The sequence below is a fragment of the Kitasatospora sp. NPDC002227 genome (assembly GCF_040296285.1).
In the GTDB taxonomy this organism is placed as follows: domain Bacteria; phylum Actinomycetota; class Actinomycetes; order Streptomycetales; family Streptomycetaceae; genus Kitasatospora.
In genome coordinates this window covers 166,944-223,720 of record NZ_JBEOWY010000006.1, presented here as the reverse complement: position 1 = coordinate 223,720, position 56,777 = coordinate 166,944, and the positions used below count along the sequence as shown (strand labels likewise).

General features: G+C 73.1%; 51 protein-coding genes (2 of these 51 cut by a window edge). 18 read left to right on the top strand and 33 right to left on the bottom strand.

Annotation, left to right across the window (positions count from 1 at the left end; translation table 11 throughout):
* Positions 1-590, bottom strand: partial view of an SDR family NAD(P)-dependent oxidoreductase gene (locus tag ABT095_RS08210; protein ID WP_350528487.1) — the 5' portion only. 217 nt of this gene lie to the left of the window's left edge; 590 of the gene's 807 nt are visible here — the first part of the coding sequence; its start codon is at positions 588-590; its stop codon lies off the left edge, out of view.
* A 117-nt stretch (positions 591-707) separates the two neighbouring features.
* On the opposite strand from ABT095_RS08210, the gene ABT095_RS08205 reads away from it, so the two are divergent.
* Positions 708-1,319: a TetR family transcriptional regulator gene (locus ABT095_RS08205; RefSeq protein WP_350528486.1), complete on the top strand. Its 612-nt coding sequence runs from the start codon at positions 708-710 to the stop codon at positions 1,317-1,319.
* Positions 1,320-1,325: 6 nt separating this feature from the next.
* Here the strand turns inward: ABT095_RS08205 and ABT095_RS08200 are convergent, their stop codons facing one another.
* From ABT095_RS08200 to aspT (ABT095_RS08185), 4 genes are all read right to left on the bottom strand, one after another.
* Positions 1,326-2,195: a universal stress protein gene (locus ABT095_RS08200; RefSeq protein ID WP_350528485.1), complete on the bottom strand. Its 870-nt coding sequence runs from the start codon at positions 2,193-2,195 to the stop codon at positions 1,326-1,328.
* Between the two features lie 95 nt (positions 2,196-2,290).
* On the bottom strand, positions 2,291-3,940 hold the full coding sequence (locus ABT095_RS08195) for a bifunctional aspartate transaminase/aspartate 4-decarboxylase (RefSeq protein ID WP_350528484.1): 1,650 nt from the start codon (positions 3,938-3,940) through the stop codon (positions 2,291-2,293).
* Positions 3,941-3,986: 46 nt separating this feature from the next.
* Positions 3,987-5,684 carry an aspartate-alanine antiporter gene (aspT, locus tag ABT095_RS08190; RefSeq protein WP_350528483.1) on the bottom strand — a complete coding sequence of 566 codons (1,698 nt, stop codon included), beginning with the start codon at positions 5,682-5,684 and terminating at the stop codon, positions 3,987-3,989.
* A gap of 30 nt (positions 5,685-5,714) precedes the next feature.
* Entirely contained in the window at positions 5,715-7,391 is a 1,677-nt protein-coding gene (gene aspT, locus ABT095_RS08185) for an aspartate-alanine antiporter (RefSeq protein WP_350528482.1), read from the bottom strand.
* 224 nt (positions 7,392-7,615) lie between these two features.
* Between aspT (ABT095_RS08185) and ABT095_RS08180 the strand changes: the two genes are divergently transcribed.
* Both ABT095_RS08180 and ABT095_RS08175 read left to right on the top strand, forming a co-directional pair.
* Entirely contained in the window at positions 7,616-9,421 is a 1,806-nt protein-coding gene (locus ABT095_RS08180; protein ID WP_350528481.1) for an acyl-CoA dehydrogenase family protein, read from the top strand.
* The gene (locus tag ABT095_RS08175) at positions 9,418-10,410 is read left to right on the top strand and encodes an aldo/keto reductase (protein ID WP_350528480.1); all 993 of its coding nucleotides are present in this window, start codon (positions 9,418-9,420) and stop codon (positions 10,408-10,410) included. The genes ABT095_RS08180 and ABT095_RS08175 overlap by 4 nt, the downstream gene beginning before the upstream one ends.
* A gap of 46 nt (positions 10,411-10,456) precedes the next feature.
* On the opposite strand, the gene ABT095_RS08170 is transcribed toward ABT095_RS08175, so the two are convergent.
* From ABT095_RS08170 to ABT095_RS08150, 5 genes are all read right to left on the bottom strand, one after another.
* Positions 10,457-11,053: a winged helix-turn-helix domain-containing protein gene (locus ABT095_RS08170; RefSeq protein ID WP_350528479.1), complete on the bottom strand. Its 597-nt coding sequence runs from the start codon at positions 11,051-11,053 to the stop codon at positions 10,457-10,459.
* A gap of 286 nt (positions 11,054-11,339) precedes the next feature.
* Positions 11,340-11,945: a GTP-binding protein gene (locus tag ABT095_RS08165; protein WP_350528478.1), complete on the bottom strand. Its 606-nt coding sequence runs from the start codon at positions 11,943-11,945 to the stop codon at positions 11,340-11,342.
* On the bottom strand, positions 11,926-12,405 hold the full coding sequence (locus ABT095_RS08160; protein WP_350528477.1) for a DUF742 domain-containing protein: 480 nt from the start codon (positions 12,403-12,405) through the stop codon (positions 11,926-11,928). Before ABT095_RS08160 ends, ABT095_RS08165 begins: the two co-directional genes overlap by 20 nt.
* Positions 12,406-12,414: 9 nt before the next feature.
* On the bottom strand, positions 12,415-12,834 hold the full coding sequence (locus tag ABT095_RS08155; protein WP_350528476.1) for a roadblock/LC7 domain-containing protein: 420 nt from the start codon (positions 12,832-12,834) through the stop codon (positions 12,415-12,417).
* Complete coding sequence (locus ABT095_RS08150) at positions 12,831-15,428, bottom strand: sensor histidine kinase (protein WP_350528475.1); 2,598 nt, start codon at positions 15,426-15,428, stop codon at positions 12,831-12,833. The genes ABT095_RS08155 and ABT095_RS08150 overlap by 4 nt, the downstream gene beginning before the upstream one ends.
* Positions 15,429-15,803: 375 nt before the next feature.
* Here ABT095_RS08150 and ABT095_RS08145 point away from each other — a divergent pair, with 375 nt between their 5' ends.
* The 3 genes from ABT095_RS08145 (at position 15,804) to ABT095_RS08135 (ending at position 20,170) form a co-directional block, all read left to right on the top strand.
* A complete protein-coding gene (locus ABT095_RS08145; RefSeq protein ID WP_350528474.1) occupies positions 15,804-17,618 on the top strand; it encodes an AMP-dependent synthetase/ligase in 1,815 nt (604 codons plus the stop codon).
* A 134-nt stretch (positions 17,619-17,752) separates the two neighbouring features.
* The gene (locus tag ABT095_RS08140) at positions 17,753-18,868 is read left to right on the top strand and encodes a polysaccharide deacetylase family protein (protein ID WP_350528473.1); all 1,116 of its coding nucleotides are present in this window, start codon (positions 17,753-17,755) and stop codon (positions 18,866-18,868) included.
* Between the two features lie 45 nt (positions 18,869-18,913).
* Positions 18,914-20,170 carry a chitinase gene (locus ABT095_RS08135; protein WP_350528472.1) on the top strand — a complete coding sequence of 419 codons (1,257 nt, stop codon included), beginning with the start codon at positions 18,914-18,916 and terminating at the stop codon, positions 20,168-20,170.
* A 94-nt stretch (positions 20,171-20,264) separates the two neighbouring features.
* On the opposite strand, the gene ABT095_RS08130 is transcribed toward ABT095_RS08135, so the two are convergent.
* The 3 genes from ABT095_RS08130 to ABT095_RS08120 all read right to left on the bottom strand — a co-directional run bounded on the left by ABT095_RS08130 (position 20,265) and on the right by ABT095_RS08120 (position 23,013).
* Positions 20,265-21,065 carry an SGNH/GDSL hydrolase family protein gene (locus ABT095_RS08130; RefSeq protein WP_350528471.1) on the bottom strand — a complete coding sequence of 267 codons (801 nt, stop codon included), beginning with the start codon at positions 21,063-21,065 and terminating at the stop codon, positions 20,265-20,267.
* 258 nt (positions 21,066-21,323) lie between these two features.
* Positions 21,324-21,923, bottom strand: a complete 600-nt coding sequence (locus tag ABT095_RS08125; protein ID WP_350528470.1) for an NUDIX hydrolase — start codon at positions 21,921-21,923, stop codon at positions 21,324-21,326.
* A 220-nt stretch (positions 21,924-22,143) separates the two neighbouring features.
* Entirely contained in the window at positions 22,144-23,013 is an 870-nt protein-coding gene (locus ABT095_RS08120; protein ID WP_350528469.1) for a DUF8829 domain-containing protein, read from the bottom strand.
* Between the two features lie 211 nt (positions 23,014-23,224).
* On the opposite strand from ABT095_RS08120, the gene ABT095_RS08115 reads away from it, so the two are divergent.
* Positions 23,225-24,394, top strand: a complete 1,170-nt coding sequence (locus ABT095_RS08115) for an exonuclease SbcCD subunit D (RefSeq protein WP_350528468.1) — start codon at positions 23,225-23,227, stop codon at positions 24,392-24,394.
* The gene (locus ABT095_RS08110; protein ID WP_350528467.1) at positions 24,391-27,723 is read left to right on the top strand and encodes an AAA family ATPase; all 3,333 of its coding nucleotides are present in this window, start codon (positions 24,391-24,393) and stop codon (positions 27,721-27,723) included. Before ABT095_RS08115 ends, ABT095_RS08110 begins: the two co-directional genes overlap by 4 nt.
* Before the next feature lie 17 nt (positions 27,724-27,740).
* On the opposite strand, the gene ABT095_RS08105 is transcribed toward ABT095_RS08110, so the two are convergent.
* Complete coding sequence (locus tag ABT095_RS08105) at positions 27,741-28,178, bottom strand: GNAT family N-acetyltransferase (protein ID WP_350528466.1); 438 nt, start codon at positions 28,176-28,178, stop codon at positions 27,741-27,743.
* 88 nt (positions 28,179-28,266) lie between these two features.
* Between ABT095_RS08105 and ABT095_RS08100 the strand changes: the two genes are divergently transcribed.
* Positions 28,267-29,082 (top strand): alpha/beta fold hydrolase, encoded by an 816-nt coding sequence (locus ABT095_RS08100; RefSeq protein ID WP_350528465.1) that lies wholly within the window; start codon positions 28,267-28,269, stop codon positions 29,080-29,082.
* 44 nt (positions 29,083-29,126) lie between these two features.
* Here the strand turns inward: ABT095_RS08100 and ABT095_RS08095 are convergent, their stop codons facing one another.
* From ABT095_RS08095 to ABT095_RS08080, 4 genes are all read right to left on the bottom strand, one after another.
* A complete protein-coding gene (locus ABT095_RS08095; protein ID WP_350528464.1) occupies positions 29,127-29,462 on the bottom strand; it encodes an ankyrin repeat domain-containing protein in 336 nt (111 codons plus the stop codon).
* Between the two features lie 155 nt (positions 29,463-29,617).
* Positions 29,618-30,460: a DUF7192 family protein gene (locus tag ABT095_RS08090; protein WP_350528463.1), complete on the bottom strand. Its 843-nt coding sequence runs from the start codon at positions 30,458-30,460 to the stop codon at positions 29,618-29,620.
* Positions 30,457-31,437 (bottom strand): AAA family ATPase, encoded by a 981-nt coding sequence (locus tag ABT095_RS08085; protein ID WP_350528462.1) that lies wholly within the window; start codon positions 31,435-31,437, stop codon positions 30,457-30,459. Before ABT095_RS08085 ends, ABT095_RS08090 begins: the two co-directional genes overlap by 4 nt.
* Before the next feature lie 182 nt (positions 31,438-31,619).
* Complete coding sequence (locus tag ABT095_RS08080; RefSeq protein WP_350528461.1) at positions 31,620-31,982, bottom strand: hypothetical protein; 363 nt, start codon at positions 31,980-31,982, stop codon at positions 31,620-31,622.
* A gap of 150 nt (positions 31,983-32,132) precedes the next feature.
* On the opposite strand from ABT095_RS08080, the gene ABT095_RS08075 reads away from it, so the two are divergent.
* Entirely contained in the window at positions 32,133-33,272 is a 1,140-nt protein-coding gene (locus tag ABT095_RS08075) for a helix-turn-helix domain-containing protein (RefSeq protein ID WP_350528460.1), read from the top strand.
* Positions 33,273-33,410: 138 nt separating this feature from the next.
* Here the strand turns inward: ABT095_RS08075 and ABT095_RS08070 are convergent, their stop codons facing one another.
* Positions 33,411-33,998: a histidine phosphatase family protein gene (locus ABT095_RS08070; RefSeq protein WP_350528459.1), complete on the bottom strand. Its 588-nt coding sequence runs from the start codon at positions 33,996-33,998 to the stop codon at positions 33,411-33,413.
* Between the two features lie 285 nt (positions 33,999-34,283).
* Between ABT095_RS08070 and ABT095_RS08065 the strand changes: the two genes are divergently transcribed.
* The 4 genes from ABT095_RS08065 (at position 34,284) to ABT095_RS08050 (ending at position 38,144) form a co-directional block, all read left to right on the top strand.
* On the top strand, positions 34,284-34,661 hold the full coding sequence (locus tag ABT095_RS08065) for a hypothetical protein (protein ID WP_350528458.1): 378 nt from the start codon (positions 34,284-34,286) through the stop codon (positions 34,659-34,661).
* The gene (gene tap, locus ABT095_RS08060) at positions 34,658-36,976 is read left to right on the top strand and encodes a telomere-associated protein Tap (RefSeq protein WP_350528457.1); all 2,319 of its coding nucleotides are present in this window, start codon (positions 34,658-34,660) and stop codon (positions 36,974-36,976) included. Before ABT095_RS08065 ends, tap begins: the two co-directional genes overlap by 4 nt.
* A 70-nt stretch (positions 36,977-37,046) precedes the next feature.
* Positions 37,047-37,589: a telomere-protecting terminal protein Tpg gene (gene tpg, locus ABT095_RS08055; RefSeq protein ID WP_350528456.1), complete on the top strand. Its 543-nt coding sequence runs from the start codon at positions 37,047-37,049 to the stop codon at positions 37,587-37,589.
* An 84-nt stretch (positions 37,590-37,673) separates the two neighbouring features.
* Positions 37,674-38,144 carry a hypothetical protein gene (locus ABT095_RS08050; RefSeq protein WP_350528455.1) on the top strand — a complete coding sequence of 157 codons (471 nt, stop codon included), beginning with the start codon at positions 37,674-37,676 and terminating at the stop codon, positions 38,142-38,144.
* 28 nt (positions 38,145-38,172) lie between these two features.
* Here ABT095_RS08050 and ABT095_RS08045 read toward each other — a convergent pair whose 3' ends face one another.
* From ABT095_RS08045 to ABT095_RS08035, 3 genes are all read right to left on the bottom strand, one after another.
* Positions 38,173-38,379, bottom strand: coding sequence for a hypothetical protein (locus tag ABT095_RS08045; RefSeq protein ID WP_350528517.1), 207 nt, complete (start codon positions 38,377-38,379; stop codon positions 38,173-38,175).
* 43 nt (positions 38,380-38,422) lie between these two features.
* Positions 38,423-38,848 carry a YjbQ family protein gene (locus ABT095_RS08040; RefSeq protein WP_350528454.1) on the bottom strand — a complete coding sequence of 142 codons (426 nt, stop codon included), beginning with the start codon at positions 38,846-38,848 and terminating at the stop codon, positions 38,423-38,425.
* Between the two features lie 318 nt (positions 38,849-39,166).
* Positions 39,167-39,433 (bottom strand): hypothetical protein, encoded by a 267-nt coding sequence (locus ABT095_RS08035; RefSeq protein WP_350528453.1) that lies wholly within the window; start codon positions 39,431-39,433, stop codon positions 39,167-39,169.
* 605 nt (positions 39,434-40,038) lie between these two features.
* On the opposite strand from ABT095_RS08035, the gene ABT095_RS08030 reads away from it, so the two are divergent.
* Positions 40,039-42,276, top strand: coding sequence for a bifunctional glycosyltransferase/CDP-glycerol:glycerophosphate glycerophosphotransferase (locus tag ABT095_RS08030; protein ID WP_350528452.1), 2,238 nt, complete (start codon positions 40,039-40,041; stop codon positions 42,274-42,276).
* Here the strand turns inward: ABT095_RS08030 and ABT095_RS08025 are convergent.
* Positions 42,245-43,462 carry a hypothetical protein gene (locus ABT095_RS08025; RefSeq protein ID WP_350528451.1) on the bottom strand — a complete coding sequence of 406 codons (1,218 nt, stop codon included), beginning with the start codon at positions 43,460-43,462 and terminating at the stop codon, positions 42,245-42,247. The genes ABT095_RS08030 and ABT095_RS08025 overlap by 32 nt on opposite strands.
* A 34-nt stretch (positions 43,463-43,496) precedes the next feature.
* Entirely contained in the window at positions 43,497-44,030 is a 534-nt protein-coding gene (locus ABT095_RS08020; RefSeq protein ID WP_350528450.1) for a SigE family RNA polymerase sigma factor, read from the bottom strand.
* Between the two features lie 231 nt (positions 44,031-44,261).
* Here ABT095_RS08020 and ABT095_RS08015 point away from each other — a divergent pair, with 231 nt between their 5' ends.
* The gene (locus tag ABT095_RS08015) at positions 44,262-44,930 is read left to right on the top strand and encodes a lysophospholipid acyltransferase family protein (protein ID WP_350528449.1); all 669 of its coding nucleotides are present in this window, start codon (positions 44,262-44,264) and stop codon (positions 44,928-44,930) included.
* A 113-nt stretch (positions 44,931-45,043) separates the two neighbouring features.
* Here ABT095_RS08015 and ABT095_RS08010 read toward each other — a convergent pair whose 3' ends face one another.
* From ABT095_RS08010 to ABT095_RS07985, 6 genes are all read right to left on the bottom strand, one after another.
* Positions 45,044-47,101 carry an ABC transporter ATP-binding protein gene (locus ABT095_RS08010; protein ID WP_502884835.1) on the bottom strand — a complete coding sequence of 686 codons (2,058 nt, stop codon included), beginning with the start codon at positions 47,099-47,101 and terminating at the stop codon, positions 45,044-45,046.
* Positions 47,102-47,149: 48 nt separating this feature from the next.
* Positions 47,150-47,947 carry an alpha/beta fold hydrolase gene (locus tag ABT095_RS08005; protein ID WP_350528447.1) on the bottom strand — a complete coding sequence of 266 codons (798 nt, stop codon included), beginning with the start codon at positions 47,945-47,947 and terminating at the stop codon, positions 47,150-47,152.
* Between the two features lie 47 nt (positions 47,948-47,994).
* Entirely contained in the window at positions 47,995-48,765 is a 771-nt protein-coding gene (locus tag ABT095_RS08000; RefSeq protein WP_350528446.1) for an SDR family NAD(P)-dependent oxidoreductase, read from the bottom strand.
* Positions 48,766-48,983: 218 nt separating this feature from the next.
* Positions 48,984-49,895, bottom strand: coding sequence for an SDR family oxidoreductase (locus ABT095_RS07995; RefSeq protein WP_350528445.1), 912 nt, complete (start codon positions 49,893-49,895; stop codon positions 48,984-48,986).
* Entirely contained in the window at positions 49,892-50,866 is a 975-nt protein-coding gene (locus tag ABT095_RS07990) for an alpha/beta fold hydrolase (protein ID WP_350528444.1), read from the bottom strand. Before ABT095_RS07990 ends, ABT095_RS07995 begins: the two co-directional genes overlap by 4 nt.
* Positions 50,863-52,416, bottom strand: coding sequence for a flavin-containing monooxygenase (locus ABT095_RS07985; RefSeq protein WP_350528443.1), 1,554 nt, complete (start codon positions 52,414-52,416; stop codon positions 50,863-50,865). The genes ABT095_RS07990 and ABT095_RS07985 overlap by 4 nt, the downstream gene beginning before the upstream one ends.
* Before the next feature lie 170 nt (positions 52,417-52,586).
* On the opposite strand from ABT095_RS07985, the gene ABT095_RS07980 reads away from it, so the two are divergent.
* Both ABT095_RS07980 and ABT095_RS07975 read left to right on the top strand, forming a co-directional pair.
* Positions 52,587-53,339: a MerR family transcriptional regulator gene (locus ABT095_RS07980; RefSeq protein ID WP_350528442.1), complete on the top strand. Its 753-nt coding sequence runs from the start codon at positions 52,587-52,589 to the stop codon at positions 53,337-53,339.
* A 178-nt stretch (positions 53,340-53,517) separates the two neighbouring features.
* The gene (locus tag ABT095_RS07975; protein WP_350528441.1) at positions 53,518-54,768 is read left to right on the top strand and encodes an MFS transporter; all 1,251 of its coding nucleotides are present in this window, start codon (positions 53,518-53,520) and stop codon (positions 54,766-54,768) included.
* On the opposite strand, the gene ABT095_RS07970 is transcribed toward ABT095_RS07975, so the two are convergent.
* The 3 genes from ABT095_RS07970 to ABT095_RS07960 form a co-directional block, all read right to left on the bottom strand.
* Positions 54,729-55,310, bottom strand: a complete 582-nt coding sequence (locus ABT095_RS07970; RefSeq protein WP_350528440.1) for a GNAT family N-acetyltransferase — start codon at positions 55,308-55,310, stop codon at positions 54,729-54,731. The genes ABT095_RS07975 and ABT095_RS07970 overlap by 40 nt on opposite strands.
* A 51-nt stretch (positions 55,311-55,361) precedes the next feature.
* Complete coding sequence (locus tag ABT095_RS07965) at positions 55,362-56,135, bottom strand: DUF2278 family protein (RefSeq protein ID WP_350528439.1); 774 nt, start codon at positions 56,133-56,135, stop codon at positions 55,362-55,364.
* Positions 56,136-56,239: 104 nt separating this feature from the next.
* Positions 56,240-56,777: the 3' portion of a (2Fe-2S)-binding protein gene (locus ABT095_RS07960; RefSeq protein ID WP_350528438.1), read on the bottom strand. 224 nt of this gene lie beyond the right edge of the window; only the last 538 of its 762 coding nucleotides appear in the window; its start codon lies beyond the right edge, outside the window; its stop codon occupies positions 56,240-56,242.

Sequence of the window (56,777 nt, the reverse complement as noted above, 5' to 3'; positions counted from 1 at the left end):
GCGTCGGTCATGCCGCTGCTGATCGAGCCGGGCGCCACCGAGACGGCCCGCAGGCCCTGCGTCGCGTACTCCAGGGCGATCGCGTGGGTGAAGGACTGGATACCGCCCTTGCTCGCCGCGTAGGCCGCCATGTACGGGTGCGCGAAGGTCGCCGAGGTGGAGCTGAAGTTGACCACCACGCCGCGGCCGGAGGCGAGCAGCGCGGGCAGCGCCTCGCGGGTGACCAGGAAGGTGCCGGTGAGGTTGACCGCGAGGACGCGGTTCCAGAACTCCAGCGTGGTCTGCCCGGTGTGCGAGGAGCGCAGGATGCCGGCCGCGTTTACCACGGCGTCCAGCCCGCCGAGCCCGGCCACCGCCTGGGCGACCCCGGCCACCACGGCGGACTCGTCGGCGATGTCCAGGACGGCGGTGGTCAGGCGCTCGGCGGTGCCGTCCGCGAGGGCCAGCTCGCGGGTGGCGGCCAGGCCGGGCTCGGCCACGTCCGCTCCGACGACCCGGCCGCCCTCGGCGAGGATCCGGCGCGCGGTGGCCTGGCCGATGCCGGAGCCCGCGCCGGTGATCAGTACGCGGCGGCCCTCGAAGCGGTTCATGGTGCTCTCCCAGCTGGATCGTGCGGCGCCGATCGGCGCCCCTCCTGCACGGTACGCCCAGATGGCACGTTGTGCCACTTCTGCATCCGGCGACGGCCGGACGGCTAGACTGGGGCGGTGCCAGAGACCACTCCGCGCCCCTCCCTGACCGAGCGCCGCAAGGCCGCGACCCAGCAGGAGATCGCGCTCGCCGCCGCGATGCTCTTCGCCGAGCACGGGCCGGAGGCGACCACCGCCGAGGACATCGCCCGCGCGGCCGGGCTCTCGCTGCGCACCTTCTACCGGTACTTCCGGACCAAGGAGGACGCCGTCGCACCGCTGCTGTCGGCGGGCGTGCGGTACTGGATCGACGAACTCGCGGCCACCCCGGCCGAGTTGCCCCTCACCGAGGCGCTGGAGCAGTCGGCCCGCCGCGCCCTCGCCCCGGGCCCGGGCCGCCCGGCACAGGCGCTCGACTGGATCCGCGGCCTGCTGCGCGTGATGGCCGACGCGCCCGACCTGCTCGCCGTCTGGCACCGCGTGCACCACGCCTCCGAGCTGGCGCTGACCCCGGTGATCGCCCCCCGCACCGACGCCGACCCGCTGGAGACCCGCCTGGCGGCCGCCGCCGCCAACACCGCGATGCGCGTCGCCCTCGAGACCTGGGCCGCCTCCGACGCCCCCGCCACCGAGGCGGCCGGCCTTGCGGCCCGCTGCCTGCGCGAACTGACCGCGGGGCTGAAGGTCTGACGGACCTTAGAGGGGTACGACCACCACCGGGCAGTGCGCGTGGTGCAGCACCGCGTGCACCGCGCCGCCCAGGCGCAGGCCGAAGTGCGGGGCCGGGGCGTGCCGGGCGATGACGAGCAGGGCGGCCGTGGCGGACTCCTCGACCAGGACGGCCGGGGCGGCGCCGGTGAGCTGGTCGGCGGTCAGTTCGACGTCGGGGTAGTCGGGGTGGACGGCCTCGACGGTGCGGCGCAGCACCTGCTCGTGCAGGGCGGTCTCCTCGCCGAGCTCGTCGAGCATCGGGGCCATCCGGCCGAGGTCGGCGACCACGGTGGACCAGGTGTGCAGGGCGCGGACCGGCAGCTTGAGCAGCTCGGCCTCCTTCAGGGCGAACCGCAGGGCCACTTCGTCCCGCTCGTCCCGGATCGCCACCAGCAGATGGTCGGCGAGGCGCTCGGGCGGCACCTCCCGCACCACCACGGTCGGGCAGGCGGCGTGCGCGCTGACCCGCAGGCTGACCGAGCCGAGCAGCAGCGAGGCGAAGCCGCCGTGGCCCCGGGTGCCGACCACGGCCAGCTCGGCGTGCTCGGCGGCGGTGAGCACGGCCGGCGCGGCGTCGCGCGGCACCACGTCGCCGGTGATCCGCAGGCTGGGGTGGGCGGAGGTGAGCAGGTCGAGCTGCTCGTCCAGCACGGCCTGGGCGTTCTTCAGCACCAGGTCGGTGACCGCCGCCCCGGCCCGGGGCGAGAGGGTGACGGTGCCGGTGTTGACGGCGTGCACCAGGTGCAACGGGCAGCCGCGCCGCTCCGCCTCCCGGGCGGCCCACTCGGCGGCCTGGGCCGCCGGGGCCGAGCCGTCGACGCCGACCACCACGCCTGCGGGGGATCTACCGTTCATGACCGCTCCTGGGGTGCGTCTCCTCTCCAAGGATGCGCCCGGAAGCGGTCGCGCGGGCCCCGGAGCACTCCCGGAACCCGCGCGGTCACAGCCGGTCAGACCTTGGCGGCCTCCCACTCCTGCCGGTAGTCGTCGAAGATCTCCTTCAGGTGGTGGCCGATCTTCAGGTAGTCGAGGTCGTCCAGGTTGGCCAGCGAGACCCGGACCGACCACTCCGGCCCGTCGAAGCCGCCGCCGTTCAGCAGCACCACCCCGGTGTGCTCGGCGAGGCGGAACAGCGGCTCGGTCGGCTCGTACGTCTTCACCAGGTACTCGGCGAACTCCGGCCCGGCCACCCGCTCGGCCTCGGCCTGCAGGTCGAGCTCGATGTAGTACCCGGCGCGCTTGTCGTCCTCGGAGATCTTCATGCCGGAGCCCTCCAGGAGCAGCGAGAGCCGCTGGTGGACGATCTCCTGCACCTTGGCCTTGTAGGCCTTGCCCTCGGGCAGCATGGCGAAGAGCGAGAAGAGGTCCATCTGGACCTGCTGGGGCAGCGAGAGCCCGGCGGTGTGGTTGAGCGCGACCTGGCGGGAGTCGGCCACCAGGCGGTCGATGAAGCGCAGCTTCTCGGGCTCCAGCGTGATCGAGCCGTAGCGGCGGGCCAGCCGCAGCTTCTCCTCGGCGGGCAGCTCGGCCAGCATGTCGTCGAAGACGTTGTCCTGGTGCAGGCCGATCACGCCGAGGCGGTGGCCGGTGCAGCCGTAGTGCTTGGAGTAGGAGTAGACGAGCAGGGTGTTGCGCGGCAGGTCGGCGGCGATGGTGCGGAAGCCGTTGACGAAGGTGCCGTAGACGTCGTCGGTGACGATCATCAGGTTGGGGTTCGAGGTGGCGACGATCTCCTTGATCTGGTCCGCCACCCGCTGGGAGAGCTCGAGCGAGGGCGGGTTGGAGGGGTTGACCAGGCAGACCAGCTTCACCGCCGGGTCGGCCAGCTTGGCCACCTCCTCCGTCGGGTAGCGCCAGCCGCGAACGCCGGTCTCGGCGAAGCTGGACGCCTCGACCTTGACCACGTCGAACCCGAAGGTGTCCAGCTCGGCGATCTCGATGTACGGGGTGAAGACCGGCACCATCAGGGCGATCTTGTCCCCCTGGTGCAGGATGCCGTTCTTCATCAGGGTGTCGAAGATGTAGCACATCGCCGCCGTGCCGCCCTCGGTGGCGAACAGGTCGAGCCGGTCGGCCGGCGGCCTGCCGTCCATCAGCTCCTCCTGCAGGTAGCCGCGCACCACCTGCTCGCCGCAGCGCAGCATCCGGTCCGGCACCGGGTAGTTGTCGCCGATCGCCGAGTCCGCCAGCTCGTGGATCCAGGCGTCCCGGTCCAGGCCGAAGCGCTCGACGCCGAGGGCGATGCAGGCGGTGAGCAGCTCGACGCCGGGCAGTTCGGGGTGGCTTCGGGCGAACCGGTCGTACCGCTCGGCGATGCCCTGCTGCTCGGGCATGCCGCCCAGGTTGTCGGCCGTCCAGACCCGGCGGCTCTCCTGCAGGGCGAAGTGGCCGAGCGCGAGGTAGGCCTCGCGCGGGCCGGTGGCGATCCAGTTCGGGTTGCCGCGGCCGGCGTTGAGCAGGTTCCGGCTGGACTTCTCCTTCTGGCCCGGCCGGTCGGCCTGGTACTCCTCCGCGAGCTTGATGAACTCGCCCTTGAGCTCGAAGGGGCTCAAGCGCGACATCCGGCGGATGTCGTCACGGCTGATCGAGGGCTTGCTCATGAGACGTCGACTCTCCTAGGAACAGCGGGACTTGACCGAGCAGGACTTAACCGAGCAGGGCGACGATGACCGCGCCCCAGATGGTCAGCAGGACGTTGCCCGCCGCGTACGGGATGGTGTAACCGAGCGTCGGGATCTGGCTCTTGGCCTCTTCGTTGATCGCGCCGATCGCGGCCGTGGTGGTCTGGGCCCCGGCGACCACGCCCATCAGGATCGGGGTGCGGATCCTGAACACGTAGTGGCCGACCAGCAGGCCGGCGATCAGCGGGAGCACGGTGGCCACTGCGCCCCAGATCAGCAGGCCCCAACCCGCCTGGGAGAGACCGCTGGTGAAGCCGGGCCCGGCGTTGACGCCGACGATCGCGACGAAGGCGCACAGCCCGAAGGTGTCCATGAACCACTGGGCGCCGGGCGGCACGTTGCCGTAGGTCGGGTACTTGCCGCGGATCCAGCCGAAGACCAGGCCCATGATCAGCGCGCCGCCGGAGGTGGAGAGGCTGATCGGCACCCCGCCCGCGGTGAGCGCCGGGATGCCGATGCAGCCACCGAGGAAGATGCCCAGGCCCACCCAGACCATGTCGGTGGCGAAGCTGGTCGGCACGGTCTTGCCGAGCGCCTTGGTCGCCGGGTCGACCAGGCGCTTGGGGCCGGTCAGCACCAGGGTGTCGCCGCGCTCCAGCGGGGTGGAGAGCCGGTAGGGGAACTCGGCGCCCGAGCGGTACATCTTGTCGACGAACACGCCCACCATGAACGGCTCCCGGCGCACCTCGGCGATGGTCTTCCCCAGGTGCGCCTGCTCCGAACAGACCACGTGCAGGTGCTCGGTCTGGTAGCCGAGCAGCCCGGCGTCGTCCGTCTCGGGGCCGATGTGGGCGACGGGGTCGAAGTCCACCAGGTCGTGCCGCAGGGCGCTGACGGCCAGCACGTCGCCGCGCTCGATCACGGTCTGCTGGGAGTGCTCCAGGATCGCCCCCGCCCGGCGGACCCGGGTGACGTAGATCCGGCGGCCGAGCTCCTTCTGCTGCGCCTCTACGTCGTCGATGGTGCGCCCGACGAAGCCGTTGACGGCGCTGAAGGCGCGCAGCACCACCTCGTAGTAGCCCTCGGAGAGGTCGGGGTTGTCCTCCGGGGCGTCCAGCTCGATGGCCAGCTGGCGGCTGTCGGCCGCGAGGTCGCTCTTCAGCAGCTTGGGGGCAATGTTGGCCAGCAGGATGGCGCACAGGATGGTGCCGAGCGGGTAGGTGACGGCGTAGCCGATCGGCACCAGGTTCTGCTCGGCGGTGATCTGGTCCGCGCTCAGGCCCTGGATGTTGGCGATGGCGTCCTGGGCTACGCCGATCACGGCGGACTGGGTGAGCGCGCCGCCGAGCAGGCCGGCGCCCAGGCCCGGGCCGTAGCCGAGCATCTTGTCGAAGCCGTAGCAGACGCCGAGGCCGGTCAGGCAGACCACCACGGCCACCCCGACCTGCGGCAGGCCGTCCTTCCTGAGGCCGCGGAAGAACTGCGGGCCGACCTTGTAGCCCAGGGCGAACAGGAACATGATGAAGAAGACCGACTTCACCGTGCCGTTGATGGTCACGTCCGTGACCCAGCCGGTGAACAGCCCGGCGATCAGACAGCCCGTCACGGCGCCCAGCCCGATGGCCTTGTAGCGGACCTTCCCGACCAGGAAGCCGATCGAGATGGTCAGGAAGATCAGGAGTTCCGGGTAGGGCTTGAAGACGTGGGCGGTGATCCAGTCCATGCAGGTCCTTGCGGGGGGCGGTGAGGGTGGTCAGGACAGGCCGAGGATGCCGACCAGGATCGGGCCGGTCAGCGGGAGCAGGAAGTTGGAGAGGGTGTAGGTGATCGTGTAGCCGAGCATCGGGACGCTGGACTGTGCGACGTTGCTCACGGCGGTGATCGCCGGGGTCGAGCACTGCTGCCCGGCGACGGCGCCGATCAGGATCGGCGGCTCGATCTTCAGCAGCTTGCGCCCGACGAAGAGCGAGAGCAGCGCGGGCACCACGACCATCAGGATGCCCGCCGACGGGAGCAGCACCGGGTACTGCCTGAGCAGCGGCCCGGCGTCGGGGCCGGCGGCCAGGCCGGTCACGGCGATGAACATCGACAGGCCGATGTCCTTGGCGGTCTGCGCGGCGACCGGCGGGTAGGCCCCGAAGGTGGGGTGCTGGGCCCGCAGCCAGCCGAAGACCAGGCCGGCGATCAGGCAGCCGCCGCCGGTGCCGAGCGAGAGGTTGGCACTGCCCGCGTGGACGCTGACCATGCCGAGCAGCACGCCGACGCAGATGCCCAGGCTCAGGTAGATGTAGTCGGCGGTGTCCTGCCGGACGCCGGCGCCGATCTTGGCGGTGAACTTGTCCACCTTGGAGCGGGCGCCGACCACCGTGAGCGTGTCGCCCCGGCGCAGCTCGGTCTCGCCGACGGCGGGCAGGTGGTGGTCGACGCGCTGGATGTCGGTGAGGTAGACACCCCCGGTGTACTCGCCGTCGGCGGCGCGCAGTTCGTTCAACGAGCGGCCGGACAGCTCCTTGCTGGTGACCACGACCTGCTGGACCGCGAGTGGGCTGTCGAGGCCCGGCACGCCCGAGGTCTCGGGCCCGAGCTCGTGCCCGGCGTCCATCACGGCCTCGCGGCCGCCGACCACCAGCACCCGGTCGCCGCGCCGCAGCACCAGGTCCGGGGCGGCGGTGAGCACCTGGCCGTCCCGTTTGACCCCCTCGATGGAGATCAGCTGACGGGCGGTGGACTGGAAGGTGGCGATGGTGGCGCCCTCGCCCTGGGAGACCAGGTAGGTACGGCCGACCAGCGCGGGCAGCGCGGCCTGCTCGTCCTCACCCAGGCTGGTGTCACCGCCGCGCATCTTCTCCCACAGCTCGCGGCAGGCCTCGGGCAGCTTGATCCGGAGCATCATCGGGAAGAGCTGGCTGGTCAGCATGACGATGGTGATCAGGCCGAACAGGTAGCAGACCGAGTAGGCCGTCGCCACGTGCGCCTGCAGCTGGTTGGACTGGTCGGGGGTGATCCCGGACAGCTTGCCGATCGCCTCCTGCGCGGTGCCGACCACGGCGGACTCGGTGGCCGCCCCGGCCAGGATGCCGGAGGCGGTGCCCACGTCCAGGTCGAAGCCCTTGGCGAAGCCGAGCGCCAGCAGGATGACGACCCCCGCCTCGAGCACCGACAGCACGCCGAACCGCAGGCCCTTGGCGTTGAGGTTGGCGAAGAACTGCGGCCCGGCGATGTAGCCGAGCGAGAAGATGAACAGGGCGAAGGCCACGTTCTTCACGTCGCTGTTGACGGAGACGTGCTGAGCGCCGATCAGCATCGAGACGATCAGGGTGCCGCAGATCCCGCCGAGCTGGATCGGGCCGACCCGCAGCTTGCCGACCAGGTAGCCGATGCCCAGACAGGCGAACAGCGCGAGTACGGCGTTCTCCCGCAGCAGGCTCAACCTTCACACCGCCCGGCGGAGGGCGCATCGGGCGCTGGAGGGGGCGCGGGGCGCAGAGGTCTGATCATGCAGCCGATTACATCGCACTTGTGACGCTATGTCCCTTTTTTCCACCCCTTGGCGTGGCACGCCGTGGCACGCCGTGGCACGCCCAGCGGGCCATGGCCGAAAAGGTGTCCGAAACAGACCGTTTCCCCCTGGCACCGGGTGCCGTTGTCGCAATCATGATCACTGAGCTGACGGTCTCCGACCTGACCCGCGCCCTCTACCGCGACGACCTCCACCACCATGAACGATGGCGCAAGCTCATCAGCACGCCCCCGTTCCGACAGCGCACCGGCCTGAGCCGTACCGAGCGCCTCGACCTCTCCTACGAACGCCTCCGCCTGCTCGCCGAGGCGGTCGAGGACGGCGAGCAGCTGGCCGCCGACCCGGCGGGCCTGGCCGCACTGCACGAGTGGACCGGCCTGGTGGACAGCGGGCTGACCACGCTGGCCGGCATCCACTACAACCTCTTCCTCGGCAGCCTGGTCGACCACGACGGCGGCCGGGACCTCACCGAGTACACCTCGTTACGGCGCACCGGCACCTTCCTGTGCACCGAGCTGGCCCACGGCAACGACGCCGCCGCCCTGCAGACCACCGCCACCTACCGGCCCGAGAGCGGCACCTTCCTGCCGCACACGCCCGGCCCGGGCGCCCAGAAGTTCATGCCCAACACCAGCCTCAGCGGCGGCCCGAAGAGCGCCGTCGTCGCCGCCCGGCTGCTGGCGGGCGGCACCGACCACGGGGTCTTCCTCTTCCTCGTCCCGCTCTCCGACGGCGGGGCCAACCGGCCCGGGGTGCGGGTGCGGCCACTGCCCGAGCGGGCCGGCAGCCCGGTGGACCACTGCCTGACCTCCTTCGACCGGGTCGAGCTGCCCGCCGCCGCCCTGCTCACCGGCGAGCACGGCCGACTGGCCCTCGACGGCACACTGAGCAGTTCTCTCGGGAACAAGCGGAAACGATTCCTCGCCGCGATCGGCCGCGTCACCACCGGCAAGCTCTGCATGAGCGCCGCCGCCCTGGCCACGGCCCGCAAGGGGCTCGCCGTCGCCGTCCGCTACGGCCACCACCGCCGGCTCACCACCCCCCAGGGGGACCTCCCGGTCTTCGCCCACCGCAGCCACCACGCCCCGCTGGTCGGCGCACTGGCCACCACGTACGCGATGACGCTGCTGCACCGCGAGGCCGTCCGGCGCTGGGCCTCCCGCACTGACACCGAGGCAGCCGAGCGGCTGGTGGCGGTGGTCAAGGGCTGGACCACCTGGGAGGCCCGGGCGATCGCCACCGAGTGCCGGGAGCGCTGCGGGGCCCAGGGGCTGCTGGCGGTGAACGGGATCGCCGAGCTCGCCACCGATCTGGAGGGCACCATCACGGCCGAGGGCGACAACCTGGTGATCTGGGCCAAGGCCGGGGCCGAGCTGCTCTTCCAGCACACTCCCCCGCCGCCACCCGCGACCGCCGGGCGTGAACTCACCGACCCGGCCACCCTGCTCGACCTGCTGGCGGCCGTCGAGCACCGCTGGCTCACCCGCGCCAGGGAACAGCTGCGCCGCGGCCCCTCGGGGGATCCCGTCGCCCGCTGGAACAACGCCGTCACCCCCGCGCTGCGCCTGGTCGAGGCGCACGCCCAACTGCTCGCCGCCCGCGAGCTGGCCCGTGCCGCGGAGCTGAGCGACTCCCCCGGCGCGGCGGCCGTGCTGCTCGACCTGCTGCGGCTGTTCGCCCTGCAGCGGATCGCCCCGCACTCCGGCGAGCTGCTCACCCACGGGCACCTGACGGCCGGGCAGGTGCTCGCCCTCCCCGAGCTTGCCGACCGCCTGATCGGCGAGCTGGCCCCGCAGGCCCTCGCGCTGGTCGAGGCCTTCGACCTGCCGGGCGAGCTGCTGGCCGACTTCCCGATCGCGAACGCCGACTACGCCACCGCCTACGACGACCCGCGCGGGCACTGGCACCGCCAACCCGACCTGGCAGGATGCGGGGTATGACGTACCTCGCTGCCGACGACCGCTACTCCGCCATGACCTACCGCCGGGCCGGGCGAAGCGGCGTGCAACTGCCCGCCGTCTCGCTCGGCCTCTGGCACAACTTCGGTGACACCCAGCCGCTGGAGGTGCAGCGCGCCGTGCTGCGCCGGGCCTTCGACCGGGGTGTGACCCACTTCGACCTCGCCAACAACTACGGCCCGCCGTACGGCAGCGCCGAGCGCAACTTCGGCACGCTCTTCGCGCAGGACTTCCGCCCGTACCGGGACGAGCTGTTCATCGCCTCCAAGGCCGGCTACGACATGTGGCCCGGCCCGTACGGGGACGGCGGCTCGCGCAAGTACCTGCTGGCCAGCCTGGACCAGTCGCTGGGCCGGATGGGCCTGGAGTACGTGGACGTCTTCTACTCCCACCGGTACGACCCGGCGACCCCGCTGGAGGAGACCATGGGCGCCCTGGACCAGGCCGTCCGCTCCGGCCGGGCGCTCTACGCCGGGATCTCCAACTACCCGGCCGCGCAGCACCGGGAGGCGGCGGCGATCCTGCGCGAGCTGGGCACGCCGGTGCTGATGAACCAGGCCCGCTACTCGATCCTGGACCGGGGCGTGGAGCGCGAGGGCGTACTGGAGGCCGTCCGCGAGACCCAGACCTCGCTGATCGCCTACTCCCCGCTCGCCCAGGGCCTTCTGACGGACCGTTACCTCTCCGGCGAGGTGCCGGCCGGCTCGCGGATGTCGGTGGGGCACTTCCTGAAGGAGGAGGCGCTCACCGAGGCCAAGCTCGGGCAGCTGCGGGCGCTGGCGAAGGTGGCCGAGGGGCGCGGGCAGACGCTGGCCCAGCTGGCGCTCTCCTGGGTGCTGCGCGACGAGCGGGTGGTCTCGGTGATCATCGGGGCCAGCAGCGTGGCCCAACTCGACCAGAACCTCGCGGCGTTGGCCGCCGGGCCGCTTAACCACGAGGAGCTGGCCGAGATCGACCGGCTGAGCGGCTGAACCACCGTCCGAGGGGCCCCTCGCCGGGCCCCTCGGACGCTCGGGCTCACTGCACGGGCGTGTACTTGTAGCCGACCCGGCGGACGGTGACGATGGTGTCCCGGTGGCCGGGGCCGAGCTTGCGGCGCAGCCGGGCCACGTGCACGTCCACCGTCCGGCCGTCGCCGACGTGGCCGTAGCCCCAGACGGCGGAGACCAGCTGATCCCGGGTGTGCACCCGCTGCGGGTGCTCGGTGAGGTGCGCCAGCAGCTCGAACTCCAGGTAGGTGAGGTCGAGTTGCCTGCCGTCCACGGTGGCGTGCCGGCGCTCGGTGTCGACGTTGATGCCGTGCGCCTTGGACCTCGGGGCGGCGGCCGGCACCGGATTCGGCGCCTGGGCGGGCTCGGTGGGGACCAGCACCAGGTAGCCCGTCAGCGGACCCTCCCCGTACTGGGCACTGTACTGGGCCAACAGGCCCTGCGGGATGGCGGACTGGGGCAGCGCGGCGACGACGCTGGCACCGGCCGGCAGGCTCTCCACCAGCGCCGCCGGGGCGGGCTGGGGCGGGGCGCTGTGGCGCACGGGCGGGACGGACCGGACGGCGCGCAGGTGCGGGTAGCCGGTCGTGGTGGGCAGGGGAAGGGTGGCCGTAGCAGTGGACATGAGCAGCTCTTTCGCGCGTGACGGGTGGTGGGCGTCGTCTGCGCGTCGGACCAGGCCGGTTGCCGGGGGCTGATGTGAGGTCAGCGGGCGGCGGGCCGGGACGCGCGAGGCGAACCCGGACACATCCGGTCGAAGAGATGCGGCTGTCGGGACGGCCAGAACGGCTCGAGGTCGAAACGACCCCGGGCGCTGTCCACGACATGATTCATGACGCCATTCAACCAGAAGAACCCGCCGCCGTGTGACGTCAGGTCGCACGGCTTCCGGAAACAGTGCTGCGCGGGTGTTACGGGCGTACGGCGGCAGGTGTCCGCGGGCCGAGCCCGGCGGCGTGCTCGACCAACCGGATCAGCAGCGCCTTGCCGTCCTCGCGGCGGCGGGCGTCGCAGAGCAGCACCGGCACCAGCGGGTCCAGGTCCAGCGCCGCGCGGACGTCGTCCGGGGCGTAGACCTCGGTGCCCTCGAAGCAGTTGACGGCGACCAGGAAGGGGATGCCGCGCTGCTCGAAGAAGTCCACCGAGGGGAAGCAGTCGGCCAGCCGGCGGGTGTCGGCGAGCACCACGGCGCCGAGCGAGCCCTGGGCCAGCTCGTCCCAGAGGAACCAGAACCGGTCCTGCCCCGGGGTGCCGAACAGGTAGAGCGCGAGGTCGGGCCGCAGGTCGATCCGGCCGAAGTCCATCGCCACCGTGGTGGTGCGCTTGGCCTCCACCCCGGTGGTGTCGTCCACCGGGCGGCCCAGCTCGCTCAGCTGCTCCTCGGTGCGCAGCGGCCGGATCTCGCTGACCGCGCCGACCAGGGTGGTCTTGCCCGCGCCGAAGCCCCCGGCCACGAGGATCTTGAGGGCGCGGACGCGCCACGGGGAGGGGGATGCGTCAGAGAGCTCGGAGGCCATTGATCACGTCTCGCAGCAGGCGCTCGTCCGGGAGCCCGGAGAGCGGAACGGGTCGGGTGACGCTGATCAGCGCGGCCTCGTGCAAGTCCCCCAGCAGCACCCGCACCACGCTCACCGGCAGATCGGTGTACGAGCCGAGCTCGGCCACGCTGAGCGGCTCGCTGCGGCAGAGCGACAGGATGCTGTGGTGCTCGGGGTCGAGGTCCGGCACCGGGCCCCGCTCCGGGTCCGGCTCGGCGACGGTGATCAGCGAGATGAGGTCGAACAGGCCCTCGTCGGCGGGCCGGGTGCGGCCCCTGGTCATCGAGAACAGCCGCACCACCGGGCCCGCTTCGTCGTCGAACCAGACGGTTTCGACCGGCGGCTTGGGGGCGAAGTCATCGACCGGGGCCGGTGCTTCTGCCTCGGCGGGCGCGTCGTCCTCGAGTGGCCCGTCCGGTGCGGCGTCCTCGGTGCTCATCGGCTGCGATCATCTCCCCGGGGAGGCGGACTCGGCGCGCGGATCCGCGGCGAGGTGCTCGCCGACCCGCTTCACCAGCAGGGCCATCTCGTAGGCGATCTGGCCCACGTCCGACTCCGCGTCGCTCAGCACGGCGAGGCAACTGCCGTCCCCGGCCGCGGTGATGAACAGGAACGCCTCGTCCAGCTCGACCATGGTCTGGCGCACACCGCCGACCTGGAAGTGCCGGCCGGCGCCCTTGGCCAGGCTGTGGAAGCCGGCCGCCACGGCCGCCAGGTGCTCGGCGTCCTCGCGGGCCAGGCCGCTGGAGGTGCCGGTGGCCAGGCCGTCGCTGGAGAGGATCACCGCGTGTCTGAGGGCCGCGACCCGTCCTACCAGGTCGTCCAGCAGCCAGTTGAGCTCGCCGGACGGCTGTGCCGGAGCGGTCATTTTTCGGTTCCTTCCAGAGACGGTGCAGGTGGTGCGGGCAGCGCCTGCGGCTGGGGTGCCGGGGCGAGCGCGGGTGGTACGGGAGCTGACGGTAGCGCGGTGCGCACGGGCGCGGGGCGCGGCGGGTCCGGCTTGGCCGGCTCGGGCGCCGGCACCACGGTGAGCGAGGCGGGCTGCAGGCGGTCGCCCCGGCCGCGCTGGTAGCCGCGCTGGAAGGAGGCGAAGGTCGACCTGGCCTCCTCCGGCGAGCGCTCGCGCACCGGCTCGGGCTCCTGCTCGCCCCCCTCGCGCAGCTGCGGCGCCAGGCTCGCCTGCCGCACCCGCCGGGGCAGCAGGCCTCCGGCCGGCAGCGCCTCGGCGTCCGGCCCTGCGACCGGACGCGGCTTGTCGCCGTTGGGGGCGGCGTGGGCCGGGGTGGCGGCGCCCCCGAGCGGGGCCTCCGGTGCGGTGGCCGGGCGGCGGTGGCGGCCGGAGCCGGGGTCCAGGGCGGTGGTCGAGCGGCGCCGGGGCAGGCCGCCCGGGGTGCGGGCGGGCTCGGCGGCGGCCGGGCGGGGGCCGGTGACGGGCCGGGCGGCGGGCGAGGCGTGCGCGGGCTCGGCGGCGGCCTCGGCCGGGACGGCGACCAGTTCGCGCTGACCGCGGTGCGAGACCGGGCGGGCGGGCGGCGCGGCGGGTGCGGCCGGCGGCGCGGCCGGGCCGGCCGCCTCGGCGAGCAGCTCACGGGGGATCAGGACCACCGCCGCGGTGCCGCCGTACGGCGACTGCCGCAGGTGCACCCGGATGCCGTGCCGCCGGGCCAGCCGGCTCACCACGAACAGGCCGAGCCGGTCGGTGTCGGCGAGGTCGAACTCCTGCTCCTCGGCGAGGCGCTGGTTGATCCCCTCGAGTGCCTGCTCGCTCAGGCCCAGGCCCCGGTCGTCGATCTCCAGGCAGAACCCGTGCGCGACCACCTCGCCCTGCACGGTGACCTGGGTGTGCGGCGGCGAGTACACCGCCGCGTTCTCCACCAGCTCCGCGATCAGGTGCGTCACGTCCGCCACGGCGCTGCCCAGCAGGCCGGTGCCGGGGAACGGCCGGACGATCACCCGGGCGTAGTCCTCCACCTCGCCGACGGCGGCCCGCACCACGTCCACCATCCGCACCGGCTTGCGCCAGGCCCGGCCCGGCGAGCCGCCGGAGAGGATGATCAGACCCTCGGCGTGCCGCCGCATGCGGGTGGTCAGGTGGTCGAGCTTGAAGAGGTCCTCCAGCTCCGCCGGGTCCTCGGTGCGGCGCTCCATGGTGTCGAGCAGGGTCAGCTGACGGTGCAGCAGCACCTGGCTGCGCCGCGCGAGGTTGACGAAGACGGCCGAGACGCCGCGCCGCAGCTCGGCCTGCTCGACGGCGGCCTCGAAGGCGGTCCGCTGCACCTCGTTGAAGGCCTGGCCGACCTGCCCGATCTCGGCGGAGCCGAAATCCAGGGCGGGCGACTCCGCGGCCACGTCCACCGCCTCGCCCCGGCGCAGCCGGAGCATCACGGCGGGCAGCCGGGTGTGGGAGAGCTCGAGGGCGGCGTTGCGCAGCCCGATCAGCTCGCGGGCCAGGCCCCGGCCGATCCGGTAGGAGATGAGGATCGAGACCACCACCGCGACCAGGCCGACCAGGCCGGCGATGCCGCCGCGCACCAGCTGGTTGACGGCGTAGGCCTTGGCCCGGGCGCCGAGCGAGGAGGCCAGCCGGGTGTTGAGCGAGCCCAGGTCGTCCAGCGCCTTGGCCGCCGTGCTGTGGAAGTTGCCCACCGGGGTGCCCTGCATGGCGTGCGGCCGGTCGGGGTTGGTCTCGAAGTAGTCCTCCATGCTGCGCAGCGCGGTCCAGTTCTCGCCGGCCAGCAGGTCCTCGTAGTCGGTCTCGTCCTGCGGGTTCAGCTCGTGGACGTAGACGCCGAGCAGGGCCCGCTGGTTGTGCATCGCGTCCAGCGCACCCTGCACCATGTCCGCGCTCGGTCTGGCACTGGTCTGCAGGCCCTCCAGGGCCGCGTCCTCCTGGGCCAGGTACTCCCGGGCCCGGGCCAGCTCGGTGAGGATCATGCCCTGGCGGGGCAGCTGGCCGCTCTGGCGACTGACGAAGGAGGAGCGGAAGACGAAGACCGGGGTGATCTGGTCGGCGTACTGCTTGATGACGTACGACCAGCTGTTGGCCGCCCGGTCGACCTGACGGCGCAGCAGGGCGAGCTGGTCGCCGGTGGCTAGCACGGCCTGCAGGCGGGCGGTCTGCTCGCGGTTGAGGGCGTCCACGTTGTCGCCGGTGTCCTGCATGCGCAGCAGCTGCAAGTCCCGGTCGGTGACGGCCTGGGCCTGCCGGTAGGCCTCCTGCACCCCGGGGGCGCTGCCGTCGGCCAGCCGCAGCACGGCGGCCCGGCGCTCCTCCTGGATGTCCCGCGCGTACTGGTCGGCGGGCGGGCCGAACGCCCGGTAGACCTGGCTGATGTTCAGCTGCATCCAGGCGTCCCCGGTGGTCACCAGGGTGGCGTACGCCCACAGTCCGGTGAGCGCCACGATGGGCACCATGAGCAGCGCGATGATCTTCGCGCGGATCGAGCGGCGGCGCAGACGCATGGGGTCCTCGGTCGGGAAGGCCAGGCGCGGACGAGGGAGTGGGGCCCGGCGGCGCTGCCCGGCCGACGGATCCGGGCGAGCTTACTACTGTCTGACCACTCGTTCGAAGGGCCTTACGGGTAGCAATCGTGATCATCCGAATCATCCCTTTCTGCCCGTTCTCTTCCCCTGGCACGATCGCCACCGGCATGTGCCGATCCCGGCCGATGGGCCCGATAACCCTGTCCAGCACCCGGATGATCCGGTAGCTTCGGGCCGGATCCCGGGTGTGTGCGCGCCGAGGGGTCCCCCCGGCCGAAGGCTGGGGGAAGCCGGGCGGCCAAGGCCCGGTGGACCGGTCCGGCCGGTACGGACGGGCAGCGAGGGGGCGGGCAGGTGCGCGAAGCAGGGCGCCTCGCGGTGCCGGAGCCGGCCGTCGGCGGGCTGGCCGACTCGGTGTACGACACGGCCGAACGCAACCCCGCCCTGGTGCAGTTCTCCCTCCGGGACGGCGCCGGCTGGCAGTCCGTCACCGCCGCGCGCTTCCGCGACCAGGTGCTCGCGCTGGCCAAGGGCCTGCTGGTGCGCGGGGTCCGCTACGGCGACCGGGTCGCGCTGATGTCCACCACCCGGTACGAGTGGACCCTCTTCGACTACGCGCTCTGGTCGATCGGCGCCATCCCGGTGCCGGTCTACCCCACCTCCTCCGCCGAGCAGGTGCGCTGGATCCTCGCCGAGACCCAGGCGGTGGCCGTCGTGGTGGAGCACGAGGACCACGCGATGACGCTCGGCGCGATCTGCGACGCACTGCCCTCGCTCACCGGCATCTGGCAGCTCGACCGGGGCTGCGTGGCCGCCGTCTCGGAGGACGGCCAGGGGGTACCGGACAGCCTGGTGCACCGCCAGCGCCTGGGCGTGACGCCGGACTCGGTGGCCACCGTGATCTACACCTCCGGCACCGGCGGCCGCCCCAAGGGCTGCCTGCTCACCCACGCCAACTTCGCGGCCCAGTCCGACGCGCTGCTGGCCGGCTGGGGCGAGGTGGTCCGCGAGGGCGGCGGGCAGGCCGCCACCCTCGCCTTCCTGCCGTTCGCGCACGTCTTCGGCCGCATTCTGCAGGTCGCCGCCGTCCGGGGCGGCATCCGGCTCGGCCACCACGGCGAGGTCTCCGGCGACTCGCTGCTGCCCGCGATCACCTCCTTCCGCCCCACCTTCCTCCAGGTCGTGCCCTACGTCCTGGAGAAGGTGCACCAGCGGGCCCGGCAGGCCGCCGAGGAGGCCGGGCGCGGGGAGGTCTTCGCCCAGGCCGTCGCCGTCGCGGTGGAGTGGGCCACCGCCCGCGAGCAGCGCGCCCTTGGCCGCGGCGCGGGCCCGGGCGCGGCGCTGCGGCTGCGCCACGCGGCCTACGACAAGCTGGTCTACGCACGGCTGCGCGAGGTGCTCGGCGGGCGGGTGCGCAGCGTGCTGTGCGGCGGGGCGCCGCTGGGGCGGGAGCTCAGCCTCTTCTTCGCCGGGGCCGGGCTGGCCGTGCACGAGGGCTACGGGCTCACCGAGACCTGCGCGGCCGTCACCTGCAACCCGCCCGGCAAGGTCAAGCACGGCACCGTCGGCACCCCGCTGCCGGGCGTCTCGGTGGTGATCGCCGAGGACGGCGAGATCTGGGTGCGCGGCTCGACCGTCTTCTCCGGCTATCTGGGCCAGGCCCAGGACTCCACCGACTGGTACGACGGCTGGTTCGGCACCGGGGACTTGGGGGCGATCGACGAGGACGGCTACCTCACCGTGACCGGCCGCCGCAAGGAGCTGATCGTCACCAGCAGCGGCAAGAACCTCGCCCCGGCGGCCCTGGAGGAGCGGGTGCGGGCCCATCCGCTGATCTCCCAGTGCCTGGTGGTGGGCGACGGCCGCCCGTACGTCGGCGCGCTGATCACCCTCGACCAGGACGCGCTGGCACACTGGCTGAAGACCCACGGGCGCGAACAGCTCGAGCCCTGGCAGGTGTTGGCCGACGGCGAGCTGCACGCCGAGATCCAGCGCGCGGTGGCGGCCGCCAACACGGCCGTCTCGCGCGCCGAGTCGATCCGCGCGTTCCGGCTGCTGCCCAGGGAGTTCGGCCTCGACCAGGGCCTGCTGACCCCCTCGCTCAAGCTGCGCCGGGGCGCCATCCTGGAGTACTACGCGGACGATGTCGCCGAGCTGTACACACCCTGACGGACCTCCGCCAGGACTCTTGACGGGGAGCTTGGTCCAGTCCATTGTGTGGCTCGGCCTGTGTGCGGCATGCCGACTCGCCCCCCTCCCTCGGGGAGCACTCCACCTGTCCCCCACACAGGAGTTGTGTCTTCGTGCCCACGTCTTCGCGCCGCCGTGCCCTGGCCTGCGCGGCCACCGCCGCCCTGGCCCTCGGCCTCGCCGCCCCCACCGCGGCCCACGCCGACAGCGCCCCGGCCGTCAACCTGGCCACCAACCCCGGCTTCGAGATCCCCACCCTGCCGCTGGCGGCCTGGGGCTCGATCCCGGGCTGGAACTGCGCGCCGGGCGAGGGAGCGCTCAGCACCACGGCGCACAGCGGGAGTTCGGCTCTGGCGGTGACCCCGGCGAGCGCCGACTCGACCGGCGAGTGCTACCAGAGCGTCTCCGTCCGCCCGTCCACCACGTACACGCTCTCCGCCTGGGTGCGCGGCAGCTACGTCTTCCTCGGCGCCACCGGCACCGGCCACGACGTGCCCCCGGCCTGGACGGCGGGCACCGGCGACGGCTGGCAGCAGCTGACCACCACCTTCACCACCGGCGCGCAGAACACCAGTGTCCGCCTGGCGCTGCACGGCTGGTACGGCCAGGGCGCGTTCGGCGCCGACGACGTGCAGCTCAGCGGGCCCGCGGTCGACCCGGCCCGGGCCACCTGGAACGTGCCCACCGCGGACAAGGTGGTCTTCTTCACCACGGACGACGGCTGGCAGCCCACCCAGGCGGCCGAGCAGTTCATCGCCGAGCACCGACTGCCGCTCACCGCCTTCCCGTTGCCGATGCCCTCGGGCAACACCCCGGACTACTTCCGCCGGGTCACCTCGGTGCCGGGCTCCTCGATCCAGGACCACACCGTCTCGCACCGCGACCTCACCACGCTCTCCGCCGCCGAGCAGCAGGCCGAGATCTGCAGCGCCCGCGACGCCGAGCAGCAGATCTACGGCGTCACCCCGACCATGCTGCGCCCGCCGTACTTCACCTTCGACGCCGACACCCTGCAGGCCGCCGCCAACTGCGGGCTGCGCGTGGTGGTCACCGCCACCGCCGACTTCAGCTGGGGCCAGTCGGACATCTACCGGGGCGGCGCCCTCCAGCCCGGCGACATCGTGCTGACCCACTTCACCGACACCCTCACCACCGACCTCCAGCGGGCCTACGCCGCCGCCCAGGCCGCCGGCCTCCAGCCCGCCGGACTCGCCGACTACCTGAAGTAGCCGGCTCTCCCCCGTACCTCTCCCCCCACTGGAGGTGCCACACCCATGGAACGTACCCGGATCACCGGAGCGGACCGGCGGGCCCACGCCCGCGGCCGCCGCCCCCTGGCCGCCCTGATCGGCCTCGGCCTGCTCGCCGGCGGCGCCGGCGCCCTCGCCCTGACCACCAGCGCCGGCGCCACCACCGCCGCCCTGGGCAGCAACTGGTACGCCTCGGCGCCGTACCTGATGCCCGAGGACAACAACCCGCCGGACGCCGCCGCCGTGATGGACGCGACCGGCCAGAAGGCCTTCCAGCTCGCCTTCATCCTGGACGGCGGCGGCTGCAGCCCCGCCTGGGGCGGCACCTCCTCGATCAACTCCGACACCACCATGCCGGCCGTGATCAGCACCATCCGGGCCAAGGGCGGCGACGTCTCGGTCTCCTTCGGCGGCTACGGCGGCACCAAGCTCGGCCAGACCTGCGGCACCCCGGAGGCCACCGCCGCCGCGTACCAGAAGGCCGTCGACAAGTACCAGTTGAAGGCGGTCGACTTCGACCTGGAGGAGCCGGAGTACGAGAACACGGCGGCCATCCACAACGAGATCGGCGCGGCCAGGCTGCTGCAGCAGAACAACCCCGGCCTGTACGTCTCGATCACCACGGCCGGCACCAACGCGGGCACCGGCTGGTTCGGCACCCAGATGCTGAACGAGGCGAAGTCGCAGGGCTTCACCCCGGCCAACTACTCGATCATGCCTTTCGACGGCGGCTTCAACGGCGCGGCGGCGCAGACCGACGCGCTGGTGAAGTTCAACGCGATCCTGCAGTCCACCTTCGGGTGGACGGAGGCCAACGCGTACGCCCACGAGGGCATTTCGATGATGAACGGCCGCACCGACGCCGCCGAGTACTTCCGCCAGGCGGACTTCCAGACCGTGCTCGACTTCGCGACGGCGCACAAGCTGGCCCGCTACACCTACTGGTCCGTCAACCGGGACAGGCAGTGCGCGGGCACGGTGGACCCGGGGCTCTCCGGCTCCTGCTCCAGCGTGGTCCAGAACGACTGGGACTTCACCAAGTACACCGTCCGCTTCGCGGGCGCGACCCCGCCCACCACGCCGCCCTCCGGCTCCCCCTCGCCCTCGCAGTCCTCGCCGGGCACCTGCACCGCCCCGGCCTGGGACCCGGCCAAGGTCTACACGGCCGGCAACGTGGTCTCCTACGGCGGCCACAAGTGGCACGCCAAGTGGTGGACCCAGAACGAGAACCCGAGCGCCAGCGGCCAGTGGGGCGTCTGGGCGGACGACGGCCCCTGCTGACCGCCGCCACCCCGGACACGGGCCAGGGGCCGCGTGACCACCGTGCAGCTGGGTGCACGGCCCCTCACGCGGCCCCTGGCCTCCGCCTCGGTGCTCAGTGGCTGCTGAACGCCGGGTAGTAGCCGCCCGCCTGGCCCGAGGCCTTGGGGTGGTAGCTCTCGTCGATCGGCCAGGTGGTGCTGTTCAGCCAGGTGGTGCTGCTGCCGCAGATCTCGTGGCTGCTGAACAGGCTCCGCACGTCCGCCCAGGCGAAGTTCGCGCCGGCCGCGGCGACTCTCTGCGAGATCACCGAGTCGAGGGTGTCGGCCGCGCCGTTGATGGCGGTCCGCTTGGTGTCGCTGATCCCGAAGATGCAGCTGCCCGGGACCTGGTAGAGGTGCGGGTAGCCGAGCACCACCACATGGGCGTTGGGCGCCTTGCTGCGGATGGTCGAGTAGACCTGGTCGAGCTTGCCGGGCAGCGTGTTCTGGGCGTACGCCTTGGCGCTGTTCACCGCGCTGAGGCAGGCGCTGTCGGAGTCGAGCACGCAGGTCTGCATGGTGCTCGAGAAGCCCGCGTCGTTGCCGCCGATGGTGATGCTCACCAGGGTGGTCGACGAACTCAGCGCCGACACCTGGTTGTTGAGCACGTCGTCGGTGACGGCGCCGGAGCAGGCGACGTCGTTGAACGAAGCCGGGCTGTTGGCGTTCTTCCACAGGTACGGGTAGGCATTGGTGCTGATCTTGCAGCTCCCGCCGGCGCTGGTGTAGCTCCCGGCGCCGACGCCCGAGGAGTACGAGTCGCCGAGGGCGACGTAGTTCTGCCCGGCCGCCTGGGCGGAGGTGGCGGCGGCGACGGTGGACAGGGTGAGGGCGGCCGCCAGTCCGACGGCGGACACGGCACGAGCGAAGCGCATGGGGGCTCCTCCACTGTGGGGGCAGTGATGCGGGTCACAAAGTTGATACCAGGGAGTAGCTTCCGCGGATAGTGGTCATGCCAAAGTTCTTCGCGGAGGGGGGCATACTGCCGTTCTGCGGCCACGAGAGTGTCAACTATCGCTTGCTGCAAGAATATTGACCGATAGGCAGCTGAAGTGGTAATCGCACCAGGGCGGCCTGATGCCCCATCGGGTAGGGGGGGGCTTCACCCGCCGGCGGCCGGGGGGCGGCTTCGCTCAGGAGGAGAAAGCGGCACCCGGCGGCGGCAGCTCTTCGATCGCCTCGTTCGCGGCGGCCGGCACGCCGAGCAGCGCCACGGCGGCGGCCACCGCCGCCCGGGCCTGCCGCAGGCCGGGAGCACCCCAGCCGAGCAGCTCGACGGCCAGCCCGGGGGCGACCAGCAGGCGGCGGTAGTGCCGGCCCGAGGCCGGGTCGGGGGCCGTCGGCCCGGCCGCCCGCAGGGCCGCCGCCATCCGGACCCGGGCGCACTCGTGCCCGCCGTTGGCCGAGCCGACCCGGTCGTACAGGTACCCCAGGTAATGCGGCGGGCCGATCACGGCCTGGGCCTCCTCGCCCGCCTCCCGGGCCAGCGCCCGCCCGGGGTCGCCCGCGTCCTCGGGCTCCAGCGAGCCGCCGGGCAGGCTGACCACGCCGTCCCTCGGGTTGACCAGGGTGAGCACCCGCCCGTCCGGCACGAACAGCCAGCCCCAGGACTGCTTCACCGGCAGCCCGTCCGGCACCGGTTCGCCGGGGCGCCACGGCCAGCCGGCCAGCGGGCGGCGCCGCACCCGGCCGAGCAGGTCGGCGATCTCCGCGCTGTACTCGAGGTGACTCATCCGCCCCCCTTCCGGTCTCGTACGGCGGCTGGTGGCCCGGCGGCGCTGCCCCGCGGTCCGGTATCGACCCGGGGTGGCCCGGCCCCGAGTGTTGATCTTCCCCGAACATCCGACCGATGAACAGCCCTGACCGCCGCCCGGGGCACACCTTCCCACCACCGCCCCGCCAACGCCGGGCCGTCCCAGTGTCACCCGCGAGCCATGTGGGGCGCCTGCGCCTTCACCTCCCGCCCGCCTCCAGCGGGAACCCGGCCGCCGCCCGGGCCGGCCGCCCCGGCGCACCGGCCAGCACGGTGGCCGTCTCGAGCACCGTCATCGGCCGCAGGTAGCCGTCCACCAGCGCCCAGCCGTGGGCCCGCGCCCGCGTCCGCAGCAGCAGCTCGCCCGCTCCGCAGGCCGCCACCGCCGCCGCGAGCGTCACACAGAAGGCCTCCGCCTCCCGACCGACCGAGACCGCCGCGCCACCCGCCACGCACAGCTCGGCCGAAGCCGTCAGCGTCTCGCCGTCCATCAGCCCGACCGAGCGCAGGCTCAGCGCGTGGCAGCCCTCGCCCGCCCCGGCGGCCAGCGCGAGGTAGACCTCCGAGACGTACCCGAGCACCCCGGCCAGCCGCTCCTGCGGCTCGTCCTCCCAGCCGAGCGACTCGAGCAGCGAGGCGCAGCCGAGCGAGATCCGCACCCGCGCCCGGTGGTCGTCCACCAGCTCGGGCAGCAGCGCCGCGAGCGGCTGCCCGCCGTACCGGAACGGCTCGCCCGCCAGCTCCGGATCGGCCGCGTAGGCGACCCGGGCCACCGGATCGCCGGGGTCGAGCTGGTGCTCGGCGCAGAAGTCCTCGAAGTCGGCCGGCTCCAGCAGGCGCAGGTGCACGTCCACCCCGGTGCCGTGCAGCACCCTCAGCTGGGCGTCGGTCTGCGCCAGGTAGCCCGCGAAGTCGGCGCCGCCGAACAGGCCGTGCCGCCCCAGGCCCGCGAAGTCCGCCGCCGAGGCGGCCACCGCGAGCGCCACCGGCTGCCGCAGCCGCTCCCGCCCGGGCCCGCCCGCCCCCGGCCGCACCCGCTCACGCCGCCTGTCGCGCCTGCGTCGCACCATCGTGCATCCCTCCTCGAATCGGTCCGACGGCCCGTCCGGGCCCCGGTGCCGCCGACCCTACTCAGCGTGACTGACAGTCGACTCTGTGTGGCCGGTCGACGGGTTTCCGGGGCTCGCCGTCGGCGCGGTTGGGCCGTTGTCGGTGGTGGCTGCGATGCTGGCTGCGGTCAGGCGCGGGTGCGCATCTGCAGAGGCGGAGGAGGTCGGTGCGATGAGGCTGCTGCACACCTCGGACTGGCATCTCGGGCGGTCCTTCCACCGGGAGAGCCTGTACGAGGCCCAGCGGGCCTTCCTCGCGCACCTGGTCGAGGTGGTCCGCACCGAGCGGGTCGAGGCCGTGCTGGTCGCGGGCGACGTCTACGACCGGGCGCTGCCCGGCCTCGAGGCCGTCGGCCTGTTCGACGAGGTGCTGCACCGGCTGGCCGAGCTCGGCGTGCCCACCGTCTTCATCAGCGGCAACCACGACTCGGCCCGCCGCCTGGGCGTCGGCGCCGGGCTGATCGACCGCGCCGGCATCCACCTGCGCACCGACCCGGACGGCTGCGCCGTACCGGTGCTGCTGGCCGACGAGCACGGCCCGGTCGCCGTCTACGGGCTGCCGTACCTGGAGCCACTGCTCACCCGCGAGCGGTTCGGTCTGGAGCGCGGCGGCCACGAGGCGGTGCTGGCGGCCGCGATGGCCGGCGTCCGGGCCGACCTCGCCACCCGCCCCGAGGGCACCCGGGCCGTGGTGCTCGCGCACGCCTTCGTCACCGGCGGCGAGCCCAGCGACAGCGAGCGGGACATCACGGTCGGCGGGGTCGCCGCCGTCCCGGCCGCCGTCTTCGACGGGGTGCACTACGCCGCCCTCGGCCACCTGCACGGCTGCCAGACCCTCGCCCCGCACCTGCGCTACAGCGGCTCCCCGCTCGCCTACTCCTTCTCCGAGCACCAGCACCGCAAGACCATGTGGCTGGTCGACCTCGCCGCCGACGGGTCCGTGAGCGCCGAGCGGGTCGACTGCCCGCAGCCCCGCCCGCTCGCCGTGCTGCGCGGGCGGCTCGAGGAGCTGCTCTCGCAGCCCGAGTACAGCGCCTTCGAAGGCTCCTGGGTGCAGGCCACCCTCACCGACCCGGCCCGGCCCACCGACCCGATGGAGCGGCTGCGCACCCGCTTCCCGCACACCCTGCAGCTGGTCTTCGACCCCGAGCTCTCCACCGGCCCCGAGCAGGCCTCGTACGCCGCCCGGGTCAGCGGCCGGCCCGACCTGGAGGTCGCCGAGGGCTTCGTCCGGCACGTCCGCCCCGGCACCGAGCCCGACCAGGCCGAGCTCGACTGGCTGCGCGAGGCCTTCGAGACCGTCCGCCGCAGCACCGACCGCGAGCAGGAGCTGCCCGGATGAGACTGCACCACCTGGAGATCACCGCCTTCGGCCCCTTCGCGGGCACCGAGCAGGTGGACTTCGACCAGTTGGCCGCCGCCGGGCTCTTCCTGCTGCGCGGCGCCACCGGCGCGGGCAAGAGCAGCGTGCTCGACGCCGTCTGCTACGCCCTCTACGGCGAGGTGCCCGGCACCCGCAAGGGCAACCCGCTGCGCAGCGACCACGCCGACCCGCTGGTCCTCACCCGGATCCGGCTGGAGGTCACCCTCGGCGGGCGCCGCCTGGAGATCACCCGCTCCCCCGAGCAGCCGCGCCCCAAGAAGCGCGGCGCGGGCACCACGATCGAGAAGGCTGCCACGCTGCTCCGCGAGTGGAGTGCGGACGCGGGCGAGGGCGAGGGCGAGCCGGGCTGGCGGGCCGTCAGCCGCTCCCACCAGGAGGCCGGGGAGGAGCTGCGGCGCCTGATCGGCATGAGCCGCGAGCAGTTCTGCCAGGTCGTGCTGCTGCCGCAGGGCGACTTCGCGCGCTTCCTGCGCGCCGACGCGGGCGAGCGGGCGAGCCTGCTGCGGCAGCTCTTCGACACCGGGCGCTTCGAGCAGGTCGAGAAGTGGCTGGCCGAGCAGCGGCGCGGCCAGGAGGCGGCCGTCTCCGCCGGGCAACTACGCCTGCGGGACTTGGCCGCCCGGGCCGAGCAGGCCGCCGGTCCGCTGGCCGAGCCGTTCGCTCCGGAGTCTGCGGCGGGGTCGGTCGCCGGGCCTGCGGCGGAGCCCGCCGCCGAGGTGCTCGGCTGGGCCGCGATCCTGCGCTGCGGCGCCGCCGAGGAGCTGGCGGTGGCCGGCCAGGCCCTCCGCCTCGCGGAGTCGGCCCACGAGAGTGCCCGGCTAGCCGCCGACCGGGCCGCCGAGCTGGCCGACCGCCAGCGCCGCCACCGCGAAGCGGCCACCGAGGCCGCCGCCCTCACCGCCGCCACCCCCCGGGCCGCCGCCGACGCCGACCGCCTGGCCGCCGCCCAGGCAGCCCAGACCGTCGAGACCGCTCTCCGCCTGCACACCCAGGCCACCACCGCCCTGACCACCGCCACCGCAGCCGAGCAGACCGCCTTGGCGACCCTCGCCACTCTCGGCCACCCCCTGGGCACCACGCCCAGCTCCCCTCCCCTGGGCCCCCGCCCGACCGCCGCGCAGCCCGGCGGCTCCGCCGCCGTTCCGGCCCTCGAAACGCCCAGCGGTGCACCCGGCTCCCACCCCTCCAACCACCACCCCGGCACAGCCGGCAACACCGCTTCCGCCGGTCCGGCCGGTTCTGCTGTCGAAACGCCCAGCGGCGCACCCAGCTCCCACCCCTCCAACCACCACCCCGGCGCAGCCGGCGGCACGACTCCCGGCCCCGGCTCTCCCTCCGCCCTCTCCACCGCCCCCACCCCCTCCCCTGTCACTGCCGAGGCCCTGGCCGAGGCCGAGCACGGAGTCCGCGAGCAGCTCGGCCGGCTCGTCTCGGCCCGGGCCGAGGAGCAGCGGTGGGCCGCGCTCGGCCAGGAGGAGGCCAAGGTCCAGGCCGAGCGGGCCCGGACCGAGGCGGCCGCCGAGCAGGACCAGGACTGGCTGGTCGCGTTCGAGGCCCGGCTCGACGGCCTCCGCAAGGAGCACGACGGCGCCCGGGCCGCCGCGGCCAAGGTCGAGCAGGTGGATGCCCAGCGCAGCGAGCTGGCCGCCCGCCTGACGGCCGCCCAGCGGCGCGATGCCCTGCTCTCCCGCCTCACCGAGGCCGAGGGCCGCCTCCTGGCACTGACGCGTACCGCCCTCGACGCCCGTGGCCACAGCCTCGACCTGCGCGAACGCCGTCTGGCCGGCATGGCCGCCGAGCTCGCCGCCCGCCTCGCCCCGGGCGAGCCCTGCCGGGTCTGCGGAGCGGCCGAGCACCCGGCCCCGGCCCGCCCGACCGGCGCCCAGGTCACGGCGGCGGACGAGCGCCGCGCGGAGGAGGATCGCTCCCGCGCCGAGCAGGCCGCGCACGCGGCGGAGGAGGAGCTCACCGAGCTCAAGGTGGCGGAGGCCGCGGCCGCCGGGGCCTCCGGCGGATCGAGCGCGGGGGCGCTGCGCGCCGAGCTCTCCGCCCTCGAGGAGCTCCGCCGCGAGGCCCTCCGTGCCGCCGACAGCCTCGCGCCGACCACCCAGCGGATCGAGCGCCTCACCGCCGAGGAGAGCGACCGCCGCCAGAGCCTGCGCGAAGCGGGTGAGCGCAGCGCCGTCCTGACCGAGCGTTCGCTCAAACTCGCCGAGGAGCGGGCCGAGTTGGGCCGCCGGGTCGCCGAGGCCCGGGGTGAAGCACCCTCGGTCGCCGCCCGGGGCGCTGCCCTCGCCGCCCTGGCCGAGGCCCTGACCGCCGCCGTCGCAGCCGTCCGGGCGCGTACCGACGCCGCCGCCCGGCTGGGCGAGGCCACCCGCGAGCTCCGACTCAGCCTCTCCGCCGCCGGTTTCACCTCACCCGAGGCCGCCCGCGCCGCCCTGCTCCCCGCCGCCGAACGCGCCGCCCTGGAGTCGCGCGTCCGCACCCACCAGAGCGCCCTGGCCGGCGTCGAGGCCCGCCTCGCCGACCACGAACTCCTGGCCGCCGCCGCTCTCCCCCCGGCCGACCAGCCCGGCACCCAGGACGCCCTGCGCAGCGCCACCGCCCGCCTGCGCGACGCGGCCGCCCGCGAACGCTCGGCCCTCGAACGCTGCACGGCACTCACCCGCCTCTCCGCCGAACTCACCCGCCTCACCACCGAGTTGGCGCCCGAGCTGGACCGCTTCGCGCGGATCAGCCGCCTGGCGGCCCTGGCAGCGGGCACCTCCAACGAGAACGTGCTGCGCATGCGCCTGGAGTCGTACGTCCTGGCGGCCCGCCTCGAACAGGTCGCGGCGGCGGCCAGCCGGCGACTGGTCCGGATGTCCGGCGGCCGCTACACCCTGGTCCACAGCGACGACCGCGCCTCCGGCAACCGCCGCTCCGGCCTGGCCCTGCGCGTGGTCGACGCCTGGACGGGCCGCGAACGCGACACCGCCACCCTCTCCGGCGGCGAGAGCTTCTTCGCTTCCCTCGCCCTGGCCCTCGGCCTGGCCGACGTGGTCACCGACGAGGCCGGCGGCATGCCCCTCGACACCCTCTTCGTCGACGAAGGCTTCGGCAGCCTGGACGAACAGGCCCTCGAGGAGGTCATGGACGTCCTCGACGGCCTCCGCGAACGCGACCGCGCCGTCGGCATCGTCAGCCACGTCCCCGACCTCCGCACCCGCATCCCCGCCCAACTCCACATCCGCAAGACCCGCCGCGGCTCCACCCTCCGCCTCGCCGACCACCCCCTGCCCTGAAGCCCTCCGCCGGCACGTCAGCCCTTGACGGAGTAGCGGTAGACGCGGGAGTCCCGGGCCTCGAAGCCAGCCCGCTCGTAGAGTCGGTTGGCTGCCTCGCGTGACGGGCGGGAGGTGAGGTCGACCGTCCGGGCGCCCGCCTCCGTCGCCACCCTGACCGCCTCGGCGGTCAGGGCCGCCCCCACTCCGTGCCCACGGGCCGCCGCGTCGACGACCACGTCCTCGATGCGCGCCCGCAACCCGGACGGCAGTGGCGAGAGCACCAGGGTCAGCACTCCGACGACCGCCCCGTCCAACCGGGCCGCCAGCAGCCGGTTCGACCCGCACTCCACCACCTCGGCCAGCCGCTCGCGGTCCAATGGCTCAGCCGTCCGCGACAACTGCGGGAGCAGACCGGCGAATGCCGCCACCAGCTCCCCATTCACCTCACGCACGATCTCGATCTCAACGCTCATGCGACGTGACCTTAGCCAATTCCTGGATGTCAGCTACCTGATACATGTAAGGTCACTGTCATAGTCCACGCTGCTTCGGAGGCTCCCCATGCCCACCACCGCCCCGCTCGACCACATCGCCGCCGGATCCGGCCCCGGCCTCGTCCTGATCCACGGCACCGGCGCCGACGCAAGCTCCAACTGGGGCCCGCTGATCGACTCCCTGAGCGACCGTTACACCGTCGTCGCCCCCAACCTCCCCGGCGCGGGCGCCACCCCCACCGGCCCGAACCCGCTCGACCTGGGCACCCTCGCCGACCAGGTCCTCGCCACCGCCAACGCCGTCGGCCTCAACCGCTTCCACCTGGCCGGCCACTCCATCGGCGCCACCATCGCCACCGCCCTGGCCGCCCGCCACCCCGAGTCCGTCAACTCCCTCTTCCTCCACGCCGGCTGGCTCAGGACCGGCCCGCGCGAGGCCTTCATGTTCGACTCCTGGGCCGAGCTCCTGCGCACCGACCCGGCCCTGCTGGCCCGCCAATTGATCCTCACGGCCATGGGCACGGACTTCCTCACCGCCCTCACCGAGGCCCAATTCGCCGACCTGGCAGCCGGATTCACCGCCATGCTCAACACCCGCGTCCTCGGCCAGATCGACCTCGACACCCGCATCGACCTACGGGCCGAGGCACCCCGCGTCACCGCCCCGACCCTCGTCCTCTCCAGTACCGACGACCGGATAGTCCCGCCCCACCACCAGCAGGCCCTTGCCATCGCCATCCCGCACGCCGAACACCACCACACCCCCGGCGGCCACGGCCTCCCCTTCGAGGACCCGACCCGCTTCTTCTCCCTCATCACCGAGTACGTCGACAAGTGCCAGGCCCAGACGCCCGCTTGGAAGTCATCTCAGGTGGGCGGTTGAGCAGCCTCCGGGCATCGCGGCCTCCGCCAGCATCGTCGCAGCCGTCATCTGCTACCGGCGTCTCGCCGGTCGACGTGTGCCTGAAGCAGGTGAGGGGCGGGAACATGACCGTAATGCGCGGCCATGGCCATCGGCGTCCGCCCCGCGGGGTCGGCCAGGCACGGGTCGGCGCCGAACGCCAACAGCACAGCTGTGGTGTGCACCGTCAGAGGCCCGCCCGCCTGGAGGGCACCGTCCCCCTCGGTATCGATCGCATGGGTCAGCAGGGTCATCTCCCCGAAGACCTCGTCCGGGTTGCCGCCGGCAGCCAGCAGACGGGCCAGCGCCTCGGCGTCCTCACGCTCCACGGCTTGATGTGCCGGGGTCCAGTAGCCACTCACCGGCACATTCAATCCCGGTTGAGCTCCAGCGGGAAGAGACGCCCGCCAGTCCAAGGTCGGGCTGCCCGTCAGGCCTGCCTCGTCCGAGGCTGCTCAGTTTGGCGAGCGCAGCATCCGCACTCACTCGAAGGCCCGTGGCCGGCGGGGCCCACCCTTCAAGAAGGGGAGAGGCCGAGCTCGGTGAAGGTGGTGTGGCACCAGGCCATCGCCAGGTCGAGGCTCTGCCAGTGGGGTTCGCCCGGGCGGAGGACCGGGAAGGTGTAGGGGTCGCGGATCTCCGAGGGGAGGTTGCCGGGCAGCCTGTCCGTGGGGACGCCGTAGTTGGCTCGGGGGAACAGGCGGGCGATGTCGGGGGGTTGGGCGTCCCAGATGCTGAACCAGAGTCTGCGCAGCATCGCCGGATGGGCCACGGCGAAGATCAGCCTTTCAACGTTGAGGGGTTCTCCGGCCGAGACGATTCGGGCTATCGAGCTGTACGAGCGGATGGGGTCGCCTCGGAGTTCACCCGAGTCGCTCGACCAGATCTCCACGCTGTGTCCGGCCCCGACGATGCCCGCACACAGGGCTGCGAGGGCCAGCCCCCGGTTGCGTACTTCGTGGTGCGGTGTGGCGCTGGAGTAGCCCCCAGGGATGACGAAGGTGATGACCCTGCCGCGGCTGGAGACCTGCTGCACCGTCGCATTGACCATGCACTCGGGCGCGCCGGACAGATATGCGGCGATGTCGACCTCACCGCCGGTCACGTCCAAGAAGGGCTCCAAGGTCGGACCTCGGCCGGCCAGACCGGCCAGTCGGCGCAGGGCCCCGATGGACAACCCCACCTCCTCCAGTGGTTCGTGCCAGCCGTCGCGCGCCAGCTCCAGTGCCTCCTCCCAGGTGGCTCCGGCCCACGCAGTGGGGCTTTTCCGGCCGGCGCCGTTGCTGATGGACGAGGGCTGTTGGGCTGCGTCGAGGAACTCCTGCCAGGAGTGGAACGGCGGCAGGATCAGGCCGTTCACGGCGCAGCGTCGTTCGTGAAGCCGAGCCCGAGGGCCGACCGGTGGGCGTTCGAGAGCCCGCGAGTGACCCGCCAGCTCAGTGCCTGCTCCCAGGTCGCCCCGGCTTCGAGCAGCTTGGCTCCGTCGATCGAGGCACGCGGGGAGAAGACGAGCGGGAGGCGCTTGCGCTTCGCGGTGGCGCGCAGCTTGCGCACCTCGGCCAGCAGCCGGAGGGCCTCGGCAAGCTGCGAGGGGGCGTGCGCGGCCACCAGCCGTTCCTCCAGGCCGGGGTCGACCGGTACGTCGATGACGGTGAAGCGGTCCAGGGTGGCGGCGTCCAGAGCCTGCCGCCCCACGTACTGGTGATCTCCGCCGTGTCCGTACGTGTTCGCAGTGGCGACCAGTCGAAATTCGGGGTGGGCGTCCACCATGCCGTCCGCAAAGGCGCAGCAGCCGATTGCGAGGGCCTGGTTCAATTCGGCCAGCAGGCCCGGGTGTCCGTTGTCCAGCTCGTCCAGGAGCATGACGCCGCCGTGTTCGTAGGCAGCACGAAATGGCGTTCCCCGATAATTTCCCTCGGCGTCGAGATAGCCGAAAACCTTGCTCATCGGCGTGGTCGGCCCGAGGGAAAGGGCGTGGAAGGAGAGGCCCAGGGCGGCGGCGGCGTGCTTCGCCATGTGGGACTTTCCGGTACCGGCGGGCCCGACCAGGAGCAGATGGCAGGCGGCGCTGAGTGCGAGCAGGACGTCCGGAAGCAGCCGGTGGGTCTCCCGCTCGACGGTCACTTCGGGGCGGCCTGGCAGTTGCACGGAAAGGGTGACCGGGGTCGCTTTCCGGTGTGCTTCGACGACCCTTTCATGAATAATCTTCCTGAGTTCCGGCATCGCACCGCGGACCGTCTCGTTCGCCGCTTCCCGGGCCATTTCGGGAATGTCGGACGAATTGCGCATCGCGTCCAGTGCTATCTGCTCAACCGCTTGCCGAATTGCCCTCTGCACCCGTGACCCCCTCCTCCGGACTCATCCGGAGGAAGCCTAGGCGTCCGATCGGTCGGCGTCAGCTGAAATGAAAATTGGACGATGACCCAGGTATGGGAGCTGGTTTCAACCTGAGCCTGGTCCGGCGAAGGGCCGGGACGCGGCCCGGCCCTTCGCTGTCAGGTCCGGGGTGGCGCGGGGGCTCAGCGCACGCAGTCGTGCCACCCGGTGGTGCCCTCGGTGACACAGAGGCTCGAGCTGTTGCTCATGTAGGTGTTGTCGAAGACGGTGCTCGAGTCCCGCTCGGTGACGAGACTGGAGGCACCGCTGAACGAGTTCGCGTAGAGCCGGACCTGGGTGTCATTGCCACCGGTGTTGAGCGTGAAGCTGACCACGCTGTAACGGATACCCCCGACGTTGTGGTAGACGGCATTGCCCTGGCAGAGGGTCCAGCCCCGGGGCCCATTGATGCAGTGGCCCTTGGCCGCCTGGGCCGGGCCCGCCGTCACCACGCCCGCCGTGGCCGCCGCGGCAAGGGCCAGGGTCGCGATCGTCTTACGCAGCACAGTGTGCTCCTTTGTCGTGGGACCGGTGCAGCAGTCGGGATGAATCCGTGACCGCCTGCCGGAGTACCGAGGCTCATTCCGGGGGATCCGTCAGCTGTTCGGTAGCCCCTGACGGGGTTCTGACAACATCGGACAACGGGGGAACACTGAATGAGCACGTCCGAATCGGATTCGGGGGCTGCGGCCCAGCGCCGAGTGGTGGTGGCGGACTTCGCCGCCGCACTCCGTCAGTTGCGGCTGGAGGCGGGCAAACCGTCCTTCCGGGCGATGGCCGGAGCCACCGGAGCGATCTCCCACACCACGCTGCACGAGGCGGCGTCCGGTGCCCGATTGCCCTCCTGGCCCACCACCAGGAGCTACGTCCGGGCCTGCGGGGGCAGCGAGGAGGAGTGGCACCGGCGCTGGCTGGCGGCCGCGTGCGCCGCGTCGGTTCCCGAGAGCCCCGAGTGCCCTGGGAGCACGGCGCCGGAGCCCGAACCGGACGCCCCGGCCGTCATCCACACGACGCCACCCGAACCGGCGGAGCCCGCCCCGCCGCACCGCCTTCGGAGGCAGCGGCGGTTCCTCCTCACCCACCTGGCGATGCTGACCGCCGGCGTGCTGCTCGGTGCAACCCTGGTGCTGGCCACCATGCACCGGGCCACGGCCACCGTCGCCACCCCCGTCGCACCGCCGGCGCCGAGCTACGTCGCCCGGGTCGGCGCCGGCAGCGGGACGGCCTACCGGACGTCGACAACAGTGCACGTCAGGCGGACGGTCCCGGTGGGAGACACCTTGGTGGTGCCGGTGATGCTCACCAACACCCACCCCGGGGCCGTCGAGGTGACCGACAGTCGGGGCAACTCCTACACGACGGTGGCCGATCAAAACGACGGCGCGGCGAGCGACCGCACGCTGGTCTTCACCGCGACCGTGGCCAAGGCTCTGTCCACGGCCGACACGATCGTCCTCAGCTACCCGTCGACCAATGAACAGCACGTGGTCGTGGACGAGTTGGCGAACGTCCGGGCGGTGGACCAGCATGCCGCCGCGACCGGGGCGAAGGGCACGGACTTCGACTCCGGAGCGGCGCCGAGCACCAGCACCGGCTTGAGGCTGGTGTTCGGCGTCGCGGGTGTCCAAGGCGGCGCGGCAGCGACCTGGACCGACGGGTTCACGCCCCTGCCGACGCTCTTCGTCTCCGACGACCAACTGGCCACCGGCTACAAGACGGTCACCGCCGCTGGTGCTTACGCGGCCGTCGGGACCTGCGACCACCAGTGGATGGCGGCCGTCGTGGCCTTCGCCTGAGTTCGGCCGAGGGACTTGGCAGTTGAGGGGGCTTCCTGGAGTTCCGGCCGACGGCGGTGACGGAGCAGTGTCCGTACCACCGGGAGTCGTTTCCGGCGGAACGAAGCAGGTCGGCTCCGGCCCAGTGCCCTGGCCGTCCTACGGGACGTTCCAGGCGGAGATGACCGGCTGCCCGTGCTCGACGGCCAGGAAGCTGAGAGTGCCCGGATGCGGATGGCCGAGCAAGCGGGCGGCGGACGCGTCGAGCCCGAGCCAGCGCACGGTGAGCACGCGCGCCAGATGGCCGTGAGCGACCACGGCGACATCGCCCGCGCCGAGCAACGGCCGGATCCGGTCCAGCACCGCATCCGTACGTGCGGCGACCTGCTCGAGCCGCTCACCCGGACGGTCGGGGCCGCCGGCCACGACGCCGTCCCGCCAGAGGTCCCAACCCGGCCTGGACTCCTGGATCTGCTCGGCGGTCAGGCCCTCGTAGCCGCCGTAGTCCCACTCCACCAGGTCCGGGTCAGGCCGGACACCGGCGAGACCCGCGAGCTCGGCCGTCCGCATCGCCCGGCTCAGCGGGCTGCTGAACACCGAGACCGGACGACGCCGAGCCAGCCTCGGAGCGAGCGCCCTGGCCGCGGCCTCACCCGCATCGGTCAGCGCGACGTCGGTACGGCCGGCATGCCGGCCCGACAGACTCCACTCGGTCTGGCCGTGCCGGATCACTATCAGCTCTCCCATGGCCGTGCACGATATCTGATGGCCGGTCGGCTCCCCGTGGATCTCGTCCGCCCGGGCTCCCCCGAGCCCTTCGGGAGGCACTACCGGGGCACTCTCACTTCACCGGTCCGCCCAGGTGAGCTCCGGACTGCCACAGTGGCGCCGCGCTGCCGTGAGGCGCCGATCGGGGGCATCTGCGTGATGACCGTGTTGTGCGCTCGTTGGACGGGTTTGTCGGCGGATAAAGTGGCCTTGAAGCCTCTAGGAGTGAGGTGTTCGGCAGGGAAGTTCGGATGGGAGGGGCCCGTGCTCGCGGTGGACGTGCGGCAGCCGTTGAGGGACGGCAAGACCGTGCTGCAGGGTGCCTCGCGCTGGTGGCGGTACGGCGAGCAGACGGTGGCCGAGCACGGTGACTTCCTGCTGGCCTTCGTCGAAGGGCAGTTGTGTGTGGGTGCGTTCGAGATCCGGGGGGCCGAGCGCGTCACGGGTGAGGGCGGTAAGTACGCCTTCGACCTGGTGCCCGCCGCGAGGTTCGAATGGGCGCTGCTGCGGCACCTGCCGCTGACGGCCGGGCGCAATCCCGCCCGGGTGCTGACCGGCTCGGCGCTGCGTGAGTTCCTGGACTCCGCCCCGCCGCAGAATGCCGCTTCCCTGGAGCCCACCGTAGCTGAGGAGTACCGATGACCGGCGCCCCCGACGCGATCGACGCCCTGCTCGGCGCGGGCCCCCGCCGCCAGGCCCCGCTCCCCGCCCCGGCGGAGCGCGAACGGCTGCGCACCGAGTACGGCCTGTCCAAGGCCGAGACGGCCAAGGCGCTGGGCGTCAGCACCAGTACCTTCACCGCGTGGGAGTCGGGCCAGCGCGACCCCCAGGGCGAAGGCCGCGCCGCGTACTCCCGTCTGCTGGAGGGCATCGCCACCCGCCTCGCCCCGCCCGCCCCCGTGCCTGCACCCGCACCCTCGCCCGTACCCGCACCCGCCGACGGCCCGCAGCAGGTCGCGGAGCTCGACCGGACGGCAGCCGGCGAACTGGTCACCGGCCCCCCGCTGCCGTGCGTACGCTGCGGCCGCCCGACCCCGTTCCGCGCCGCCGGCCACCCGGTCCACATGGGCGGCTGGTGCACCAGCACCAGCACCCCCGCTCCGGCACCCACCCCGGCGCCCACCTCCGCACCTACGCCCGCCCCCGCGCCCACCCCCGCACCCACCGAGCCCCGCCCCACCACAGAGCCCCCCGCCACAGAGCCCCCGGCCAGAAAGTCCCCCGCCAGGAAGACCGCCGCCAGGAAGACCGCCGAAGCCCCCGCCGACTGGGAGCAGGCCGCCGCCGCCCGCTTCCCCGCCGGTCCCCTCGCCGTCCTCGATGTCGCCGCCGACGGCAAGGCCCTCACCGCCCATCTCGCCGACGGCACGCAGGCGCCGACCGCCCCGGCCGGCCGGACCCTCGCCGACGCCGCCCGGTGGGCCCTGGACACCCGGCTCGGCTCCCCCCGGCTGCACCGCAACGGCAAGGACGGCGACGCCCTGCTCGTCCTCACCGACGCCGCGCTCGCCGAGCTCGGCCTGCCGAGAGCGGGCCGGGACGAGAAGACCGAGTACGTCCCCCGCCTCGGGCAGCTGGCCAAGTCCCACAAGGCCGTCAAGCAGCTCGAGAAGGCCGGCTGGCTGCTCACCCAGCGCGGCCTCGGCCCGTGGGCCCGGCTCTACCTCGAGCCGGAGAACGGCAGGCGCCAGTGCGTGCAGCTGTGCATCCCCGCCTGGGGCGCCCTCACCTCCGGCGGCTGGACCGTCCCCGAGGGGCTCGACGCCGCAGGCCTGGCCCGACTGCTCGGCACCTACGCCACCCGCGTGCTCACCCCCCGCGGCTCCACCGCCGTCTCCGGCCTGGAGCTGATCACCGCCCTGCGCCCGCCCACCAAGGCGGTCCGCACCGAGTCGGGCTGGATCTCCGGCCCGGTCGAGGGCTCCCGCAGCCGCGCGTTCGACCCGGCCCCGCCGGAGGTGCCGGAGGTCCACCCGCTCGCCCAGGACCGCGAGCCGGGCGGCGAGCTGGTGACCGAGGCCTGGGACTGGCACCGCGAGCCCACCGACGCCGAGCGGGCCGCGCCCTTCGCGATCGGCCTGGACGTCAACATGGCCTTCCTCGCCGCCGCCGGCCGGCTCTCGCTGCCGCTCGCTCCCCCGGTGCACGAGCTCAACCCGGTGTTCGACAAACGCCTGCCCGGCTCCTGGCTGGTCGACCTCTCGCACGTCGACACCGACCCGCTGCTGCCCTCCCCCTTCAGCCCGGACGGCGTCCGCCCGACCGGCCCGGCCTGGTACTCCACCGTCAAGGTCGCCTACGCCGTCGAGCTCGGCTTCGCCGTGGCACCGGCCGAGGGCTGGCTGCGGCACGAGCACGGCCCGTACCTCGACCCCTGGCACAAGCACCTCCGCCAGGCCTACGTCGACACGATGGCCGCCCTCGGCGTCCCGCTCGACCTGGCCGACCGTGACCCGCTCGCCTTCCTCGCCGCCATGGCCGGCCTCAGGAGGACCGGCGACCCGGCCGAGCTCGCGGTCCTCACTGCGATCAAGCAGACCGCCAAGGGCGCGATCGGCAAGCTGCGCGAACGCCCGCGCGGGCACGGCTACCGGCCCGGCGAGCGCTGGGCGGCGCTCGACCGGCCCACCTGGGACCCGCTGATGCGGGCCCTGGTGATCGACACCGCCACCGTCAACCTGCACCGCAAGCTCCGCAGGATGGCCGCCGACACCGGCCTGCGCTGCTTCGCCGTGCTCTCCGACTGCGCGGTCTTCGCCGCCCCCGGCCCCGCCGCCCCGGACGTGCTCACCAAGCCGGACGGCACCCTCACCACCTCGCTGCGCCTGGGCATCAGCCCTGGCCACGTGAAGTTCGAGGGCAGCCGGCCGATGCCCGAGGCCCTGGAACTGATCGCGGACGGTGCCAACCCCGCCCGGCACATGAAGGCCGGCGGCCTGGTCTCCACCGACGAATGACCACCCGCCCCGAATGACCACCCGCCCCCGAACGACCGCCCGACGAGTACAGCAAAGGACCTGATGCCCCGTGGGGGAGATCGACGAGGGCCTGGAGCGTGCCGAGCGCACCCGCCCGATCCCGCAGTCCCTGCCCGCCCGGCTGCGGTTCCTGCTCAAGGGGTTCAAGGGCTCCACCAAGCGGCTCGCCGCCGACCTCGGGGTCAGCCAGCGCACCGTGCAGCGCTGGCTCAAGGGCCAGTCCGTCCCCAAGCCGGCCGCCGCCCGGACGATCGAGGCCCGGGTCCGCGCCAAGTGGCAGCCCCGGGTGCGGCGGCGGGTGCGGCGCGAGGCCGAGCGGAGCGGCTTCATGCTCCACCTGTCCGCCACCTTCGGCTACAGCTCCGCCGCCGGCTCCACCGACGACCCGCGCCCGCGCACCATCACCCAGCGGATGCCGGGTGACGTCGCCCAGCGGCTCTACGCCGCCCGCGACGCCGGAGCCACCCAGGCCCAGCAGGAGCAGATCCTCGCCGACGGCCTGCGCGACCACTACTTCAGGGACAACGGCCACCGCGCCACCGGCCTTGACGTCGAACTGAACGACCTCGCCTGGATGGACCTGGAGCTCTGACCGGCCGGTCGTCTCTTGTCGGTCCGCCGCTGTCATGGTTTGATCACGATGGTTCGGCATCAGAGACCATCGGGGGTGATGGGCGTGTTCGGCGATTCCTGCCTGCCCGGGGAGAACAACAGCGAGCCGACCCAGGCACAGCTGTGGGACCTGCACAGCCGCGCGGAGGCGCTCGCGCGGGACACCGCCGCGCTACGGGCCCGCTCCGGCTTCCTGCCCGACGCGGTGGACCACGCCCTCACCGAGGCGGCGAACCGCATCAACCAGGCCGCCGAAGGCCTGGCCGACGCCAGGGCCACCCAGTGGGCCGGCTCCTGCACGGCCTGGTGGCACCTCTGCCCCCACTGCGGCCGGCCCCAGCAGACCGAGGACGGCCGGTCCCGCTGCCTGGCCTGCGACACCACCTCGAACCGGCCCCGGACTCAGTGCGGGCGCCCCGGCGCGTACGTGGCGATGGACCCGACCGGCGGCACGGTCCTGGTCTGCGCCCCGCACGGCCACTACATCCAGGCCCGCCTCGACGGCAGCCTGCTGCTCCCCGTACCCACCCCGTAGGGGCCGCACCCACCCCGTAGGGACCGGCTCAGCCCGAGCAGGCGATGCGCTGGGCCTCCTGCCAGGCGCAGACCGGGCAGAGGGTGGCGCCCGGGTGGGCGGCGGGGTACTCGGTGGGGTCGCCGCAGCGCACGCAGTCGGCGCGCGGGCCCGCGTCCTCGGACGGGGTGAGGGCGCGTACGGCGTCGGGGCCGCCGGCCAGGTCACAGCTCGGGGCGTCGGGTTCCTCGGTCACGCCCTCAAGAGTAGGCCGCAGGGCTCAGCCGCCGGGGCAAGGCTCAGCCGCCGAGGTAAGAGAGGCGGACGGTCCGGCGCGGGTTGTCGCCGTTGGTGTCGATCAGGACGACGGACTGCCAGACGCCCAGGGCCAGCCGGCCGCCGACCACCGGGAGGGTGGCGTGCGGGGCGACCAGGCCGGGGAGGACGTGGTCGCGGCCGTGGCCGGGGGTGCCGTGCCGGTGGCGCCAGCGGCTGTCGGCGGGGAGGAGGTCGCGCAGCGTGGCGAGGAGGTCGTCGTCGCTGCCGGCGCCGGTCTCGATCACGGCGATGCCGGCGGTCGCGTGCGGGACGAAAATGTTCAGGAGTCCGTCACGTCCGGGGGCGGCGGTGTCCAGGAACGCGGCGCAGCGGTCGGTGATGTCCAGGGCCACCTCCTGGCTGCCGGTGGTGACCTCGAACGTCAGGGTGTGGAAGGAGTCCGCCATGGGCCCCATCCTGGCGCAGCCCGCCCGCGCCGTGCACGCGACACCGGGCAGCGGGCCGGTGAATACCTTGTGCAGAAGCCCGGGGCCGGCGCCCGGGGACGCCTGAGACCCGGTGGACGAAATCCACCGGGTCTCAGGCTCGACCCCTGGGGGTCTCAGGGCCTCTCTTTCGGATCACGCCGGGCAGGCGCCGCCGGGGCACGCACCTCGACGGCTTCTCCTCAGTCGCCGATGCTCCGCATGGACTTCTTCGTCGGCGCCGCCGATGCACGCACCCCAACGACGCCCGCTGATCCGACGTGATCCGAAAGAGAGGCCCTAGCCTCGGCCGCCGAAGAGGCTGCGCTTGAGCCGCCGCAGCGGCGCGAGCAGCAGCACCCGCGCCGTACGGCGCGGAGCGGCGTGGGTGCTCACGCCACGCGGCGTCAGCTCCCTTATCAGCCCGAGCGCCTCGGAGGTGTCGACCACCGAGAGCGCCGGCGCTCCGAGCACGGCCAGGTGACGGTCGATCCGACGGCCGGTCGCGCCGACACCGCACTGGATCGCCGGCACGCGGGGCCGACTCCGAACTTGCATGTGTTCCATCAGTTTTCCCACCCCTACGAGGCGCCAGGGCCGTGAGGCGAAGACTATCCGTGAGGGACGGCCTTCGCGCAACCGTCCTGGTGTTCTGCCACCGTATCGTGCGCGGGGAACTGACGCTTCACCAGAAGAGAGTGCGCTCGGTCACGACTGAGCATCGGCCGCGCGCCCCCGCGCCGCCGACTGCCCCAACGCAACCGTTCAGGAAATGAACACAAAAGAGGGATTGACGCGGCGGAAACATACAAGCAATATCTGCAGTGGCACACAAACCCACGGGAACCTGTGAGCCACTCCACTTCGGCGGCCAAGATCATTCGACCGCTGAACGGAGGGAGTCTTCCGATCATCGGGAGCGAGTCACTGTCCGGCCGTCTCGACGCTGCGGCGGCCCGACTCAGCCCGGTGCGCGGACGGCGGCCGATCGTTGAGGGTCGGTTTGGCCGCCACCAAGACTGCCGGTGTCACCGCTCGCACGGCGGGGCACCGGCGGTCGCGTTTCCCGGGCGTTCACCCGCGATCGGTACAGTTGGGGCGTACCGGGCGACCTGCCGATGCCCCGGGCCTTCCGTGGAGTGATAACGAGCGTGACTCCTCTCCTCAGCATTGTGCTGCCAGTCCACGGGGTGGAGCGCTTCCTGCCCCGCTGCCTCGACTCGCTGGGGCTACGGGCCCCCGAGCGGCCCGGCAGAGCCGATCCGGCGCTGGGCGACGTCGAGGTCATCGCGGTGGACGACCTCTCCCCCGACGGCTGCGGCGCGATCCTGGACGAGTACGCGGCGCTCAACCCCGCGCTGCGGGTGCTGCACCTGACCGAGAACCAGGGCCTGGGCGGCGCCCGCGCGGCCGGGCTGGCCAAGGCCACCGGCCGGTACGTCTGGTTCGTGGACAGCGACGACTGGCTGCCCGAGGACACCGTCGGGGCGCTGACCACCGAACTGCGCGCCGGGGAGGCCGCCGAGGAGCCGGTGGACGTGCTGCTCACCGACTTCACCCACCAGTACCCCGACGGCACCAGCGAGCCCAACCCCTGGCGCCACCTGCTGCGCGGCTCCCCGCTGGAGCGGGGCAGCACCGCCGCCGAGTACCCGCCGCTGCTGCGGACCGTGATGGCGGTGTGGAACAAGGTCTTCCGCCGCGAGTACCTGCTCGGGCTCGAGGTCGCCTTCGGCCGGGGCTACTACGAGGACATCTCGGTCACCTACCCCGCCCTGCTGGCCGCCGGACGGCTGCGCTACCTGGACCGCCCCTGCTACCACTACCGCCGAGGCCGCCCCGGGGCGATCACCAGCACCGCCTCGGCCAAGCACGCCGACGTCTTCGCCCAGTACGACGCGATCTTCGCCTTCCTCGCCCGCCGCCCGGTCTCCCGCGCGCTCACCGCCCTGGTCTTCGAGCGGACGGTCAAGCAGGCGCTCACCGTGTACGACTCCCCCGGCCTGGTGCCCACCGGGCTGCGGTCGGACTTCTTCGCCCGGATCACCGCCCACATCGCCCGCCACCGCCCGGCCGGCTACCGCTACCCCGCCGGGCTGCGCGGGATGCAGTACCGGCTGGCCGCCCTGGGGGCCCGCCGTGCGTACGGGGAGCTGCGCCGCACCGGGCGCCTGCCCAAGGCGCTGGGCCGCCGGGCCCGGGCCGTCGCCACGGCCTCGCGCAAGGGCCTGCGCAGCGGCGCGCGGTTCACCGCGTACAACGCCTTCCGGCGGCTACCGCTGGACGAGCACCTAGCCGTCTACGCCGCGTACTGGCACCGCGGTTACGCCTGCAACCCCGCCGCGATCTACCGCAAGGCCGCGGAGCTGGCCCCGCAGGTGCGCGGGGTCTGGGTGGTGGAGACCAGGGCGCAGGCGGCCACACTCCCCGCCGGGGTGCCGTACGTGCTGCTCAACTCGCCCGGCTACCTGCGGGCGATGGCCACCGCCAAGTACTTCGTCAACAACGTCAACTTCCCGCACACGATGGCCAAGCGGCCGGGCGCGGTGCACCTGCAGACCCAGCACGGCACTCCGCTGAAGACCATGGGGATGGACCTGCGCGAGCACCCGGTCGCGGCCGACGGGATGGACTTCGCGCGGCTGCAGGAGGCCGTCGACCGGTGGGACTACCTGGTCTCGCCCAACCCGCACACCAGCGAGCACTTCACCCGGGCCTTCCCGGGCCGCTACCGGCTGCTCGAGACCGGGTACCCGCGCAACGACCGGCTGGCGCTGGCCACGGCGGCCGAGACCGCCGAGGTGCGGGAGCGGCTCGGGCTGGCCGAGGGGCGCCGGACGGTGCTGTACGCGCCCACCCACCGGGAGTCGCGCGGCGGCTACCCGCCGCTGGCCGACCTGGGCGAGCTGGCCGCCGCGCTCGGCCCCGGGTGGACGATCCTGCTGCGTACCCACTACTTCCACACCGGCGGCCCGGGCGGCCCGGCCCCCGGCGCGGGCGCGGCCGAGATCCGGGACGTCTCGGACCACCCGACCGTCGAGGACCTCTACCTCGCGGCGGACGTGCTGGTCACGGACTACTCCTCGATGATGTTCGACTACGCCGTGCTCGACCGGCCGGTCGTGGTCTTCGTCCCGGACTGGGAGGAGTACCGCCGGGTGCGCGGGGTCTACTTCGACCTGCTCGCCGAGCCGCCCGGCGCGGTGGCCGTCGACCAGGAGCAGCTGACCGCCGCCCTGCTGGCCGGTGACCCGGCCCCGGCGGCCCGGGCCGCCTTCCGGGCCCGGTTCTGCCCCTGGGACGACGGCCACGCGGCCGAGCGGGTGGTCCGGCAGGTCTTCCCGGTGACCGCCGGGCCACCGGCCGGGGAGCCGGTCGCTAACCCAGCCATTTGCGCCACTCGGGGCTGAGCACGATCTCCTTGAGCTGGTCCGTCGTCAGGACCGGCTCGGGGCGGGTCCTGGCCTGCTCGTGGCTGGGCGCGTTGATGACGGACACCAGGATCCGCAGGCCGTCGGGCAGGAAGGCCTCGGCGTAGCGCCGCCGCAGGTGGAGCTGGCCCGCGGTGTCGTCGGCGCCGTCACCGGTGCGGAGCCGGGTGCCGTCGGGCAGCCTGTCCCAGTCCAGCACCGCCTTGGGCTCGGGCGCCCGGTCGATGCTCGCCTGGTTGCTCCAGTCCTCGACGCTGATCTCGATCAGGCACCGCCCGTGGTCGTCGTCCGAGGTCAGGCTGGCGTAGCCGTTCCCCGTGTCCACGGTCCGGTGGTCCACGCCGCCGGGCAGCATGTTGGTCAGGTCCTGGAGGAGCTGCCGCCCGTCGGGGATCACCGGCTCGTGGTAGGCCCAGTTGGGCGGGACGGCCATCGCCGCGCCGGACCAGACCGGGGCGGCGGCCACCGCGGCGAGCTGGTCCAACGACAGCGGCGGCTCCGGACGTGTGGGGCGGGCGAGCTGGGCCGGCGCGTTGACCTCGCCGAAGATGACCATGTACCCGTCCTTGCCGCTCAGCTGGGCATCCCAGGAAGCCGGTTCGGTGGCCGTGGCGGCTCGCTGGGTGACCGTCAGCCTGGAGCCGTCGGGCAGCTTGCTGCGTTTGCAGGTCACCGTCGTCAGGCACAGGTCCTCGGGGTACCCGCGGATCGGGTCCATCCGGAACACGCTCAGCGTGACGGCGGCCGGGCCGTGGCCGTCGTCGTACGTACCGGACAGGTCCACTCCCTTGCCGGTGGGGCCGCCACGCGTGACGGTGAGCCTGCCGCCCGCGGGCAGCAGGCCCCGCAGCGCGTGCTCCGCGCCGTCCCGGGTGAGCAGCTCGGGTGAGGGGGCGTGGACGGCCGCGGCCGGGCTCACCACCGCCCGGTGGGGCAGGCCCGTCGCGACCGCGCCGACCACCCCGGTGAGCGCCACCGCCGCCACTCCGGCGAGCACCGCCCGGCGCCGGCGGCGGCGGACCCGGCGGCCGAGCGCCAGCCCGGAGGAGATCAGCGGCGCGGGGTCGGTCTCGAACCGGGCGCCGGCCACCGCGAGGGAGCGCGCGAGGTCGTCCTCGAACCCGTCCGACTCAGGGTGGGCGGACATATCGAACTGTGCGGACATTCCGGAGTCACCGTCTCTCTGGCAGTCGTCGGGGTCAGTTGCGGACGAAGTCGGCGAGCGAGTCGCCGAGCAGGGCCCGCAGGCGGTTCAGCGCACGGACGCTCTGGGTACGGACGGCCCCGGAGCTGGCGCGCATCGCCTCGGCGGTCTCCTCCACGCTGCGGTCCTCCCAGTAACGGAGGATCAGCACCGCGCGGTCGCGCGCCGAGAGCCGGCCCAGCGCGTCCATGAGCGTCACCCGCACGCTCGGGTCGACCTCCCTCCCCGGGTGGTCCGGCAGCTCGCCGTAGGGGCGCTCGGTGGCGCTGCGGCGGCGCTGATGGGAGAGGAAGGCCCGCACCAGTACGGTGTGGGCGTATGCGGCGGGGTTGTCGATCCGGGTGCCGCCGGAGAGCCAGGAGGTGCGGTGCCAGAGCACGTACATCCGCCCGAGGACCTCCTGCACCAAGTCCTCGGCGAGGTGGGTGTCACCTCCCGTCAGGAGGCAGGCCGAGCGGTAGAGGTGCCCGGTGCGCGCGGCGGCGAACTCCAGGTACTCGGCTTCCCGCTCCGTACGACTTCTTGACACCGGCTCTCCCTCGCTCTCCTGCGCTGACACCGTGTTGATGCGACGACGGGCGGCGATGTTACAGGCGAGTACGGAACGTTTCTGCGCGTACGGCCCCTGGCGCCGGGCGTGACCAGGATCGCAGTCCGCACACAACCGTCATGGGGGCGAGCCACTAGGGAGATGTCGTAATCTGCGGTCTGACCTCGGCCCCGGTGTGAGCCCGGGGATGTCACCGGCCAGGGAGGGTCCATGATCAACCTCATCACCAAGCTTGTGCTCAAGCCGCTGGCGAAGGCCGTCTACCGGCCCGTCATCGAGGGCCTGGAGCACGTGCCGCGCGGGGGCGGGGTGATCCTGGCCAGCAACCACCTGTCCTTCATCGACAGCGTGGTCATCCCGCTCACCGCACCCCGTCAGGTCTTCTTCCTGGCCAAGGCCGAGTACTTCACCGGGACGGGCTTCAAGGGCGCCCTCTCCCGCTCCTTCTTCGAGGCCATCAACGCGGTGCCGGTCGAGCGCGGCACCTACCGCTCGGCGCAGGCCTCGCTGGAGTCGGCGCTGGAGATCCTGCAGGACGGCAAGGCCTTCGGCATCTACCCCGAGGGCACCCGCTCGCTGGACGGCCGCCTCTACCGGGGCAAGACCGGCGTCGCCTGGCTGGCGCTGACCGCCGGGGTGCCGGTGGTGCCGGTGGCCCTCGAGGGGCCCGACCAGATCCTCCCCGTCGGCAAGCGCATCCCGCGCCTGCGCAAGGTCACCGTCCGCTTCGGGCAGCCGCTGCACTTCACCGAGCTGCACGGCCAGGCCCGCAACGCCAAGGCCCGGCGCCAGGTGACCGACCAGGTGATGGCCGCGATCCAGCAGCTCTCCGGCCAGGAGCTCGCCGAGGCCTACAACGAGCGTCCGCTGGCGGCCTAGGAGTTTGCTGAAGATCTTTCTCCGGCCGCCCGCCTTGCCCGAGTTCGCCGGTAGATGTCGATCGGGGCGATCTGGTGCAAGCTGGGCGCGATTTCAAGATCGTCAGTGCACTCCTAGGGCCTCTCTTTCGGATCACGTCGGATAGCGGGCGTCGTTGGGGTGTGTACATCGGCGGCGCCGACGAGGGAGTCCATGCGGAGCATCGGCGACTGAGGAGAAGCCGTCGAGGTGCGTGCCCCGGCGTCGCCCGCCCGGCGTGAGTCGCCGGACAGACCCTGTGCGGGGACGGCGGACGGGGCCTCCCGGCGCAGCAGGGCCGCGTACCGGCCGTCGAGGGCCAGCAGTTCCTCGTGGGTCCCGAGCTCGACCACCCGGCCGGTGTCGAGCACGGCGATCTGGTCCGCGTGCCGGATCGTCGAGAGGCGGTGCGCGATGGTGATCGTGGTGCGGCCCGCCGCGAGGGTGTCGATGGCCTGCTGCACGGCGCGCTCGGTCTGGTTGTCGAGCGCGCTGGTGGCCTCGTCCAGGATCAGCACCGGCGGGTTGCGCAGGATGGTCCGGGCGATCGCCAGGCGCTGCTTCTCGCCGCCGGAGAACCGGTAGCCGCGCTCGCCGACCACGGTGTCGTAGCCCTGCGGCAGCTCCGAGACCATCTGGTGGATCTGGGCGGCCTTCGCCGCCTCGACCAGCTCCTCGTCGGTGGCGCCGGGCTTGGCGAAGCGCAGGTTGTCGGCCACCGAGGCGTGGAACAGGTAGGTCTCCTGGGAGACCACGCCCGTCGCCTCGGCCAGGGCGGCGAAGGAGAGGTCCCGCACGTCGGTGCCGTCGATGGTGACCCGGCCGCCGGTGACGTCGTAGAGCCGGGGCACCAGGTAGCTGAGGGTGGTCTTGCCGGAGCCGGTCTCGCCGACCACGGCGAGGCTGCTCCCGGCGGGCACCGTGAGGTCGATCCCGGACAGCGTGGGCCGGTCCTGGTCGCCCTGGTAGCGGAAGTCGACACCCTCGAAGGCGACGTCGCCCCGGACCGTCTCCGGGCGCACCGCGTCCGGCCGCTCGGCGATCTCGACCGGCAGGTCCAGGTACTCGAAGATCCGGGCGAACAGCGCGAGCGAGGTCTGCACGTCGACCCCGGTGGAGAGCAGGCTGACCGTCGGCCGCAGCAGGCCCTGCTGGAGCGAGACGAAGGCGACCAGGGTGCCGATCGAGACCAGTGGCGCCCGGCCGGAGGCGGTCAGCCCGGCGGCCCAGTAGATCGCGGCGGGCATCGCGGCCATCACGATCCCGATCACCGACATCCGCCAGCGGCCGGCCATGCTGGAGCGGATCTGCAGCTCGGCCAGTTCGTCGGACTGCTGGGTGAACTCGCGCGAGAGCGAGTCGGTGCGGCCCATCGTGCGGCCGAGCAGGATGCCGCTGACGGAGAGCGACTCCTGCACCGCCGAGCTCATCAGGGCGAGCTGGCGCTGCTTCTCGGTGGTGATCCGCTTGCGCTCGTTGCCGACCCGGCGGCTGATCCAGACGAAGAACGGGAGCAGCAGCAGCGAGACGAGCGTCAGCCGCCAGTCGAGCGCGACCATGGCCACCACGGTGGCGACCACGCTGGTCAGGTTGGAGACCAGGGAGGTGGCGGTGGAGGTGACGGTGGACTGCATGCCGCCGATGTCGTTGGCGATCCTCGACTGCACCTCGCCGGTGCGGGTGCGGGTGAAGAAGGCCAGCGACTGGCGCTGCAGGTGGCTGTAGACGGCCGTCCGCAGGTCGTGCATGACCCGCTGGCCGACGGTGGTGGAGATCAGCGTCTGCAGCACGTTGAAGATGCTGTTGACCACCGCGGCGGCGATCATGCCGAGTGCGAGCAGGCTGAGCAGGCCGGTGCGGCCCTGCGGCAGCGCGACGTCCAGGACGGCGCGGAGCAGGAACGGCGTGGCCACCGAGACCACCGCGGAGGCGGCGACCAGCAGGCCGACCAGCGCCAGGCGGCCGGCGTAGGGGCGGAACAGGGCCAGGATTCGGCGCAGCTGGGCGGGCGGCCTGGGCTCGCCCGCAGCCGGGCCGGACCATTGGATTCCTTCGGGCCTCAAGGGCGACCTCCTGGGTGGTGGACATGGCTCATGGGGGCGTGCGCGGGCGCGGTTGCGCCGTCTTGGACCAGCATACCGAGATAAACTCATAGTTAGGCAAGCTAATAGTGAGACTGGACTCTTATTGGCTTGCAGCGGCTACCGGCCCGCGGCGGCCTCGGCGATCACCCGGGCCGTCGCCGCCGGCTGCTCCACCAACAGCAGGTGGCCCGCATCGGGCACGGTCACCAGCGTGACCAGGGAGCTCTCCTCCAGTTCGAGGCGCTCCTCCTCCTTCAGCCCGATCTCGTCGTGGTCGCCGCGCACCACCCAGGACCGGGCCCCGGAGCCCAGCAGCCGGTCGACCAGGGAGGGGTGGCGGTCCAGGTACCCGTAGTAGTGGTGCACGAGCTCGCGGCAGAACGCGGGATCGTTGTTCCCCAGGTCCGCAGCCAGCTGCTCGGCCCGCTCCTGCGGGATGCCGCCGGCCAGCATCTCCTTCTTCATCATCGCGGGCATCGTCCGCAGCATGGCCGTCCAGGCCAGCGGCCCCACCGCCGGGATCCGGCCCACCTGGTCGAGCACCCCGAGGAACTTCGCCTCGTCGGCCCGGGAGAAGGTGGGCGACAGGAGCACCAGCGGCCCGGTGAAGACGCCCAGGGCCGCCATCTCGATCGCCACGTTCGCCCCCAGGCTGTGCCCGGCCACCAGCGTGCAGCCCTCCGCCGTGGCGCACTCGGCCAGCAGCCGGGCGTAGTGCTCCATCGACAGGTCGTCCGGCGGTTCGGTACGGGCGAACCCCGGCATCGTCACGGCCACCAGGCCCAGCCCCGCGACCTCCGGCCGGGCCAGCACGTCCGCGTAGAACTCCTTGCTGCACATCCCGCCCGGCAGCAGCAGCACCCGGCGCCCCGCGTCGGCGGGGCCCGCCCTGCGTATGTCCAGGTTCTCCTTCATACCTCCAGCCTGGCCCTCGCCGGGCGGGCCCGCGCTCCCGGCCCGGGTCAGTCGCGGTAGGTGCGGGCCGCCTTGGAGGAGACGCCGCCGAGGCGGCCGGGCGGCAGGAGGCGGGCCAGGGTGACCAGCGCCCGGTAGCGCTTGCCGGGGACGGAGAGGGAGCGGCCCCGGGCCAGGTCGCGCAGGGCCTCGTCCACCACGCGCTCGGCGGAGAGCCAGGTCCAGGCCGGGATGTTGGAGGTGCCCATCCCGGCGCGCTCGTGGAACTCGGTCCGGGTGAAGCCCGGGCAGAGCGCCAGCAGGCGCACGCCGCTGCCCTCCAGATCCCGGGCGATGCCCTGGGTGAAGCTCACCACCCAGGCCTTGGAGGCACCGTACGTGCCGCGCGGCAGGAAGGCCGCGACGGAGGCGACGTTGACGATCCCGCCGAAGCCGCGCGAGCGCATGCCGGGGACGGCGGCGGTGGTCAGCCGCAGGATCGCCTCGATGTGCACCTTCACCATGGCCAGCTCGTCCTCGACCGGCACGGCGAGGAAGGCGCCCTTGTGGCCGAAGCCCGCGTTGTTGACCAGGATGTCCACCGGGCGCTCGTCGTCGCGCAGGCGATCCTCGACGGCGGCGATGCCGGTCTCGGTCGCGAGGTCGGCCGTGAGGGTCTCGACCGTCACGCCGTACGCCTTGCCGAGCTCGGCGGCGGTCCCCTCCAGCCGGGCGGTGTCCCGGGCCACCAGGACGAGGTCCCGCCCGTCCTTGGCGAGCCGGCGGGCGAAGGCGGCACCGATTCCGGCGGTGGCGCCGGTGATGAGAGCAGTGGTCATGGACAGACCGTACTGCGCTGAAGGCACGTCAGGCGGGCGGTGCGGCCCGGAGTGACGCGCCCCACGCCGGACTGCGCACCGCCCCCAGGGGCGCGAGGAACTGCGCGAAGCGGTGGGCCGCAGGCCGTGCCTGGCTGGTAGCGCACGCAGTTGATGAGCAGAGCCCCGCGCCCCTGGAGGGTGCAACTGAGTCGGCTGCCTCACTGGAAGCAGAGTGCCTACTTGGCCGCGCCGTTCCCCGCGCCCCTGGCGGTGGTTGCTGTGTCCGCCTGCCCCCCGGCGCCGACGGCCCGCAGGCGGGAGGCGGCCGTGGCCTTGAGGTCGGGGGCGAGGCGGGCGATGTCGCGGCTGCCGACGGCGGCGATCAGGGTGGGGAGGAGCCAGCGGACGGGCTGCATGCCGCGCAGCCAGGCCTGGGCGTAGACGTGGGCGGAGCGGCGGGCGATGCCGGCGACCAGGCGGTCGACGGCCGGGCCGAGGGGGTAGGTCTTGTTGGCCGGCCAGGGGAGGCCGGCCCGCATGCGGCGCAGCACGTCGTCCTGGTCGGCGCCGCGGACCATGTCGGTGTCGGTCCAACTCAGGTACCCCACACCGACCTTGATGCCCTGGTAGGCGACCTCCGCCCGCAGCGAGTGCGCGAACGCCTCCACGCCCGCCTTGCTCGCGCAGTACGCGGACATCAGCGGCGCCGGGGTGATCGCCGCCAGCGAGGCGATCTGCAGCAGGTAGCCGCCACTCTCGGCCAGCGCCGGGAGGAAGGCCCGCGCGGTGGCCACACTGCCGAGCAGGTTGACCTCGATGACACGGTCGTAGGCCCGGGGGTCGCTGTCCTCCAGGGGGCCGCCGATGGCGATCCCGGCGTTGGCGACCACGGTGTCGATCCGCCCGTAGCGGTCCACGATCGCGGCGGCGGTGGCCCGCAGCCCGTCCAGGTCGGTGACGTCGGCCTCCCAGTAGGAGGCCGACGGCCCGCACAGCGCGGCGGCGGCCTTCAGCTCCTCGGGCTCCAGGCCGACCAGGGCCACCTTCGCGCCGGCCTGCGCGAGCTTGCGGGCCGTCAGCGCGCCGACGCCGCGCGCGGCCCCGGTGACGACGACGACCTGGGCGGAGAGGGGCGGTACGGTGCTCACTTGGCGGTGCTCCCTTGCTGCTCGGCGGTGCGGCGGTCCTGGGCGATCCCGGCCAGGCGGTGGATCTCGGCGGCGACCTCGGCGGGCCGCTCCAAGGGTGACATGTGGCCGACCCCGGCGAGTTCGAGCAGGCCCTGGGAGTCGGGCAGCGCGGCCACGATCCGGCGGGCGTGCACCGGCGGGGTGAGCCGGTCGTGGGTGCCGACGATCACCGAGGTGGGCGCGGTGAGCCGGGGCAGCTGGTGGTACTCGTCCAGGGTGCCGAGCACCTGGGACCAGCGGTAGCGGGTGGCGACCGGACAGGCGTGCACCACCTCGGCGGTGACCCGCACCCGGGCGGGCGAGGAGTCAGGGCCCATGGTGGCGTACTTGAGCGCGGCGGAGCTGATGTTGTTGACCCTGCCGAGCGGCATCCGGGACTGCAGCAGCAGCTTGCCCAGCACCCGCCGGGCCCCCTGGCCGCGGACGAAGGGCGGCACCACGGCCAGCTCGGCCAGCAGGTCACCCGCGCCGGTGGAGACCAGCACCGCGGCGGCGGTCCGCAGCGAGACCTCGGCCCGGTCGGCGGCGGCCATGATGGTCATGCCGCCCATGCTGTGCCCGGCCAGCACCGCCCGCTCCCCCGCCGGGACGACGTGCTGCAGCACGGCCTCCAGGTCGTCGGCGAGCTTGGCGGTCGAGTAGCCGGCCTGGGTCGGCGGCAGGTCGCTGCCGCCGTGGCCGCGCTGGTCGTACGCCACCACCCGGTAGTCGGGGACGAGTTGGCGGATCACCGGGGCCCAGAACCGGGTCGAGCAGGTCCAGCCGTGGGCCAGCACGACCAGCGGCGCGCCTTCGGGCCCGTGTGCCTCGGCGAAGATCCAGTGGCCGTCGGCGGAGCGGATCCGGTACGTCTCGGCCGGAGTGGGCGGCACGCAGTCGGCTGCCGTGTCCAGCGGGGTGACGACGGCCTTGCTGAATTCAGGCTTCACGCGGAGACCTCCAGGGCGGCGGGGGCGGGCACGGGGGCGGTGATCAGCTCGTACTCGGTGAGATCGACCTTGCGGGTGGCACGGCGGAAGCTGCTGGTCGAACCGGGCCACAGCACGGTGTTCTTACCCGTCTCGTCCAGGTACCAGCTGCGGCAGCCGCCGGTGGTCCAGACGGTCCTGGTCATCCGGTGCTGGAGCTCGAGGTTCCAGCGGCGCTGGGCCCGCTCGGTGGGGTGCATGGCCACCGCGCCGACCGCCGGGAGGGCGGTCAACGCATCGACCAGGTAGTTGAGTTGGGACTCGATCATCAGGATCATCGAGCTGTTGCCGAGGCCGGTGTTGGGACCGATCACGAAGAACAGGTTCGGGAAGCCGTGCACGGTCGAGCCGCGCAGCGCCTCCATGCCGTCCTTCCACTCCTCCCGCAGGCTCCGGCCGTTGACACCGAACACCCGCTCCCCGATCGGCATTTCGGTGACGTGGAAGCCGGTGCCGAAGACGATCGCGTCCACCTCGTGCTCGCCGCCCCGGGAGTCCACCAGGGTCGAGCCGCGCACCTCGGCCAGACCGGCGGCGACCACCTCGGCGTTGGGTGCGGCCAGCGCCGGGTAGTAGGTGTTGCTGAGCAGGATGCGCTTGCAGCCGATCCGGTAGTCCGGGGTCAGCTTGGCTCGCAACTGCGGGTCCTTGACGCCGCGTTCGATGTTGCGCACGGCCAGCTGCTGCACCAGCCTGAGCGCGCCGGGGCGCTTGACGAAGGCGTCCACCTGGAGCTCGCGCAGCGCGAACAGGGCGGCGCGGCGCAGCTTGCCGGTGGGCGGGACGGCGCCGTGCAGCCACTTCTCGAAGCCGCTGATCTCACGGTCCGCGCGGGGCAGCACCCAGGCGGGGGTGCGCTGGAAGACGGTCAGCCTGCCGACCTTGGGCTGGATGGCCGGGATGATCTGGGCGGCCGAGGCGCCGGTGCCGACCACCGCGACGCGCTTGCCGGCGAGGTCGAACTCGTGGTCCCAGCGCGAGGAGTGGAAGACCCGGCCGGGGAACTCCGCCAGCCCCGGGATGGCCGGGATCTGCGGATCGGCGAGCGGTCCGGCGGCGGCCACCACGGCGTCGGCGGTCCACACCCCGGCGGCGGTGGTGACGCGCCAGCGGCTGTGCTCCGGCTCCCAACGGGCCTCGGTGACTTCGGCGTTGAAGCGCAGGTGCGGTCGGACCCCGAAGGTGTCGGTGACCTTCTCCAGGTAGGCGCGGATGTCCGGCTGGAAGGAGAAGGCGCGCGGCCACTCGGGGTTGGGTGCGAAGGAGAAGGAGTACAGGTGCGAGGGCACGTCGCAGGCGCAGCCCGGGTAGCTGTTGTCACGCCAGGTGCCGCCGACCGCGTCGGCGCGCTCCAGGATCACGAAATCGGTGATCCCGGCGCGGCGCAGCCGCACGCCCGCGCCGATACCGCCGAAGCCGGAGCCGATCACCGCCACCCGCACGTGCGGGGCCTGCTCGGGGCCGGGCTGCTCGGCGGCGGCCTGCTTGCCGCGCTTGGGGCTGGATGCCATCGGATCGGCCTCCTGGGAGGGGAGTGGTGTGGTCCACGTCCACGAGAACCGTGCCAGTAATCACTGGCACGATTGGCAGAGTAGCGGCTGGCGCCGCCCCGGGGAAGAAGGCGGACGGCATCTGTTTCCGGCCTCCTGCCGAGCCCCCGGACGGCCCTATGCTGGGCGGCGTGGAGACGATCAGCACAGCGGCCGAGGCCGCGCCGGCCCGCCAGTACCGGGTGGAGGAGCTCGCCCGGGCGGCCGGGATCACCGCCCGGACGCTGCGCTTCTACCGTGAGCGCAAGCTGCTGCAGGCACCGCGCAAGGAGGGGCGGATCGCCTGGTACGGCGAGGAGCACCTGGAGCGGCTGCGGGTGATCGCCGAGCTGCTCGAGCGCGGCCACACCCTGGGCGGGATCGCCGAGCTGATCGGCGCCGGCGAGAGCGGGCGGGACGTCGCCGAGCTGATCGGCCTGCAGGCCGCGATCACGGCGCCCTGGTCGGACGAGACCCCGGTGCACCTCACCTGGGCCGAGCTGGGCGAGGCCTTCGGCGACCAGCTCACCGAGGCCAACACCGCCGAGTCGATCGCCCAGGGCTACATCACCCTCGAGCCGGACGGCATCACCCACGTCAGCCGCCGCCTGATGGACGCCACCACCTCCCTGGTCGCCGAGGGCGTGCCGCTCACCGCCGTGCTCGCCGCCAGCCGCAAGGCCCAGGACTACGCGGACGCCGTCGCCGAGGTCTTCACCGCCCTGGTCCGCGACGAACTGCTCGGCTCGCTGCGCCCCGACCTGCCCGCCGCCGAGGCAGCCCGCCTGACCGCCCTGATCCAGCGCGTCCGCCCGCTCGCCCGCACCGTCGCGGACGCCCAGTTCGCCCTGGCGATGGACCGCCGGGTGGTCGCCGAGTACGGCCGGATCACCGAAGGCGACTGAGCGCCGCCCGCGCCCCCGAGCTCTTTCCGCCATCCTGCTTGTCGTCCCACTGACGAAGTGTGGACATCTGATGGTGATACGGTTCATGCCCTCACCCGCAGGACGACTTCCTCAACTACGGGCCGGTGGACGGGAGGCGGGCGCCCCGAAGCCGGACCCTTCGAGGGGTGTTCTCCGCATGGGCGTGGTCTCGACGTTCCGTACCGCCGTGGGTCTGACCGGCGGGCGGGTGCTCACCTGGTCGCTGCTCGGGCGGCTGCCCAACGCGATGTGCCCGATCGGCAGCCTGCTGCTCGTCACCCACGACTCCGGCAGCGTGTGGCACGGTTCGGCCGCCACCGGCCTGCTCGCCCTGGCCCAGGCGGTCGGCGGGCCGCCGCTCGGGCGGCTCGCCGACCGCCACGGCCAGCGGCGGGTCGGCCTTGCGGCCGCGCTGGTCAACGCGCTGGCGATCCTGGCCCTGGTCGGCGCCTCGCAGGCCGGCCTGCCGTTCTGGGTCCAACTCGCCTGCGCGGCGACGATCGGCGCCTCCGTGCCGCTGGTCGGCCCGCTCTCCCGCAGCCGCTGGGTGCACCTGGCCGCCGGGGACACCGCCGCGACGTCGGCCGCCCTGTCCGTCGACGGGCTCGTCGACGAGATCAGCTTCACCACCGGCCCGGCCGTGGTCGGCCTGCTGGCCACCGCCCTGGACCCGGCCGCCGGGCTGCTGCTCGCCGCCGCCCTGGTCGGCAGCTGCGGCACGCTGTTCGCCCTCCACCCCACCGCCGCCCCCGGGCGCGGCCGGCCCCGGCACCGTGCCGCCGAGCCGCTGGTGAACACCCCGTACGCGCTGCTGCTGGCCGCCACCGCGCTGCTCGGGGTCTGCTTCGGCTCGGTCCAGGTGGGCGTCACGGCGACCACCGCCGCCCTCGGGCACGCGGGGGCCGCCGGGCTGATCTACGGTCTGCTCGGCGGCGCCAGCGCGCTGGCCGGGCTGGTCACGGCCGCGCTGCCCGCCCGCCTCGGTCTGCCGCTGCGCCTGCGGGCCGGCACGGCCCTGCTGCTGACCGCCTCGCTGCCGCTGCCGGCGGTCGGCAGCGTCAGCACGCTCACCCTGGCCGTCGGCGGTCTCGGCCTGGCGGTCGCCCCGCAGCTGATCACCATCTTCGGCCTGACCGAACGGACGGTCCCCGCCGGCAGGTTGGGCGAGGCGATGGCCGCCCTGGTCAGCGCCATCACCCTCGCCCAGGCACTCGGCACCCTGACCGCGGGCTGGGTCGCGGACCACTACGGCCCGACGGCACCCTTCCGGGTCACCGCCGCCGCGGCCGCCGCCGCCCTGCTGCTCGCCGCCGCGACCGCGACCGAACAGCGGTACTGCCGCCGGGAGTTCACGCCGCTGACGAAGGCTCAGCCGCGTGAGCGCCACTCCTCCGCGAGCATGCCGTAGACCACCTGGTCGCGGTGGTCGCCGGGGAAGGCGATGGCCCGGCGCAGCACGCCCTCCTCGGTGAAGCCGAGGCGGGTGGCGAGCGCGCGGCTGCGGGTGTTGGCGGTCTCGGTGTACAGGGCGACCCGGACCAGGCCGAGTTCACCGAAGGCCCGGTCGAGCAGGGCCGTGACGGTGCGGCTCACCAGTCCGCGCCCCTCGAAGGACTCGTCGATCCAGTAGCCGATGATCCCGGCCCGGGCCGCCCGGTCGATCTTCAGCCCGGAGCTGCCGACCAGCCGCCAGCCGCCGCCCTCGGCCCGGACACCGATCAGCACCGGCAGCAGGTCCCCGTCCAGCGACTCCACCGCCGACCTCCGCAGGAACCCGGCGGTGTCGGCCACGCTGCCCTCACTCAGCGCCCAGGGCTCCCAGCGCGCCAGCCGCGCCAGATTGGCGGACAGCACCGCGTGGTAGGGCTCCGCGAGGTCGGGCGTGCGCGGGATCAGCGCGGCGTCCTCGCCGAGCGGGTGGACGAACATCGGGTGGGCGACGGCACTCAACTGGTCTCCTAGGGCTGGGCTCTGGGCTCCGAGCTCAGCCTAGACCGCCGGTCAGCGGGGGTGGCCGGCGCCGTCGGTGGCCAGCGTCTGGGTGTTGAACTTGATCTGCCAGGCGGCCACGCTGCCGTCCGCGTGCTCGCAGAGCACCGCGCCGTCCTGCCAGATCCCGTCCGTCTGGTACCACTGGCTGCCGGCCGGGTCGCCCTGGTTGCAGTGCACGTCGTGCACCCCGAGGCCGGTGGTGAAGCGCTGGCCGAAGCAGTAGATCCGGGCCGCCGCCTGGAGGTAGGGCACCAGGACGTCCAGCGCGTTGTCGCCGTTGCTGGAGACCCAGGGGAAGAACCGCAGCTGCGGCCAGAGGAAGGTGAGCAGGTCCTTGCGGGACAGCTCGGCCCGCAGCTGCTGGACCAGCTCGGCCAGTCCGTCCGCCGCGTCCGGCCCGTACACGGGGGTACCGGGCTGGTGGCGGCCGAGGGCGTGGTGCAGGTTGCCGACCAGTTGGCTGATCAGGCGCCACCAGAGCCGGTCCTGCAGCATCGGGCTGCGGGCGTAGTCGAGCGCCCCCGAGGAGGCGGCCGAGGGCAGTGGGTGGAACCCGTCGGTGAGCGCGCGGACGGTCGCGATGTCCGCCACTCGCAGGTCGTCCACCAGCCGGTAGCTGACCCCGACGCTCGCCGGCGCGTCCACGTCCAGGGCCGCCTGGTAGACGCCCTCGGGGGTGTTGAGGAAGAGGTGACCGTGGTACCACTGGCCGAAGTTGTGGGCCGGGTCGCGGTTGAAGTCCTGGTACGTGCCGATGGCGACGCCGTAGCTGGGCAGAGGCATGATTCCCTCGCAGGCCGTTCCGCGCGGCGGACGGCCCGGGGCCGTCCGCCCTCCCCTCCACTCTCCGCCTTTCACGCCCTCTTCACTATATGAGCGCCACCAGCTCACAACTCCAGGCGCCGGACCCGTTCGCCGTCCTCGGTGCGCGGGCAGGTGAGGCAGGCCTCGGCGGGGCGGACGGCGTAGTAGAGGCAGCAGCCGAGCCGGGTGCGGGTGAGGTGGCTCCGGCCCTCGGTGCCGGGCAGGCGGCGGAAGTCGGCGGCGCCGGGGAAGGGCGGGGTGTCACCAGGCAGCACCAGACCGGCCAGCTCCGCCCCGCGCTCCTCCTCGCCGAGCACCCGCCCCAGGTACCAGAGCCCGGAGGCCAGGTCGTCGGCGGCCATCCCCCACAGTGCGCGCGGCCCGCGCTTGACGTACGACTGGAAGGCGGCGAGCACCGGCCCGAGCTGCGCCGCGACGGCGGCCCGCAGCGCGGCCGGGTCACCCGGCTCGCCCTGCGGCGGGCACAGCGCGAAGCGGCCGGTGGCGATCTCGATCCGCGGCTCGGCGGGGCGCGGCACCTGGCCGGCCAGGTACCAGGGACCGCTCAGCAGCAGGGTGGCGGACCAGAGGTAGTGGTGCAGGAAGCGGGAGGCCGCGACG

Coding starts and splice junctions, on each gene's coding strand:
- ABT095_RS08200 (WP_350528485.1), bottom strand. CDS start 2,195: ATGAACGGTAGATCCCCCGCAGGCGTGGTGGTCGGCGTCGACGGCTCG.
- ABT095_RS08195 (WP_350528484.1), bottom strand. CDS start 3,940: ATGAGCAAGCCCTCGATCAGCCGTGACGACATCCGCCGGATGTCGCGC.
- aspT (WP_350528483.1), bottom strand. CDS start 5,684: ATGGACTGGATCACCGCCCACGTCTTCAAGCCCTACCCGGAACTCCTG.
- ABT095_RS08180 (WP_350528481.1), top strand. CDS start 7,616: ATGATCACTGAGCTGACGGTCTCCGACCTGACCCGCGCCCTCTACCGC.
- ABT095_RS08175 (WP_350528480.1), top strand. CDS start 9,418: ATGACGTACCTCGCTGCCGACGACCGCTACTCCGCCATGACCTACCGC.
- ABT095_RS08170 (WP_350528479.1), bottom strand. CDS start 11,053: ATGTCCACTGCTACGGCCACCCTTCCCCTGCCCACCACGACCGGCTAC.
- ABT095_RS08165 (WP_350528478.1), bottom strand. CDS start 11,945: ATGGCCTCCGAGCTCTCTGACGCATCCCCCTCCCCGTGGCGCGTCCGC.
- ABT095_RS08160 (WP_350528477.1), bottom strand. CDS start 12,405: ATGAGCACCGAGGACGCCGCACCGGACGGGCCACTCGAGGACGACGCG.
- ABT095_RS08155 (WP_350528476.1), bottom strand. CDS start 12,834: ATGACCGCTCCGGCACAGCCGTCCGGCGAGCTCAACTGGCTGCTGGAC.
- ABT095_RS08150 (WP_350528475.1), bottom strand. CDS start 15,428: ATGCGTCTGCGCCGCCGCTCGATCCGCGCGAAGATCATCGCGCTGCTC.
- ABT095_RS08135 (WP_350528472.1), top strand. CDS start 18,914: ATGGAACGTACCCGGATCACCGGAGCGGACCGGCGGGCCCACGCCCGC.
- ABT095_RS08130 (WP_350528471.1), bottom strand. CDS start 21,065: ATGCGCTTCGCTCGTGCCGTGTCCGCCGTCGGACTGGCGGCCGCCCTC.
- ABT095_RS08125 (WP_350528470.1), bottom strand. CDS start 21,923: ATGAGTCACCTCGAGTACAGCGCGGAGATCGCCGACCTGCTCGGCCGG.
- ABT095_RS08120 (WP_350528469.1), bottom strand. CDS start 23,013: ATGGTGCGACGCAGGCGCGACAGGCGGCGTGAGCGGGTGCGGCCGGGG.
- ABT095_RS08115 (WP_350528468.1), top strand. CDS start 23,225: ATGAGGCTGCTGCACACCTCGGACTGGCATCTCGGGCGGTCCTTCCAC.
- ABT095_RS08110 (WP_350528467.1), top strand. CDS start 24,391: ATGAGACTGCACCACCTGGAGATCACCGCCTTCGGCCCCTTCGCGGGC.
- ABT095_RS08105 (WP_350528466.1), bottom strand. CDS start 28,178: ATGAGCGTTGAGATCGAGATCGTGCGTGAGGTGAATGGGGAGCTGGTG.
- ABT095_RS08100 (WP_350528465.1), top strand. CDS start 28,267: ATGCCCACCACCGCCCCGCTCGACCACATCGCCGCCGGATCCGGCCCC.
- ABT095_RS08075 (WP_350528460.1), top strand. CDS start 32,133: ATGAGCACGTCCGAATCGGATTCGGGGGCTGCGGCCCAGCGCCGAGTG.
- ABT095_RS08070 (WP_350528459.1), bottom strand. CDS start 33,998: ATGGGAGAGCTGATAGTGATCCGGCACGGCCAGACCGAGTGGAGTCTG.
- tap (WP_350528457.1), top strand. CDS start 34,658: ATGACCGGCGCCCCCGACGCGATCGACGCCCTGCTCGGCGCGGGCCCC.
- ABT095_RS08040 (WP_350528454.1), bottom strand. CDS start 38,848: ATGGCGGACTCCTTCCACACCCTGACGTTCGAGGTCACCACCGGCAGC.
- ABT095_RS08035 (WP_350528453.1), bottom strand. CDS start 39,433: ATGGAACACATGCAAGTTCGGAGTCGGCCCCGCGTGCCGGCGATCCAG.
- ABT095_RS08025 (WP_350528451.1), bottom strand. CDS start 43,462: ATGTCCGCACAGTTCGATATGTCCGCCCACCCTGAGTCGGACGGGTTC.
- ABT095_RS08015 (WP_350528449.1), top strand. CDS start 44,262: ATGATCAACCTCATCACCAAGCTTGTGCTCAAGCCGCTGGCGAAGGCC.
- ABT095_RS08010 (WP_502884835.1), bottom strand. CDS start 47,101: ATGAGTTTATCTCGGTATGCTGGTCCAAGACGGCGCAACCGCGCCCGC.
- ABT095_RS08005 (WP_350528447.1), bottom strand. CDS start 47,947: ATGAAGGAGAACCTGGACATACGCAGGGCGGGCCCCGCCGACGCGGGG.
- ABT095_RS08000 (WP_350528446.1), bottom strand. CDS start 48,765: ATGACCACTGCTCTCATCACCGGCGCCACCGCCGGAATCGGTGCCGCC.
- ABT095_RS07985 (WP_350528443.1), bottom strand. CDS start 52,416: ATGGCATCCAGCCCCAAGCGCGGCAAGCAGGCCGCCGCCGAGCAGCCC.
- ABT095_RS07975 (WP_350528441.1), top strand. CDS start 53,518: ATGGGCGTGGTCTCGACGTTCCGTACCGCCGTGGGTCTGACCGGCGGG.
- ABT095_RS07965 (WP_350528439.1), bottom strand. CDS start 56,135: ATGCCTCTGCCCAGCTACGGCGTCGCCATCGGCACGTACCAGGACTTC.